This window comes from uncultured Sphingomonas sp., assembly GCF_964243315.1.
Taxonomy (GTDB): domain Bacteria; phylum Pseudomonadota; class Alphaproteobacteria; order Sphingomonadales; family Sphingomonadaceae; genus Sphingomonas.
Map to the genome: position 1 here is coordinate 1 of NZ_CAXTEM010000025.1, position 44,698 is coordinate 44,698.

At 68.5% G+C, this 44,698-nt stretch carries 38 protein-coding genes; 14 read left to right on the top strand and 24 right to left on the bottom strand.

What is annotated here, in order from left to right:
• Both secA and ACFE77_RS09205 read right to left on the bottom strand, forming a co-directional pair.
• Positions 1 to 1,724: preprotein translocase subunit SecA (gene secA / locus ACFE77_RS09200; RefSeq protein ID WP_375421338.1), on the bottom strand; the 1,724-nt coding region annotated here is incomplete at its 3' end.
• 96 nt (positions 1,725 to 1,820) lie between these two features.
• Positions 1,821 to 2,081, bottom strand: a complete 261-nt coding sequence (locus tag ACFE77_RS09205) for a hypothetical protein (RefSeq protein WP_375421339.1) — start codon at positions 2,079 to 2,081, stop codon at positions 1,821 to 1,823.
• A gap of 125 nt (positions 2,082 to 2,206) precedes the next feature.
• On the opposite strand from ACFE77_RS09205, the gene argJ reads away from it, so the two are divergent.
• Entirely contained in the window at positions 2,207 to 3,439 is a 1,233-nt protein-coding gene (gene argJ / locus ACFE77_RS09210) for a bifunctional glutamate N-acetyltransferase/amino-acid acetyltransferase ArgJ (protein WP_375421372.1), read from the top strand.
• Between the two features lie 152 nt (positions 3,440 to 3,591).
• Here the strand turns inward: argJ and trxA are convergent, their stop codons facing one another.
• The 9 genes from trxA to ACFE77_RS09255 form a co-directional block, all read right to left on the bottom strand.
• Positions 3,592 to 3,915 carry a thioredoxin TrxA gene (gene trxA, locus ACFE77_RS09215; RefSeq protein ID WP_375421340.1) on the bottom strand — a complete coding sequence of 108 codons (324 nt, stop codon included), beginning with the start codon at positions 3,913 to 3,915 and terminating at the stop codon, positions 3,592 to 3,594.
• A gap of 61 nt (positions 3,916 to 3,976) precedes the next feature.
• Positions 3,977 to 7,408, bottom strand: coding sequence for a double-strand break repair helicase AddA (addA, locus tag ACFE77_RS09220; RefSeq protein ID WP_375421341.1), 3,432 nt, complete (start codon positions 7,406 to 7,408; stop codon positions 3,977 to 3,979).
• A complete protein-coding gene (addB, locus tag ACFE77_RS09225) occupies positions 7,395 to 10,340 on the bottom strand; it encodes a double-strand break repair protein AddB (RefSeq protein ID WP_375421342.1) in 2,946 nt (981 codons plus the stop codon). The genes addA and addB overlap by 14 nt, the downstream gene beginning before the upstream one ends.
• A complete protein-coding gene (locus ACFE77_RS09230; protein WP_375421343.1) occupies positions 10,333 to 11,085 on the bottom strand; it encodes a nucleotidyltransferase family protein in 753 nt (250 codons plus the stop codon). Before ACFE77_RS09230 ends, addB begins: the two co-directional genes overlap by 8 nt.
• Complete coding sequence (locus ACFE77_RS09235) at positions 11,082 to 12,047, bottom strand: aminoglycoside phosphotransferase family protein (protein WP_375421373.1); 966 nt, start codon at positions 12,045 to 12,047, stop codon at positions 11,082 to 11,084. Before ACFE77_RS09235 ends, ACFE77_RS09230 begins: the two co-directional genes overlap by 4 nt.
• On the bottom strand, positions 12,044 to 12,481 hold the full coding sequence (tsaE, locus tag ACFE77_RS09240) for a tRNA (adenosine(37)-N6)-threonylcarbamoyltransferase complex ATPase subunit type 1 TsaE (protein ID WP_375421374.1): 438 nt from the start codon (positions 12,479 to 12,481) through the stop codon (positions 12,044 to 12,046). Before tsaE ends, ACFE77_RS09235 begins: the two co-directional genes overlap by 4 nt.
• Positions 12,481 to 14,832 (bottom strand): PAS-domain containing protein, encoded by a 2,352-nt coding sequence (locus tag ACFE77_RS09245; protein WP_375421344.1) that lies wholly within the window; start codon positions 14,830 to 14,832, stop codon positions 12,481 to 12,483. Before ACFE77_RS09245 ends, tsaE begins: the two co-directional genes overlap by 1 nt.
• Before the next feature lie 191 nt (positions 14,833 to 15,023).
• Positions 15,024 to 16,445 carry an adenosylhomocysteinase gene (gene ahcY, locus ACFE77_RS09250; protein ID WP_375421345.1) on the bottom strand — a complete coding sequence of 474 codons (1,422 nt, stop codon included), beginning with the start codon at positions 16,443 to 16,445 and terminating at the stop codon, positions 15,024 to 15,026.
• Positions 16,446 to 16,558: 113 nt separating this feature from the next.
• The gene (locus tag ACFE77_RS09255) at positions 16,559 to 17,119 is read right to left on the bottom strand and encodes a YqgE/AlgH family protein (protein ID WP_375421375.1); all 561 of its coding nucleotides are present in this window, start codon (positions 17,117 to 17,119) and stop codon (positions 16,559 to 16,561) included.
• A gap of 111 nt (positions 17,120 to 17,230) precedes the next feature.
• Here ACFE77_RS09255 and ACFE77_RS09260 point away from each other — a divergent pair, with 111 nt between their 5' ends.
• From ACFE77_RS09260 to ACFE77_RS09270, 3 genes are all read left to right on the top strand, one after another.
• On the top strand, positions 17,231 to 17,710 hold the full coding sequence (locus ACFE77_RS09260; protein ID WP_375421346.1) for a peroxiredoxin: 480 nt from the start codon (positions 17,231 to 17,233) through the stop codon (positions 17,708 to 17,710).
• A 251-nt stretch (positions 17,711 to 17,961) separates the two neighbouring features.
• On the top strand, positions 17,962 to 19,410 hold the full coding sequence (locus ACFE77_RS09265; protein WP_375421347.1) for an AMP nucleosidase: 1,449 nt from the start codon (positions 17,962 to 17,964) through the stop codon (positions 19,408 to 19,410).
• 59 nt (positions 19,411 to 19,469) lie between these two features.
• On the top strand, positions 19,470 to 20,000 hold the full coding sequence (locus ACFE77_RS09270; RefSeq protein WP_375421348.1) for a hypothetical protein: 531 nt from the start codon (positions 19,470 to 19,472) through the stop codon (positions 19,998 to 20,000).
• Between the two features lie 217 nt (positions 20,001 to 20,217).
• On the opposite strand, the gene ACFE77_RS09275 is transcribed toward ACFE77_RS09270, so the two are convergent.
• The 4 genes from ACFE77_RS09275 to ACFE77_RS09290 all read right to left on the bottom strand — a co-directional run bounded on the left by ACFE77_RS09275 (position 20,218) and on the right by ACFE77_RS09290 (position 24,769).
• Positions 20,218 to 20,979, bottom strand: coding sequence for an alpha/beta fold hydrolase (locus ACFE77_RS09275; RefSeq protein WP_375421349.1), 762 nt, complete (start codon positions 20,977 to 20,979; stop codon positions 20,218 to 20,220).
• A complete protein-coding gene (locus tag ACFE77_RS09280) occupies positions 20,960 to 21,406 on the bottom strand; it encodes a GFA family protein (protein ID WP_375421350.1) in 447 nt (148 codons plus the stop codon). Before ACFE77_RS09280 ends, ACFE77_RS09275 begins: the two co-directional genes overlap by 20 nt.
• 16 nt (positions 21,407 to 21,422) lie before the next feature.
• Complete coding sequence (locus ACFE77_RS09285; RefSeq protein WP_375421351.1) at positions 21,423 to 22,451, bottom strand: aspartate-semialdehyde dehydrogenase; 1,029 nt, start codon at positions 22,449 to 22,451, stop codon at positions 21,423 to 21,425.
• A gap of 62 nt (positions 22,452 to 22,513) precedes the next feature.
• The gene (locus tag ACFE77_RS09290) at positions 22,514 to 24,769 is read right to left on the bottom strand and encodes a DPP IV N-terminal domain-containing protein (RefSeq protein WP_375421352.1); all 2,256 of its coding nucleotides are present in this window, start codon (positions 24,767 to 24,769) and stop codon (positions 22,514 to 22,516) included.
• Positions 24,770 to 24,965: 196 nt separating this feature from the next.
• Between ACFE77_RS09290 and ACFE77_RS09295 the strand changes: the two genes are divergently transcribed.
• The 5 genes from ACFE77_RS09295 to ACFE77_RS09315 all read left to right on the top strand — a co-directional run bounded on the left by ACFE77_RS09295 (position 24,966) and on the right by ACFE77_RS09315 (position 29,147).
• Entirely contained in the window at positions 24,966 to 25,628 is a 663-nt protein-coding gene (locus ACFE77_RS09295) for a DUF6975 family protein (RefSeq protein ID WP_375421353.1), read from the top strand.
• An 85-nt stretch (positions 25,629 to 25,713) separates the two neighbouring features.
• Positions 25,714 to 26,568: an AAA family ATPase gene (locus ACFE77_RS09300; protein WP_375421354.1), complete on the top strand. Its 855-nt coding sequence runs from the start codon at positions 25,714 to 25,716 to the stop codon at positions 26,566 to 26,568.
• A gap of 332 nt (positions 26,569 to 26,900) precedes the next feature.
• The gene (locus tag ACFE77_RS09305) at positions 26,901 to 27,461 is read left to right on the top strand and encodes a CHAP domain-containing protein (RefSeq protein WP_375421355.1); all 561 of its coding nucleotides are present in this window, start codon (positions 26,901 to 26,903) and stop codon (positions 27,459 to 27,461) included.
• 196 nt (positions 27,462 to 27,657) lie between these two features.
• Entirely contained in the window at positions 27,658 to 28,836 is a 1,179-nt protein-coding gene (locus ACFE77_RS09310) for a VWA domain-containing protein (RefSeq protein WP_375421356.1), read from the top strand.
• A 59-nt stretch (positions 28,837 to 28,895) separates the two neighbouring features.
• Positions 28,896 to 29,147, top strand: coding sequence for a hypothetical protein (locus ACFE77_RS09315; protein ID WP_375421357.1), 252 nt, complete (start codon positions 28,896 to 28,898; stop codon positions 29,145 to 29,147).
• Between the two features lie 9 nt (positions 29,148 to 29,156).
• On the opposite strand, the gene ACFE77_RS09320 is transcribed toward ACFE77_RS09315, so the two are convergent.
• The gene (locus tag ACFE77_RS09320) at positions 29,157 to 30,245 is read right to left on the bottom strand and encodes an anhydro-N-acetylmuramic acid kinase (RefSeq protein WP_375421358.1); all 1,089 of its coding nucleotides are present in this window, start codon (positions 30,243 to 30,245) and stop codon (positions 29,157 to 29,159) included.
• A gap of 91 nt (positions 30,246 to 30,336) precedes the next feature.
• On the opposite strand from ACFE77_RS09320, the gene rimO reads away from it, so the two are divergent.
• Complete coding sequence (gene rimO / locus ACFE77_RS09325; RefSeq protein WP_375421359.1) at positions 30,337 to 31,668, top strand: 30S ribosomal protein S12 methylthiotransferase RimO; 1,332 nt, start codon at positions 30,337 to 30,339, stop codon at positions 31,666 to 31,668.
• On the opposite strand, the gene ACFE77_RS09330 is transcribed toward rimO, so the two are convergent.
• Together ACFE77_RS09330 and ACFE77_RS09335 are read right to left on the bottom strand one after the other, a co-directional pair.
• The gene (locus ACFE77_RS09330) at positions 31,650 to 32,654 is read right to left on the bottom strand and encodes a WalW protein (protein WP_375421360.1); all 1,005 of its coding nucleotides are present in this window, start codon (positions 32,652 to 32,654) and stop codon (positions 31,650 to 31,652) included. The two genes, rimO and ACFE77_RS09330, sit on opposite strands and share 19 nt — an antisense overlap.
• On the bottom strand, positions 32,651 to 34,393 hold the full coding sequence (locus ACFE77_RS09335) for a sensor histidine kinase (protein WP_375421361.1): 1,743 nt from the start codon (positions 34,391 to 34,393) through the stop codon (positions 32,651 to 32,653). Before ACFE77_RS09335 ends, ACFE77_RS09330 begins: the two co-directional genes overlap by 4 nt.
• Before the next feature lie 181 nt (positions 34,394 to 34,574).
• On the opposite strand from ACFE77_RS09335, the gene ACFE77_RS09340 reads away from it, so the two are divergent.
• Entirely contained in the window at positions 34,575 to 35,042 is a 468-nt protein-coding gene (locus ACFE77_RS09340; protein ID WP_375421362.1) for an Lrp/AsnC family transcriptional regulator, read from the top strand.
• 380 nt (positions 35,043 to 35,422) lie between these two features.
• On the opposite strand, the gene ACFE77_RS09345 is transcribed toward ACFE77_RS09340, so the two are convergent.
• Positions 35,423 to 36,814 (bottom strand): DNA recombination protein RmuC, encoded by a 1,392-nt coding sequence (locus tag ACFE77_RS09345; protein ID WP_375421363.1) that lies wholly within the window; start codon positions 36,812 to 36,814, stop codon positions 35,423 to 35,425.
• Positions 36,815 to 36,879: 65 nt separating this feature from the next.
• Between ACFE77_RS09345 and ACFE77_RS09350 the strand changes: the two genes are divergently transcribed.
• The gene (locus ACFE77_RS09350) at positions 36,880 to 38,541 is read left to right on the top strand and encodes a formate--tetrahydrofolate ligase (protein WP_375421364.1); all 1,662 of its coding nucleotides are present in this window, start codon (positions 36,880 to 36,882) and stop codon (positions 38,539 to 38,541) included.
• A 38-nt stretch (positions 38,542 to 38,579) separates the two neighbouring features.
• On the opposite strand, the gene def is transcribed toward ACFE77_RS09350, so the two are convergent.
• A complete protein-coding gene (gene def / locus ACFE77_RS09355; RefSeq protein ID WP_375421365.1) occupies positions 38,580 to 39,107 on the bottom strand; it encodes a peptide deformylase in 528 nt (175 codons plus the stop codon).
• A gap of 31 nt (positions 39,108 to 39,138) precedes the next feature.
• The gene (gene recR, locus ACFE77_RS09360) at positions 39,139 to 39,735 is read right to left on the bottom strand and encodes a recombination mediator RecR (RefSeq protein WP_375421366.1); all 597 of its coding nucleotides are present in this window, start codon (positions 39,733 to 39,735) and stop codon (positions 39,139 to 39,141) included.
• Positions 39,736 to 39,789: 54 nt separating this feature from the next.
• On the opposite strand from recR, the gene fmt reads away from it, so the two are divergent.
• The gene (fmt, locus tag ACFE77_RS09365; RefSeq protein WP_375421367.1) at positions 39,790 to 40,695 is read left to right on the top strand and encodes a methionyl-tRNA formyltransferase; all 906 of its coding nucleotides are present in this window, start codon (positions 39,790 to 39,792) and stop codon (positions 40,693 to 40,695) included.
• Complete coding sequence (gene truA / locus ACFE77_RS09370) at positions 40,692 to 41,438, top strand: tRNA pseudouridine(38-40) synthase TruA (protein ID WP_375421368.1); 747 nt, start codon at positions 40,692 to 40,694, stop codon at positions 41,436 to 41,438. The genes fmt and truA overlap by 4 nt, the downstream gene beginning before the upstream one ends.
• Positions 41,439 to 41,637: 199 nt before the next feature.
• On the opposite strand, the gene ACFE77_RS09375 is transcribed toward truA, so the two are convergent.
• The 3 genes from ACFE77_RS09375 to ACFE77_RS09385 all read right to left on the bottom strand — a co-directional run.
• Positions 41,638 to 42,819 (bottom strand): class I SAM-dependent RNA methyltransferase, encoded by a 1,182-nt coding sequence (locus tag ACFE77_RS09375; RefSeq protein ID WP_375421369.1) that lies wholly within the window; start codon positions 42,817 to 42,819, stop codon positions 41,638 to 41,640.
• Positions 42,816 to 44,192 carry an NAD(P)H-hydrate epimerase gene (locus tag ACFE77_RS09380; protein WP_375421370.1) on the bottom strand — a complete coding sequence of 459 codons (1,377 nt, stop codon included), beginning with the start codon at positions 44,190 to 44,192 and terminating at the stop codon, positions 42,816 to 42,818. The genes ACFE77_RS09375 and ACFE77_RS09380 overlap by 4 nt, the downstream gene beginning before the upstream one ends.
• Positions 44,193 to 44,198: 6 nt before the next feature.
• A partial coding sequence (locus ACFE77_RS09385) for a dihydroxy-acid dehydratase (RefSeq protein ID WP_375421371.1) occupies positions 44,199 to 44,698 on the bottom strand: 500 nt, incomplete at its 5' end.

The window sequence follows — 44,698 nt, forward strand, 5'->3', positions numbered from 1 at the left end:
GGGTCGCCCTGACGAACCGAACGCCCGCGCAGCTGGTTGTCGATGCGCCGGGACTCGTGGCGCTCGGTGCCGAGCACGAACAGCCCGCCCGCGGCCAGCACCGCAGCCTTCTCGGCCTGGATCTCGGTGCGGATGGTCGCCGCGCGCGCGTCGTATTCGGGGGTGCCGGCGACCAGGTCGGGATGTTCGTCGAGCATCCGGAATTCGAGGTTACCGCCGAGCTGGATGTCGGTGCCGCGACCCGCCATGTTGGTCGCGATCGTCACCGCGGACTTGCGCCCCGCCTGTGCGACGATGTGCGCCTCCATCTCGTGATAGCGCGCGTTCAGCACCTTGTGATCGACCTTCTCCTCCTGGAGAAACTCGCTCAGCAGCTCGGACTTCTCGATCGATACGGTGCCGACCAACACCGGCTGGCCCTGTTCGGCGTGGAGGCGGATCTTCTTGGCGATCGCGCGGAACTTGTCCTGCGTGTCCTTGTAGAACTCGTCCTCCTCGTCGACGCGGCGGACCTCAACGTTGGTCGGGATCGTGACGACGTTCATCTTGTAGATGTCGTAGAACTCGGCCGCCTCGGTCGCCGCGGTGCCGGTCATGCCGCTGAGCTTGGGGTACATGCGGAAGTAATTCTGGAAGGTGATCGAGGCCATCGTCTGGTTCTCGGGCTCGATCTGGACGCCCTCCTTCGCCTCGACCGCCTGGTGGAGACCGTCCGACGAGCGCCGGCCGTCCATCATTCGTCCGGTGAACTCGTCGATGATGACGACCTTGTCGTCCTTCACAATGTAGTCGGTGTCGCGCTTGAACATCATGTTCGCGCGCAGCGCCTGGTTGAGGTGGTGGACGACCTGCGTGTTCTCGAAGTCGTACAGGTTATCGCCCTCGAGCAGCCCCGCGGTCTCTAGCATTCGCTCGACCTTCTCGGTGCCGTCCTCGGTCAGGATGATCGACTTCTGCTTCTCGTCCTTCTCGTAATCCGCCGCCGCCAGCCGCTTCACGACCGCATCGACCTGCATATACAGTTCGGACTTGTCGTCGGTCGGGCCGGAGATGATCAGCGGCGTTCGCGCCTCGTCGATCAGCACCGAATCGACCTCGTCGACGATCGCCATCGCGAACGGGCGCTGGACCATCGTCGTGCGCTCGTACTTCATGTTGTCGCGCAGGTAATCGAAGCCGAATTCGTTGTTGGTGCCGTAGGTGATGTCCGCGGCATAGGCCTCGCGGCGCTGCTCGTCGGTCAGGTTCGGGATGATCACACCGACGGTGAGCCCAAGGAACCGGTAGACCTGGCCCATCCAGTCGGCGTCGCGCGCGGCGAGGTAATCGTTGACGGTAATGACATGGACGCCGTCGCCAGGCAGCGCGTTGAGATAGGTCGCGAGCGTCGCGACCAGCGTCTTGCCCTCGCCGGTGCGCATCTCGGCGATCTCGCCGCGGTGGAGCACGATGCCGCCGACCATCTGCACGTCGTAATGACGCTGGCCGAGCGTACGGCTCGCCGCCTCACGGACCGTAGCGAACGCTTCGGGAAGCAGGTCGTCGATCTTGGTGCCGTTCGCCAACCGCTCGCGGAACACGACCGTCTGATTGGCGAGTTGTTCGTCGGACATCGCCTTCATCGCGGGTTCGAAGCCGGCGATCTTAGCGAGGATCGGGTTGAGCGATTTGACGTAGCGGTCGTTGGACGAACCGAACAGCGATTTGGCAAAGCCGCCGAGCATGGCAATTTCCTGAAGATGGAGGACGCGCGACCGGGCGCACGTTGAGACTATCGGGTCGAAATGGAACCGGCGCAGACCGCCGGCAGCGCCGCGCCGCTATTCGCGCCGGCGGCTCGCATAAAGTGGCGCGATCGCGGCTACCACGGGTGCGACGAGCGCCACCGCGACGACGCGAAGATCCACGCCGCTATCGGCCGGGCGTTCCGTCGCTTCCCGCGGCGCCTGCACAGCCGCCGCACGGATCGCTGTAGCCGCAGCCGCCGCATGCGCCGCGGTCGGCGCGCGCGCGGTCGACACCACCCCGGTCAGGGCGGACAACAGCGCGGAAAACAGCAGCAACAGGTTCAAGCGTGGCACCAAAGCGATCGGATCATACCGAGATAATGGCAGCAACGCGATAAATCCACGTAAATAGCGTGCGCCGCCGCCGCCGCGCGAGCCACGCCGGTTGCCGCGCGGCGGCGAGCATCTATACCGCCGCCATGCCCGACCATAGCCGCTCCCCGCTCGCCCCCGCCGCCTTTCCCGCACTTCCCGCAATCGGCGGCGTGTCCACCCGCGTCGCGCGCGCCCACTACAAGACCTGGGACCGCTGCGACCTCACCTTCGTCGAGGTCGCGCCGGGCGCCACGATAGCGGGCGTGCTGACGCAGAGCCGTTGCCCCTCGCCCGAGGTCGAATGGTGCCGCAAGGCGCTGACCCTCGGCACCGCGCGGGCGCTGGTCGTCAACGCCGGCAACTCCAACGCCTTCACCGGCTCGCGCGGCCGCGTCGCGGTGGAGGCGATCGCCGCGCGCACCGCGGCGCATCTCGCCTGCCAGCCGTCCGACGTGTTCGTCGCCTCGACCGGGGTGATCGGCGTCCCGCTGCCCGTCGACAAGGCCGAGGCCGGGCTCGACGCCGCCTTCGTCGCCGCGCCCTGCGACTGGCAGGCTGCCGCCGAGACGATCGGCACCACCGACACTTATCCCAAGGGCGCGACCACCAGCGCGGTGGTCGACGGGCGAACCGTGACGTTGGTGGGCATCATCAAGGGATCGGGCATGATCGCGCCCGACATGGCGACGATGCTCGGCTTCGTCTTCACCGATGCCGCCGCGGACGCGGCGTTCCTTCACGGCGCGCTGGTCGCCGCCAACGCGAAAAGTTTTTCGTGCATCACTGTCGACGGCGACACCTCGACCAGCGACACCGTGCTCGCCTTCGCCACCGGCGCCGCGGGCAACACGCCGCTGGTCGATCACGACAGCATCGGCGCCGACGCGTTCCGCGCCGCCCTGGCCGATCTCTGCCACCAGCTCGCGCAGCTGGTCGTCCGCGACGGGGAAGGCGCACAGAAGCTGATCGAGATCCAGGTCACCGGCGCCGAAAGCGACCGCAGTGCCCACCGCATCGCGATGAGCATCGCCAACTCACCACTGGTGAAGACCGCGATCGCGGGCGGCGACGCCAATTGGGGACGCGTGGTGATGGCGGTCGGCAAGGCCGGCGAACCCGCCGAGCGCGACACGTTATCGATCCGCTTCGGCGACACGCAAGTGGCGCGCGATGGCCTTGCGGTAGACGGCTATGACGAAGCACCCGTCGCGGCTCACCTGCGCGGCAGCGAGGTTGAGATCGGGGTCGATCTCGCGCTGGGCGACGGCGCGGCGACGGTATGGACCTGCGATCTCACCCACGGCTACATCGCGATCAACGCGGATTACCGGAGCTAGTTGATAGCTCTTGCTCCATTTCGAAACTCACCCCGGCGAAGACCGGGGCCCAGTTGGGAAACGGCGATAACGAAGCGATGCGCTCCGTTACACAAACCTCCGCAACTGGGCCCCGGCCTTCGCCGGGGTGGTGCCTACTCCGAGGGGAATCCTCAGACCAACTCACCCTCGAGCCAAGCCTTCAACCGCCCCTTCGGCTCCGCACCGACCTTGGTCGCCGCCGGAACGCCGCCCTTGAACAGGATCATCGTCGGAATCCCACGAACGCCATAGCGGCCCGGCGCATCCGGGTTCTCGTCGATGTTGAGCTTGGTGATCGTCACCTGCTCGCCGAGCTCCTCGGAAATCTCCTCCAAGCTCGGCCCGATCATTTTGCACGGGCCGCACCATTCCGCCCAGAAATCGACCAGCACAGGGCCGTCCGCGTTCAGTACGTCGGCCTGGAAGCTCGCATCGGTGATTGCCTTGGTCGCCATCGGTAATTCTCCTTCTCTCACCATTTAGGATGGCGTCGCAGCCGGCTCAACGGCCGGGACGCTAGCTTTGCTCCGTGGCGGCAAAGCCCGGCTTGTACCGGTCGAGCAGTTCGTCGCCCAGCATGAACAATGCGGGCCCAGCGGTGTAGAGCAACCCGCCCTCCACCCCCCGATCGGGGAAGATGATCCGCAGCGCCGCGACATAGGCCGCTATCTGGCGCAGGTGATAGGTCGGGATCTCGTCGATCGAGGCCGGCGCGCGCCGCCCGGTCTTGAAATCGACGATTCGCACGCGATCGGCCGCGATCATCAGGCGGTCGACCGTCCCCGACACCACGAGCCCGTCCGCAAGTGTCGCCGCGATAGGCGCCTCCGCCAGCGAGTCGGCACCGAACAGGTCGGCAAAGCGAGGATCGTCGACGATCGCGAGCACGTCGCCAACGATTCGCTCGCGGGCGCCGGCACCCTCGACACCGCCAGCATGCCGCAGCCAGCGATCGCCCGCCGCAGCGCGGTCGGCCGGCGCGACCGGTGGCAGCCGTTCGAACAACGCGTGGAGCAACCGCCCACGCTCCGCCGCCGCCAGCATCTCGGGCCCGGGCGGCGGATCGCTCACCTGATCCTCGCCGAGCGCCGAGGGTGCGAGCGGCCGCGACGGTCGCGCTTCCGCAGGTGCCGGCACGCGCGACCACGAAGGCAGCGGGTAAGCCTCCGTGGGCGCGACCGGCGGCGTGTGCGCTCGCCCAGCCGGCACGTCGGACCTGTCCCTGACATAACGGCGTACACCTGGCGCCGCGTCCACTTCGAGCGCGTCGAACGCCGCCGATGCCACCGCGTACCAACTGGCGGGCGGCGGCACCCCCTTGCTGCGCGTGCCGAGCGCACCCGCGATCACCAGCCGCTCCTCCGCGCGGGTCGCGGCCACGTAGAACAGCCGCCAATGCTCGGCCAATTCCCGCGCCTCTATCTCGCCGATCGCCGCGTCCAGCGGCCCGCCCCGCTCCGCCGCGCGCGGGCGGAACACCGGGATCGGCGCCGTCGCGCCCTCCGGCGTCCAGCGCACCAGCGACCGCGGCGCCGCGGTCGGATCGACCGTCGCGTCCGCCAGGATCACGAGCGGCGCCTGCAAGCCCTTCGCGCCGTGCGCGGTCATCACCCGTACCGCGTCGAGCGGCGCCGACGGATCGCGGACGATCTCCACGTCGCCCCGATCGAACCAGTCGAGGAAGCGCTGCAGCGACGGCGTCGACCCCGTCTCGAACGCCAGCGCGGCGCCGAGCAGTTCCTCGATCGGATCGCGCGCCTCCGCTCCCAGCCGCCGCAACAGCTTGCGCCGTCCATCGAGCGGCCCCGACAGCATGTCCTCCAGGAACCGGTACGGCGTCACGAAATCCGCGCGCGCCAGGATCGTGCGCAGCGGCGCCAGTCGCTCGGGCGGCTGCGTGCGGATGAGGTGCCGCCACAGGCTGCCGGTCTCCCGCGGCGCCGCCGCCATCAGCTCGTCCTGCGTCCATTCCATAAGCGGCGATACCAGCAACGCCGCGAGCGACAGATCGTCGTCGGGTTGCAATACGAAGCGGATCGCGGCGAGCAGATCCTGCACCGCCAGCGGCGCGTTGAGCCGCAACCGATCGACGCCGGCGACCGGCACGCCCTCCGCATAAAGCCGAGCGACCAGCAACGAGGCGAGATCGCCGCGGCGCTTGACCAGGATCATGATGTCCTCGGGCCGCAGCGCGCGCCCCTTGCTGCCGAGCATCGTGCCCGCGTCGAGCCAGCCCTTCACCGCACGCGCGATCGCGCTCGCCTGCGCCCGCACCGCGTCGTCGATCCAGCTCTCCTCGTCTTCGTCGCTGCCGCCCGCCACCACCGGTGGCCACAGCTCGACGAGGCCCGGCCCCGGGACTTCGCTGGCGTGGCGATCGATCTCGCCGACCACGCCAAGCCCCGGCTCGCCCACCGCGTCGATCGCGGCATCGACGAAGTCGAGGATCGGCCCCGTCGACCGGAAGCTGTGCGTCAGCGACAGTCGCGCCAGCGGGAGCCCGCGTTCGGTGTCGGGCCAGTCCTCGTCCCCCGCGACCTCGTCCGCGCGCCGCTCGAAATGCACCCCCGCGGCCGCGAAATTGACCGGATCGGTGCCCTGGAAGCCGAAGATCGCCTGCTTGAAGTCGCCGACCGTGAACAGCGTCCGGGTCGACGGCGCATAGATGCCGCGCCCGACGAAGAACTCGTCCGCCAGCGCGCGGACGATCCGCCACTGCTGGGCATTGGTGTCCTGCGCCTCGTCGATCAGGACATGCTCGGTCGCCTGGTCGAGCTTGTAGCGCACCCATTCGCCGATCCCCGGCTGGTCGAGCAGCGCCACCGTGGTCGCGATCAGGTCGTCGAAATCGACCCCGCCGACGCGGCGCTTGGCGGCGGCATAGGCGCGCGCATAATCGCGCCCGACGATCAGCGCGTCCGCGAGCAGATCGGCATAAGCTGCGCGGATGCCGAGCGACAGCAGGTCGCCGCACGCCCCGTGCAGGTCCGCGGCAAGCTCCGCATAGTCGGGATGCTGCGGTGCCTGGCCCTTGCCGAACGACCGCGGATCGCCGTCGGCGCGCGACCACACGCCGTGCAGGTCGCCGAGCGATTCGGCGCGCTGCTCCGCCGAAGCGCCAAGCCACGCCTCGACCGCCGCCGCGCGCGTCAGCCCCACCTTCGTGCCCCAGTTGCGGTTATGCTCGGCAACCGCCCGGATCGCCGCCTCGTCGATCGCCTCGCACCCCTCTGCGATCGCCGCGGCGATGTCGCCCTGCGGCAGATCGAGCGCGCGGCGCAGCCAAGGCCCGATACCCGACGGCAGTGCCTCCAGCGCCGGCAGCGACCGCGCGCAGGCGAACAGGAACGACTCCGCCCCGCCCTCGCCCATCCGCCGGCTCAGCGCCCCGATCGTATCGATCGGCGCGGTCCGCCCTTCGCGCTTGGCGTCAGACAGCATCGCCGCCAGCGTCTCGCGCGCCAGCACCGCCTCCTCGCGCGCCTCCAGCGGCCGGAACCCGGGCGTCAGCCCAGCCTCGACCGGGAATGCCGCGAGCAACCCCTGACAGAAGCCGTGGATCGTCTGGATCCGCAGCCCACCCCCCGCCGCATCCAGCACGCTCGCGAACAGCGTCCGCGCACGCTGCTGCATAACTGGCGTCGCACGCTCGCCGAGCGCATCGAGATCGGTGGCGAGTTGCGCCGGTGGCATTCGCACCCACGCGGCGAGCCGATCGTTGATCCGCTGCGCCATCTCCGCTGCGCCGGCCTTGGTAAAGGTCAGGCACAGGATCGCCGCGGGATCGACCCCGCGCAGCAGCAGCCGGAACACTCGTGCCGCCAGCACCTGGGTCTTGCCCGTGCCTGCCGACGCCGACAGCCAGACATGCGCATGCGGGTCACTCGCCGCGGCTTGCGCGCCCTTCAGCCGAGGCAGCGCGCGGATCTTGCCGTCACTCACGGCCATACCATTCGTCGCGGCGCATCAATTGGTCGTACTCGGCATAGGGCGCATATTCGGGTACCAGCTTGGCGGTGAAGGCGTCGTCCCCGGTAAGCCACCGCCCCGCCGCCTCGGCCAGATTGGCGACCGCGATCGTCGTGAAGTCGCTCGTCACGATCCGGTCCTTCTTGCCCTCGGCGTCGACCGGCGTCGCGACATAGCCGAACCCGTCGCGGTTGCGCCCGAGCGACCAATATTCGAACGCCCCTACCTTGCCCGCCAATCCCTCGAACCCACCACGCTCCGCGATCGCCCCGAGCAACCCGAGCTGGAGGCTGTACCCCGCTCGCACCGCGGTGGCGGAGGGAGGCTTGCCGCTCTTGTAGTCGACGATCGCCAGCGCCCCGTCCGGCAGCCGGTCGACGCGGTCGTAACGCCCCGACAGCGTGATGCCCGCGACCGCGATCTCGCCTCGACCTTCGGCGCTCGCGACGACCCGGCCGCGCGCCGCCTCGGTCGCGACCTGCTGCGCGATCCAGTCGATCGCTTCCATCAGCCGCGGTCCCCACAGCGCCCGCATCATCGGGTGCGCCGCGACATCGTCGAGCATCGCCAGCGCGCGGGGCCGCAGCGCGTCGATTGCGCACCGATCCTCCTTCCACCAACATTCGAGGATGTCGTGCACCGCGGTGCCGCGCCACGCCGCGCTGGCATCCGCATCGACCGGATCGAGCGGCATCAGCCCCAGCACCCGCCGCGCATAGAAGGCATAGGGGTCCGCCTTCAGCCGGTCGATCTCGGTTACCGAGATCCTGGTCGGGCGCAGGATAGCCGGTGGCGAGGGCGCAGGCCGATCGGCAGGCGCATGCTCCCCCGGATCGTCGAGCGAACGCGCCCAATGCTGGTATGCGGTCGCGCGCACAAAGCGGTCGCCCGCCATCGCCTGGAGCCGCAGCCACAGCCGCGACGCCAGCGCGGGGGACGCCGCATCGCGCCGCGCCCGAGTCACCAGCGCGGTCGGGTTGCCCAGCGCCTGCCCGAAATCATGTGCGGCGAGCCCGATCGATCGCTCCAGTCCGGGCAGCCCCAACTCGGCCCTGATCCGCGGCGCCAGCCACGGATCGGGCGCGGGCCTGCCGGGCCAGACGCCTTCGTTGAGCCCGCCGAGGATCATCAGATCGGCGGATTGCAGCCGTGCCTCGATCAGTCCGTAGATCGCGAGTCGCGGATGCCCGCCTTGCTGCGCTCGCACCGCCACCTCGTCGAGCAGACCGCGCAGCAGCGGCGCGAGCCCATCCGGATCGACCGTCGCCGGCCCCAGCGACGCATGGCGTTCGAGTTCATCGAGGAAGGTCGCCGCCGCCCGGCCCGCCGCACCTGCCCACAGTTCGTCCCCGCACAGCGCCTGCGCCGTCTCGCGAGCCACCGCGAGCAACGACTCCAGCGGCTGCGCACCCGCATCGAACGCCCGCTCCATCGGCGCGAGCAGCGCGCGCGCCTCGGGCCACCAGTCGCCCCGCTGCTGGGTATCGATCCCGACCAGCCCCGCCGCCGGCCGGGGTCCCCGCAGCGCCCGATCGAGCGCGCGAACGCCGTCGAGCCACGCCAGCCGCGCGTCGCCGCTGCGCACCAGCGGGTGCTTCAGCAACGCCAGCAACGCCAGCGGCGCGAACCGCTGCGCCGCCGCCTCGACCAGCGCAAGCAGCAGCGTCCCCGGTGCCGACAGCGACAACGGCGACCCCGCGCTGTCGTCGATCGCGATCCCCCAGCGCGCGCAATGCGCCGCCACCCGCCGCGCCAGCGCGCGATCCGGCGTCACCAGCGCCGCGGTGCGGCCGGGTTCCTCCAGCGCCTCCCGCAGCGCGAGCGCGATCGCCTGCGCCTCCTCCGCCGCGGTCGCCATCTCCACCGCGCTCACCCCGGAAAGCCGGCGGTCCTCCGCCTTCATGTCGGTCCATTTAGCGGTGAAGAGTGGCGGCGCCAGCGCGTTGGCGATCGCCCGTCCCCGTGCCGCACCCGCATCGGGGCCCTCGCCGCCCCCGCGCCAGGTCGTCACCTCCTCGCGCCCCGCGCTCATCCGTTCGAGCAGCAGTTTCAGGTGGAATTGCGGATGGGTCTCGATCGATCGCCGGACGCTCCCCGTCACCGGGTCCGGCGCATGCGGGCCGAGCGCGTCCCACTCCTCCTGCGGAAACGCCAGGTCGAGCCCCGCGAACACCGTCATTCCGTTCGGCAGTTCCGCCACGCACCGCAACAGCCGCGCCACCGCGGGCGCCGGGTCGGTGACGCCCGCCGCACACACGAAGCTCGCGGGCGGCGTCACCCGCCATTGCTCGACGAGCCGGTCGAGCAGCATGCCCCGCCGCGTCGCCGCATCGATCCGCCCGATCTGCGCCAGCTCCCCCGGCCAGCGATCGAGCACCACCGAGAAGGTCGACAGCGCGCGTTGCCAATGCTCGGTCAGTTCGGGGCCGAGGTCGATCTCGGCGAGCCGTTCGGGTGCGACCTCCTCGACCAGCAACTGATCGAGCGTCCGGCACAGTTCGCCCGCCAGCCGCACCGCCTCGGCGGCATCAATCGGGGTGCCGCCACGCCGCCGCTCCTCGCCGACCAGCCGCGCCAGGATCATCCGCCTTTCCATCGGCGCGACCGCAGGCGCAGGCGGTTCCTCGGCATCTGCAGGCTCCAGCGCGGCGCCGACCGCCTCGCCCAGGTCGGGACTGCCGAGAGCCACCAGCCGCGGCAGCAGCAACCCGCCGCCGCTCGCGCGAACGAACGCATCGGTCACCGCACGCACCGCACGATTGTTCGGCAGCAGCACCAGCCCGCGCGCGAGCGCCAGCGGATCGCTGCCGGCACGCCGCATCAGCCCCGCGACCAGTGCGTCCGCAAAGCCGCGATGCGCAGGGATGGTGAAGAGCCGGAGCCGCCCCCCGCCCTCCCGTGGCTCAGCCATAAGCGAGCATCGCCTCGGTCCGCGGGATCGCCGCGGGGGTCCCTACGTCGAACCACAGACCCTGATGAACCTGCGCATAGGCACGCCCCGCGGCGATCGCGCGCGACCAGAACAGGTTGAGCGAGAACGGTCCCTCCGGACTGTCCTCGATGATCCGCGGGTGCAGGATCTGGATCCCGGTATAGACGAACGGCGCCACCCGCCCCGGCTTCCGGCGGCCGGTGATCCGCCCGTCGGCGGCGACCACGAAGTCGCCAAGGCCGGTATGGTTATGCGCCCTCGCCAGCGGCACGACAAGCAGCAGCACGTCCATCGCCGCATCGTCCCAGCGCGACGCCAGCAGCTTGATCGCGTCGATCGGCCCATCCAGCCACAGATTGTCGCTGTTCACCACCAGCACCGGCGCGTCGCCGATCAGGTCGCGCGCCTGCACCAGCCCGCCCCCGGTCTCCATCAATCGCGCGCGCTCGTCGGAGATGACCAATTCGACGCCTCCCCGCTGCGCGAGATGCGCCTCCAGCGTGTCGGCAAGATAATGGACGTTGACCACCGCCCGGCGGATACCCGCCGCGACCAGCCGATCGAACACGTGGTCGATCAACGGCTTTCCCGCGACCGACACCAACGGCTTGGGGCGGGTGGCGGTGAGCGGGCGCATCCGCTTGCCGAGTCCCGCCGCCATCACCATCGCGGTCTCCGGCACCGCCACGTCGAGCCGCGGCCGGATCGCGAGCTGGCGGGTCATCGCGCTAGCGCCAGTGGGTCGCCGCGCAGCTCGGGCGGTATGTTGGCATCGAACCAGCGTGCCACCGGCGCCAGCACCGGCTGCGCGAGATCGCGCTCGAGATAACCCCATACACGCGGGCAAAGCGTCGGGTAGCGCGGCTTGCCGTCGCGCCGCCACAGCCGCGTGAAGATGCCGATGATCTTCGCGTTCCGCTGTGCGCCGAGCACATGATACGCGGCCATGAATTCGTCGCCTGCTCCCGTCGCGGCCCGATAGCGCGCGATCATCGCCTGCTCGGTTTCGGGCGCGACATCGCGGCGCGCGTCCTGCAACAGCGACACCAGGTCATAGGCCGGATGACCGACCAGCGCGTCCTGGAAGTCGAGCAGCCCGAGCGACCCGGCCTCACCCACCAGCATCAGATTCTCGGCATGATAATCGCGCAGCACCGTCACCGGCCGCTTCGCCGCCGCTTCGCCCAGCACCGCGTCCCACGCTGCGACATAGCCCGCGCGATCGACGTCGATCCCCAGCGCCGGGCAATACCAGTCGATCAGCAATGCCGCCTCGCGCTGCAAGGTGTCGCGGTCGTAAGGCGCAAACGGTCCGGCAGGCGCCCCCGCCAACGCCACGAGCACATCGATCGCCGCGCCGTACAGCCGGTCGATCGCCGCCGCGTCTTCGTCGACCGCCTCGCGCATCCGCGCGTCGCCGAAATCCTCCAGCAGGACCAACCCAGCCTCTGCGTCCGCTGCGTGGATCGCGGGCGCCGCAAAGCCATGCGCGCTCAGCCATGCCGCGACACTTAGGAAAGGCCGCGGATCCTCGTGCGGCGGCGGCGCGTCCATCAGGATCGCGTCACGCCCTTGCGACTTCACCCGGAAATAGCGGCGGAACGATGCATCCCCCGACAGCGGCACGATCTCGCCTCCCCAGCCATGCGCGTCGAGAAAGGCGCCGGCACCGGCGGGGGGGATCATGTCGGCCATCGCGCGCTCCAAGCCGCCGGCACCGCGGCTGTCAAGGCGCGTGCGCCGTCCGGTTCGATCGCCAGCCTCAGCGCCAGCGCATCCGGCCACCAGCCCGGCGCACGCTCGGGCCATTCGATCACCAGCACCGAATCGCCCCGCGCCTCGTCGAGCCCGAATTCCTCGATCTCGGCGGCATCCTCGATCCGGTAGAGATCGACATGCAGCACCGGCAACCGCACCTCGGGCGGCGCATAGGGCTGGACGAACGCGAAGCTTGGCGACGGCGCCTCGCCCGCCAGCCCGAGCGCCGCGAGCAACCCACGCGCGATGCTGGTCTTGCCCGCACCCAGATCGCCGCGCAGCGTGATCACGTCGCCCACGCGCAACAGCGGCGCCAGCGACGCGCCGAACGCCTCGGTCGCCTGCGGATCGGCGAGACGGATCACCGCCGCGGCAGCTCGATCGTCACCAGCGTGCCCGCGCCCGGTTCCGACACCAGGTCGATCGTACCGCCATGCGCCTCGACGAACTGACGCGCGAGCGGCAGGCCCAGCCCGAGCGCGCGTTCGCCGGTGCGCGTCGCCGGTTCCGCGAACCGATCGAACGCAGCGGCGACCGCAGCCTGGTCCATCCCGGGCCCGTCGTCCGACACCACGATCCGCGCGGCTGTGGCGTTGCCGTCGGCGTGGAGCAGGATCCGCCCGCCCTCCGGCGTCGCCGACATCGCGTGGCGCAGCAGATGCTCTATGGTCTCGCGTAGGCGTCGCCGATCGCCGCTGATCCGCCCGGTCGACCGCGCGATCTCGACCGCGAAATCGAGATGCCGGCGCTTGGCGGTCGGCATGATCGTGTCCGCCGCCTCGCGCGCGATCACCGCCAGGTCGAGATCCTCGCGCTCCAGCTCGTCCGATGCCTCGTCGCCGCGCGTCAGGTCGAGCACATCGTCGACTAGCAGCCCCAGCCGCTCGACCGATTCGAGGATCGCCTCGACATAGACATCGGCTTCCTTCGGCAGCTTGCCCGCATAGCCGCCGTGCAGCATCTCCGCGAAGCCGCTGATCGAGGTAAGCGGCGTCCGCAACTCGTAGCTCATATTGGCGACGAACGCGGTCTTGACCTTGTCCGCCGCTTCCAGCGCATCGGCGCGGTCGCGCAGCGCCTGTTCCGCGCGCCGACTGTCGGTGATGTCGAGCATCGTGAACAGCGCGTTGCCATCGGGCAGCGGCACCGCGGCGAATTCGAAATAGCGCCCGTCCGCGAACGCCACCCGGCCACCGCGCTGCTGCCGCTCGATCGTCGCCGACCGCACCAGTTCGGGTATAAGCACCGACCGGTTCGGGGTCGCCAGCTTGTCCTTCGCCGCGTCGGCAAAGGCATCCACGCGGGGATGGGACGCGAGGAACTCCTCCTCGAATCCCCACACCGCGCGCATGCGGTTGTTCCACAATTGCAGCCGCCCGTCCGCGGCGAACACGCCGAGCGCCTCGAACAGATTGTCGAACGTTGCGGTGCGCACCCGCAGCAGCGTGTCGCGTGCGCTCGCCAGCTGCACCTGCTCGGTACGATCCTCGAAGATCAACAGCAGTCCGCCATCGGGCAGCGGCTGCGCGACGACGCGCAGATGGGTGCCGCCGCGCAGATGCCAATTCTCCTCGACCGCCTCATCGGTCAGCACGAACCAGTCGCGCCGCTCCGCCTTCCACGCCGGGAAATCGCGCACGTCGGGCAAACGGTCGGCCTCGCGCATCCGTTCGATCACCCGATCGAATTCGGGCCGATCCGCGAGCCATTCGGCGCGCATCGCGAACATCCGCCGGAACGGCTGGTTGCAGAACACCAGTCCACGATCGAGCCCGAACTGCGCGACGCCAGCCGACAGCTGATCGAGCATCGCGCGCTGCGCATCCGCGAACCGCTTCTGCCGTGCGCGGCTCTGTTCGAGATCCTCGATATCGACCGCGAACCCCGCGATCCCCCCGGTCGGCAGCGGCACGTCATGGACCTGGAGCGACCGTCGCTCGCCATCGATCGTCGCCGGCAGGATCTGCGCGTGCGGCCGCCCCTGCTCGCGCGCCGCCGCCGCCCCCGCGAGCGGCCCGCCGCGACCCGATCCCTCGACCAGTTCCAGCCCACGCGACACCACGTCCGACGCGCTCGCCCCTTCGACGGCGCGGACATAGGCGGAATTGACCATCGCCAGCTTAAGGTCGGGACCACGATACCACATCGGCAGCGGTGCCGCCTCGATCAGCCCGGTCAGCGCCTCGAACGCCGCGGACAACCGCGCCGATTCGGTCGACAGCCGCGCGATCTCCGCCTCGCTCTCGGTAGCATCGAACGCCCAGATGACGACCGCGCCGGTCGCGCCGAGATCGCCCGGCGCGCGGCTGCCATGCATGGTGATCGACCGGTTCGACCCGACCGGCGTCACCGCGCGCACGAACCCGCGCCCAGCGCGCTGCGCCGCGCCGACATCCGCGGCAACGAGCGCGGCATCGTCACTCGACAGCCCGTGCCCCTCGGCACTCAGATCGGCCAAAAACCGCGGGGACGCCGGCAAGCCCAACCAGTCGGCCATTCGCGCCGGCATCTCGATTCGCCCGTCGGCGCGCACCAGCATCGCCAAGGCGGGCGCGCTCTGCCGAACCGCGTCCAGGTCTCGGTGCGCCGCCACCACCCGCGCCGCCTCAGCCCGCGCCAGCAAGCCCAGGAACAACAGATACCCCGCGACCCCGAGCACCGCGAACACGATCCCGCCGATGATCAGCGCGGCACCAACGCCGAGGGTGATCATCGGACATGATCCGAACGGCAGCGGGACAAGTGCATCGCCCTACCCTAGGCCAAGTCGATGCCCCCGGGGAAGCACCCTCGGCCGATTGCGCAGCGATGCGCACCAGCCGGCATGACCCCGCCGACAGGACAAAGCCACGCACGGTCTCCCGTACGTGGCTTTGCAGCACCACCCCAGAAGGGGGCGGCAGATCAGTAGCGGTAGTGATCCGGCTTGAACGGTCCCTCGACCGGCACGCCGATATAGCCCGCCTGCTTCGGGGTCAGCTTCGAAAGCTTCACGCCGAGCTTCTCCAGGTGCAGCGCCGCGACCTTCTCGTCGAGATGCTTGGGAAGGACGTAGACTTCGTTCTTATACTCGTCGCCCTTCGTCCACAGCTCGATCTGCGCCAACGTCTGGTTGGTGAAGCTGGCCGACATCACGAACGACGGATGGCCGGTCGCGCAGCCGAGGTTCACCAGACGGCCCTTCGCCAGGATGATGATCTGCTTGCCGTCGGGGAACTTCACCAGGTCGGTGCCCGGCTTCACTTCGTCCCACTCGTAATTGCTGAGCGCCGCGATCTGGATCTCGCTGTCGAAGTGACCGATGTTGCAGACGATCGACATCGGCTTCATCGCCTTCATGTGATCGGCGGTGATGACGTCGGCATTGCCGGTCGCGGTGCAGAAGATGTCCGCACGCTCGACCGCCTCGTCCATCGTCACGACCTCGAAGCCTTCCATCGCCGCCTGCAACGCGCAGATCGGGTCGACTTCGGTCACCATCACGCGCGCGCCGCCGTTGCGCAGCGACTGAGCCGAACCCTTGCCGACGTCACCGAAGCCGGCGACGCAGGCGACCTTGCCGGCGAGCATCACGTCGGTGGCGCGACGGATCGCGTCGACCAGCGATTCCTTGCAGCCATAAAGGTTGTCGAACTTCGACTTGGTGACGCTGTCGTTGACGTTGATCGCGGGGAAGGGCAGCTCGCCCTTCTTGGCGATCTCGTACAGGCGGTGGACGCCCGTGGTAGTCTCTTCGCTCACGCCCTTCAAGTTCTTGACCGTCTCGGTCAGATACCCCGGATACTTCGCGATATACGCCTTCAGCGCGCGCTGGAACTCGACCTCTTCGTCGTTCTCGGGCTCGCCGAGCGAGTGTCCGGCCTCGAGCTTGGCGCCCCACAGCGCGAACATCGTCGCGTCGCCGCCATCGTCGAGGATGATGTTCGCGGTCTCACCGGTGGTGCCCGCACCCCAGTTGAAGATGTCGCCCACATAGTCCCAATAGTCGGCCAGGCTCTCGCCCTTCACCGCGAATACCGGCACGCCGGTCGCGGCGATTGCGGCGGCGGCGTGGTCCTGGGTCGAGAAGATGTTGCAGGTCGCCCAACGCACGTCGGCGCCAAGCGCGGTCAGCGTCTCGATCAGCACCGCGGTCTGGATCGTCATGTGCAGCGACCCCGTGATCCGCGCGCCCTTCAGCGGCTTGGACGCGCCGAATTCGTCGCGCAGCGCCATCAGGCCAGGCATCTCGGTCTCGGCGATCTCGATCTCCTTGCGCCCGAAAGCGGCAAGCGAGATGTCCTTCACGACATAGTCGACGGTCTCGGCGGCAAGAGCAGTGGCCACGCGAATTCTCCTGGAAATGCATAGGTCGGCGGGCCGAATGCCCGTGCCGGTTGCTGCGCCACATAGAAGGTGCGCACCGTCGAATCAAATATAAAGATATCTTTATATGACGATCAGGCGGTGCCCGTGTCCGCCACCAGCAGCCGCGGGTCGACCCCGGCGCCATGAAATGCACGCGTCCAGCGCAGCGCGGCCGGGGTGTCGTAAAGCAGCGCCTCGTCGCCGACGACGTTGAACCAGCCCGGGCTCGCCAGCTCCTCCTCGAGCTGCCCGCCGTCCCAACCGGCATAGCCGATCGCCGCGACCCAGCGCGTCGGCCCGCTGCCGTCGGCGATCGAGCGCAGCACGTCGATCGTGCTCGACAGCGCCCAGCGGCCCGCGACGTCGATGCTGTCCTGCCCGCTCCAGTCGAGCGAATGGAGGATGAAACCGCGGCGGGTCTCCACCGGGCCGCCGAAATGGATCGGCACGTCGGGCGCGGCGCCGTGCGCGATCTCGAACTGGTCGAGCAGATCGTGGAACGTCAGCCCCTGAATCGTCGCGCCGAGCCCGATTCCCACCGCGCCGCTCTCGTCGTGCGAGCACATCGCGATCACCGCATGCTCGAAACGCGGATCGTGCATGCCGGGCATCGCGAGAAGGAACTGCCCGGAAAGAAAGCGATTATCGGTCATCCCCTGATCATAACCACCGGCGCTCTTACTCGCCATCTTGAATTCCGCCGCGCAACCGAGAAAGGGAAGCCCTAACGCCGCGATCCCGCGGTGCAGCGATAAGGATTCATCATGACGATCAGCGTCGGAGACCGACTGCCCAGCGCAACGCTCGTGAAGGTCACGGACAGCGGCCCCGACCAGGTCGAGACCGACGCGTTCTTCGCAGGCCGCAAGGTCGCGTTGTTCGCGGTGCCGGGCGCCTTTACCCCGACCTGCTCGGCCAAGCACCTGCCCGGCTTCGTCGAAAAGCGCGCCGATCTGCTCGCCAAGGGTATCGACGAGGTCGCGTGCACCTCGGTCAACGACGCCTTCGTGATGGGCGCGTGGAGCAAGTCCGCCGACGCCGCCGGCATCACCATGCTCGCCGACGGCAACGGCGCCTTCGCCGAAGCGCTCGGGCTGACGATGGACGGCTCCAAGTTCGGCATGGGCACCCGCAGCCAGCGCTATTCGATGATCGTCGAGGACGGCGTCGTGAAGCAGCTGAACGTCGAAGGCCCCGGCGAATTCAAGGTCAGCTCGGCCGAGTATCTGCTCAGCGGGATCTGATCGACGCCCCGTCACCTCGGACTTGATCCCCTCCATCTAGTGTCCCCGCGAAGGCGGGGACCCAGTACTGGGCTCCCGCCTTCGCGGGAGCACATACGGGTCGCAAGAGATCGCAACGATCCGGCTGAAAGTACCAGCGTCGAGCAGATCCGGGGTGACGGAAGCTCGTGACCCGATCGCATCGGGGACCGGCCAACAGACGCCCCCCCCCGACTCTTGCCACTGCACCGGTCGCCGCGTAACGCTGCCCGATGTCCACCGCATCGCATATCGTCGCCGAACTCGACCGCCTCTACCGCGCTTCCGTCGATCGTCTCCAGGCCGCGCTGACCGCCTATCTCACCGGCGGCACCCAGCCCGATCCCGCCGCGCGCACCGATGGTTCCTTCGCCTATCCCGAGATCCGGCTCCACTATCGCGGGGCCGACGATCGCCCGACGCCGCTGCGCTCCTTCGGTCGCCTCGTCACCCCCGGCGACTACCGGATCAGCGTCACCAAGCCCGGCCATTTTGCGGATTACCTAACCGAACAGCTGACGCTGCTGATCGAGGATTACGACGTCGAGGTCGAAGCGGTGCCGGGGCGGCAGGAAATCCCCTTCCCCTACGTCCTCGATCCCGGCCACGCATTAAGCCTCGACCAGGTCTCCGCGACCGAACTCGCGCGCTTCTTCCCCGCGACCGAACTCGCGCACATCGGCGACGAGATCGCCGACGGTCTCTGGTTCGGCGACGATGCCCGTCCGCTCGCGCTGTTCGATGCGCTGCGCACCGATTTCTCGCTCGCCCGGCTGCGCCACTACATGGGCACGCCGTCCGAACACGCGCAGCGCTTCGTGCTGTTCACCAACTATCATCGCTATGTCGACGAATTCGTCCGCTGGGCGGTGGCGCAACTCGGCCCCGATGCTGACGGCAACCCCAGCCGTTTCACCGCGGTATCGGGCGCCGGCAACGTCGTCGTGAAGGCGGGCGAGGACCCCGACAAGCTCGTCACCGACAGCGCCTGGCGCCGGCACCAGATGCCCGCCTATCATCTGATGGCCGACGATCGCACCGGCATCACTCTCGTTAATATCGGCGTCGGCCCGTCCAACGCCAAGACGATCTGCGATCATCTCGCGGTGCTGCGCCCTGAGGCGTGGCTGATGATCGGCCATTGCGGCGGCCTCCGCCCGTCCCAGCGGATCGGCGATTACGTCCTGGCCCACGCCTATCTCCGCGACGATCACGTGCTCGACGACGTGCTCCCGCCCGAGATCCCCGTCCCCGCGATCGCCGAGGTACAGGTCGCGCTCGCCAAGGCGGCCGAGATCGTCTCCGGCCAATCGGGCGAGGAACTCAAGCGCCGGCTGCGCACCGGCACCATCGTCACCACAGACGACCGCAATTGGGAACTACGTTATTCCGCGTCGGCGCTGCGCTTCTCGCTGTCGCGTGCGGTCGGGATCGACATGGAGTCCGCGACGATCGCCGCCCAGGGTTATCGCTTCCGCGTCCCCTACGGCACGCTGCTCTGCGTGTCGGACAAGCCGCTCCACGGCGAACTCAAGCTCCCCGGACAGGCCAACCGCTTCTACGAACGCGCGATCAGCGAACATATGCGGATCGGGATCCAGGCGTGCGAGCAGTTGCGGCTGGAGGGCGCAAAGCTGCACAGTCGCAAGCTGCGCGCGTTCGACGAGCCGCCATTTCGCTGATCCGGAAACCAACGGCTCGTCGTGCGTTACGGCTGCGAATCAATCCAGGGAGCCTGACCATGGCCGACACGCCCGACACCCCCAAGACCGACGCCGACAAACCCGCAGCCGCCCGTCGCCGCGCCCCCCGCGCGACGACCCGCAAGCCTGCGGCACCGCGCAAGGCACCGGCCGGCAAGTCGGCGGGCGAAGGCGAGGCGAGCAAGCCCGACACCGCCACCAAGTCAGCTCCCGCAAAGGCCGCCGCACCCAAGTCCGCCGCGAAAGCCGTCAAGCCACGCTCCACCAAGCGTGCCACCCCCCGCACCCCCGCACGCAAGCCGACCAAAGTCGGTGCCGCGACCAACGCCGCTAAGGGTGCGGTCGATCGTGCGGGTGACAAGGTCGGCGGCAAATGGGGTCTCGCCGCGATCGCGGGTGGCGTCGCAGCCGCCGGTGCCGCCGCCGCAGCCCTGCTCTCGCTGCGCGGCAGCACACCCAAGCTGAAGCCGGTCACCGACGCCAAGGGCGCGCACCAGCCCGACGGCAGCGATTCTTCGAAGTCGTTCGAGGCCGGCATCGCCGACGAGAACACGATCCCGGAGCAGTAAGGACGTCGGGGCGGCTGGTATTCGCGCATAGGCCTTCCTGGCTCGACGCGCAGGCAAACTCCAGCCGACCCATCTTGTGCTCCCGCGAAGGCGGGAGCCCAGGACCAAGCAGAACCAACCGCGTTGTAATCCTTGACACTGGATCCCCGCCTGCGCGGGGACACAGCTCACTCGGGTCGACGGGGCTGTGGAGCGTCAGGCCCTGCCACGCTTGCGCTCATCCAGCCAGAAACGCCGCCATCGCTGCGCCAAGCTCCGGCTTCACCACCGCACTCATGTGCCCGCCCGGCACTTCGGCATATACCGCATTCGGCAGCGCTGCAGCCAGGTCGGGTGCCGATCCGTTGTCCTCGTCCTCGACGCCGCACAGCACCTGGATCGGCATCGTGAACGTCTTCAACGTCTCCAGCGGTGTGCCTGCGAAAGTGTTGATGATCCCCAGCAGCGCCACCGGATCACCGCCGGTCGTCTTCAGAAATGCCTCGACCATCCACGCCGGGCTGCCGCGTTCGTGCTTTCCGAGGTTCTCCAAGATGCCGCGGAAATGCCCGGCGCGGCGGTCGACATCGGTCAGCCCTTCCAGCCCCATGCCCGACAGGATCACGCGCCCCGGCCGCGCGCCCCTCGCCAGCATCCGCGACGCAGTCCGCGCCCCCAGCGAATAGCCCCCGAGATCATAATCCTCGAGCCCGAGATAATTAACCAGAGCCAGCGCGTCGTCGGTCAGGATGTCGCGCGGATAACGATCGAGATTGTGCGGCTTGTCGCTCGAGCCATGCGCGCGGAAGTCGAGCATGATGACTCGAAAGCCCTTCGCCGCCACCGCATCGGCATGGCCATAGCGAAGCCAGTTGGTCACCGAGTCCGACATGTAGCCGTGCAGCAGCACCACCGGCCGCCCCGCGCCGACCTCGCGGCACGCCAGGCGGACGCCATCGCCAGCGGTGAAATAGTGCGGCTCAGCTAGGGAGATGGCCAACGCTGTCGATCCACTTCTGCGCAATGCGCGTGTTTTCCTCGGTGCGTTGCTCCGGCAGCCCGCGCGTGTCGAGCCACGCGTCATGGCGGCTTTCAACGCCGGAATGGCTGACGGGAACGAACACGCCGGCGTCGTCGAAGCTGCCAACGGTCAGGTCGAGCTGGTGATGATCGTCGCCCTCATAAGTCAGCGACGTCCCGCATGCCGCACAGAAGCCGCGCTGCGCGAACGGCGACGAGCGATACCGATCGGGCGCCGCCGCGGTCCATTCAACGTCCGCGACCTCGACCAGCTTCAGTGCCACCGAAACCCCGCCGGTGGCGCGCTGGCACATCCGGCAATGGCAGAGATACGCCTCGCGATCGTCGACCGTGACCTTGTACCGGACCCGCCCGCACTGGCATCCGCCGGTCATCGTTTCGCGCATCGCCTGCCTCTCGCCGTTACGCCGCCTTCTTCAGATGCCGCCGCCCGAGCAGTTCTGCGATCTGCACCGCGTTCAACGCCGCACCCTTGCGAAGGTTGTCGCTGACGCACCACAGCACCAGGCCGTTGTCGACGGTCGGATCCTCGCGGACGCGGCTGACATAGGTCGCGTCGTCGCCCGCCGCCTCGATCGGCGTGATGTAGCCCCCATCCTCATGCTTATCGATCAGCATGATGCCCGGCGCCTCGCGCAGGATCCGCTTCGCCTCCGCGGCGGAGATCTCGTCGTGGAACTCGATGTTGATCGCCTCCGAATGGCCGACGAACACCGGCACCCGCACGCACGTCGCGCTCACCTTGATCTTGGGATCGAGGATCTTCTTGGTCTCGACCACCATCTTCCATTCTTCCTTGGTCGATCCGTCGTCGAGGAAGCTGTCGATGTGCGGGATCACGTTGAACGCGATCTGCTTGGTGAACTTGTTCGCAACCGCAGGGTCGCCGACGAAGATGTTGCGGCTCTGCTCGAACAGCTCGTCCATCCCGACCTTCCCCGCGCCCGACACCGACTGGTAGGTTGCCACGACGACCCGCTTGATCCGCGCCTTGTCGTGGAGCGGCTTCAGCACGACGACCATCTGCGCGGTCGAACAATTCGGGTTGGCGATGATGTTCTTCGCCAGATAGCCGTCGATCGCGCCGGCGTTGACCTCGGGCACGATCAGCGGAACGTCGGGGTCCATCCGGTAGAGCGACGAATTGTCGATCACCGTGCAGCCCGCCGCCGCGAACTTGGGCGCATAGACCGCGGTCGCTTCGGACCCGATCGCGAACAGCGCCATGTCCCAGCCCGCCGGATCGAAATGCTCGACGTTCTGGACCTTCAGCATCCGCCCGGTGTCGCCATATTCGATCTGGTCGCCCTGGCTGCGCGACGACGCCAGCACCGCGATCTCGTCCGCCGGGAATTCCCGCTCGGCGAGGATGTTGACCATCTCGCGCCCGACATTGCCCGTCGCGCCCACGACCGCGATCCGATAGCCCATAACCTAGTCCCTTATGCTGCGGGCGCCCCTTAACCCCGAGGCGCGCGCGGTGCCAGCAAGCTTTAGTTGGCCGGCCCGTTCTTCTCCGGCACGTTCTTCACGGTTCGATCGAGGAAACGCAGGATCGTGCTCCACAGATGCTCGCTGATCCCCGGCCCCGCCACGCGGTGCGTGTAGCCGGGGTAGAACATCATTTCGAACGGCGTGTTCGTCTCTTGCATCCGCGCCGCGACCTTGGTCGAGTTGTCGAGGAACACATTGTCGTCGGCCATGCCGTGGATCAGCAGCAACGGATCGCGGATCTTGTCCGCCTCCGCCTCCGCCACCGCCGCCGACGACGCATAGCTTTTCGGGTCCTTCGCGGGGTCGCCCAGATAGCGTTCGGTGTAATGGGTGTCGTAGAGCTGCCAGTCGGTCACCGGCGCGCCCGACACCGCCGCGGCATAGACGCCCGGGTTCTTCTGGAGCATCTTAAGCGACATATACCCGCCATAGGACCAGCCATAGGTCGCGATCTTCGCGCCATCGACGAACGGCAGCGACTGGAGATAGCGGGCGCCGGCGAGCTGATCCTCGACTTCGACCGTCCCCATGCCGTGATAGATCTGGTCCTCGAACGCCTTGCCGCGATTGTACGACCCCCGATTGTCGACCTTGAAATAGATCCAGCCCTGATCGACCAGGAACTGCGGCAGCGCCCCCCGCCACCCGCGGGTCACGATCTGGCCGGTGCCGGGGCCGCCATAATGTTCGAAGAACACCGGGTATTTCCGGCCCGCGACCAGCGGCGGGGTGATCATCTCCCAGTAGAGCGCCGATCCGTCCGCCGCCTTGATCGTCCCGAACTTGGTCGGCTGATGGCTCTGCAGGAACGGCGCATAGGGGTGCGTACCCGCCACCGCATTCTCGTTGATCCACGCCAGCCGCGTGCCAGCCGCGTCGGCGAGGTACACCTGAGGCGGCTGCGCGGGGTTCGACCGCGTCACGATAAGCCGGGTCGCCGCGCCGTCCATCGTCGCGCTGTTGGTCCAGCCGCGCTCGGTCAGCCGCACCGGCTCGCCCCCGCGCGCGAGGTCGATCGTGTAGAGCTGCTGTTCGAGCACGTCGTCCTTGGTCCCGGTAAACCAGATCTTCCCACGCGTCTCGTCAATGCCGACCAAGTTGGTCACCACCCAGCTGCCCTTGGTCAGCTGGGTCCATTTGCCCGCCTTGCTCCACCGATACAGATGCCCGAAGCCGTCGCGCTCGGACCGCCACAGCAGCCCGCCGTCCTTCAACGGCCGGTAATCGTCGGACAGGTTGATCCAGCTGCGCGCACCCGCCTTCTCGGTGAACAGCACCGTCGATCGACCCGTCGCCGGATCGACCCGCAGCATGTCCAGCGTCTTCTGGTCGCGGCTTTCGCGCTGCACCAGCAGCGTCGATCCGTCCGGTGTCCAGTCGACACGCGCCAGATAGATGTCGGAATCGCGCCCGAGATCGACCTTTACCCGCCCGCTGCCGTCGGGCTTCATCACGTACAGCTCGACCGCAACGTTGGGCGTGCCCGCGGCGGGATAGCGCTGCTCGTAGGTCTTGGTCCCGGTCGCGCCGATCGACGCCCGGGTCACGACCTGCACCGCGGCCTCGTCGAACCGCTCGACCGCGACGTGGCGCTCGTCGGGGCTCCACCAATAGCCGGTGCGGCGATCCATCTCCTCCTGCGCGACGAACTCCGCCTCACCGAAATGAACCGTGCCGCCGCCCTCCTTGGTCAGCGCGAGCGCGGTGCCGCCGTTCAGCGGCTGCACGAACAGGTTCTGGTCGCGCACGAAGCTGACATAGCCGCCCTGCGGCGACACTACCGGGTTCAGCTCGCCGCCCGGCGTCTCGGTCAGCCGCCGCGTCTTGCCGTCGAGCCCCGCGAGGTAAAGATCGCCGTCGAGCGGCACCAGGATGGTCTTGCCGTCCGGCGCCCAGTCATAGCCGACGATCCCCTTCGATCCCGCGATCCGCGCGCGCTCGCGCTGCATCTTCTCGGCTTCGGTCAGCTCCGCGCCCGATCCGACCTTCTTCGAATCCACCAGCATCCGCTCGGCGCCGCTGCGGGTATCGCGCGCCCACAGGTCGAGCCGCTCCTTCTCGTCGGCACGCGGGCGCAGGAAGGTCAGCAGCGATCCGTCCGGTGACAGCTTCAGCGCGCGCGGCTGCGGCCCCGACAGGTCCGGATTGCCGAACACACGAGCGAGCGTCAGGTCGCCCCGCGCGGCGGTCTCGTCAGCAGCCATCGCGGCGCTCCCCACCGACGTCAAGGCAAGTCCAAGCACCCATGCACGCATCCCGTCTCTCCGTGGTCGACACCCGGCGATCGCCGGGGCCGGCGCGTTATCGCGGCCAATTTGCCCCAGGTAAAGCGCGTCGCGGCAGCGTTACCCGGCCATAAACCGCGTCTTTACGCTGTTCGGTATAGAAGGCGGGCTCACAACCAACGTGCGCGGCATTCGGGCCGTGCGAGCTACGAAGCATCGGGGACCCATGCCGTTCGACACCGCACAAGCCGGCTGGCAGGCGAGCACCTGGGAATTCCTGGTTCGCCTGGCCGCGAACGACGGCAGCGCCACGCACTGCCATGTCGCCCGTCTCGCCGCCGCCGACGCGGTCACGCGTAACCTGTCCGACGCGGTGCACGCGATCTGCGCGATCCACGGCCACCCGCCGGGGCTCGCCGGCGATGCGATCACCGCCGCCGTACAGCCCGATGCCGCCGACTGGCTCGACGAGATCGCACAAGCCTTCGCCGGCGAGCGTGCCTGGATCGCACGTCTTGCCGCCGCCGCCGGGCCCCTGCCCTCCACGCCCGGCCAGGCCGAGACCGAAGCCGCGCTGATCGGCGAACGTCATACCCTCGAGATGCTGGCCCGATCCGATCGCCGCGGCTGCGCGACCGGCGCGGCCGCCGCGCTCGTGCTCGACTGGATCGCGATCCGCGCCGTACTGGAGCGCGCCGCAGACCGCTTCGCCGTGGAGATACCCGTCTGCCGATTGCCGATCGAGGCCGAGACCGCGACGACAGTCGCGATGCTCGGCTCTACCCCGGCCACCGAACGCGCGATCACCTTCGGCGCGCAGCAACTCCTAGCCCAGCACCGTGGCCTCTGGTCGCTGCTCGAAGCCCGCGCCAGCGCCCGCGAGGCCTGAGCTCGCTTAGCCGATCGGCGCACTTGCGCGCCGCGGCGCTTTGAGCCAATCGCGTACCCGATCTTCGAACGAGACGGGACGAACGATGAAGCGCTTCGACGGCACCCAGAGCTATGTCGCGACCGACGACCTGAAGGTCGCGGTCAACGCCGCGGTCACGCTGCGCCGCCCGTTGTTGGTGAAGGGCGAGCCCGGCACCGGCAAGACCGTGCTGGCCTACGAGATCGCCAAGGCGGTCGGCGCGCCGCTGATCGAATGGAACGTGAAATCGACGACCAAGGCGCAGCAGGGCCTCTACGAATATGACGCGGTCGCGCGGCTCCGCGACGGCCAGCTCGGCGACGAACGAGTCCACGACATTGGCAACTATATCCGCCGCGGCAAGCTGTGGGAGGCGTTCACCCAGCCCGCGCCGCCGGTGCTGCTGATCGATGAGATCGACAAGGCCGACATCGAATTCCCTAACGATCTGTTGCAGGAACTCGATCGTATGGAGTTCCACGTCTACGAGACCAAGGAGACCGTCCGGGCGGTCGAACGCCCGATCGTCGTAATCACCTCTAACAACGAGAAGGAACTGCCCGACGCCTTCCTGCGCCGCTGTTTCTTCCACTACATCAAGTTCCCGGATCGCGCGACGATGCAGGCGATCGTCGACGTCCATTTTCCCGGCATCCAGAAGATCCTGGTGTCGAAGGCGATGGACATCTTCTACGACGTCCGCGACGTGCCCGGCCTGAAGAAGAAGCCTTCGACCAGCGAGCTGCTCGACTGGCTGAAGCTGCTTCTCCACGAGGACATGCCGCTCGAAGTCCTCCAGAACCGCGACCCCACCAAGGCGATCCCGCCCCTCCACGGCGCGCTGCTCAAGAACGAACAGGACGTGATGCTGTTCGAACGCCTGGCGTTCATGGCGAAGCGCCAGCAGAACCGGCCGTAAAGAGTCGCAGCACCCTCCGGTGTTGTGCTCCCGCGAAGGCGGGAGTCCAGTACTGTGTCCCCGCCTTCGCGGGGACACAATAAGCGGGGCGTATCGGTCTACGGCCACACAAGTTTTTACCACCCCGGCGAAGGCCGGGGCCCAGTTGGGAGACGCTCGTGACAGCACGAAGCGCTCCGTTACCTCAACCTCCGCAACTGGGCCCCAGCCTCCGCCGGGGAACCAAGATGTGCGAAACAAGCTCTACCTTCCCCGCACCCGCACATTAGCGTACCATCAACCCCGCCTCGCTAACGACCGGCAAGACCGGCGATGCGACAAGGGGGGTCACGATGCGCAAGCTGTTACCCAGTACCGCCCTCGCGCTCCTCGCCGCCAGCGCCGCGCCTGCATCGTCGCTCCTCGACTATGTCGGCCAATGCGTGCCCTTCGCCCGAGCCGCATCCGGGATCCGGATCTACGGCGACGCGTGGACGTGGTGGGGTCAGGCCGATGGCCGCTACCAGCGCGGCAGCAAGCCGAAGATCGGCTCGGTGATCGTTTTCGAAAAGACCGCGCGCCTGCCGCTCGGCCATGTCGCGGTCGTCAGCCGCGTCGTCGAGAAGCGCGTGGTGATGCTCACCCACGCCAACTGGTCGCGCACCGATACCGGCGCCCGCGGCCACGCCGAACAGGACGTCACGCTGTTCGACGTCTCGCGCGGCAACGACTGGAGCAGCGTCCGGGTCTGGTTCCGCGGCGTCGAAGGGCTCGGCGGCGGCATCTACCCGGTCCACGGCTTCATCTACGGCACCACGATCGACGGCGAAAAGATCGCACGCCCCGCGCCCAGCCTCTCGTCACGGCAGCCCGATTACGTCGGCGCGCTGATTGACGCCTACGTCCCGCACTGATCGCCATGTCCCCGCGGAGGCGGGGACCCAGTACTGGGCTCCCGCCTTCGCGGGAGCACAATCGGCATCGGACGAACCATCCCTTGGTCCACCCCCTGTCCTACCTTCCGCTTTTCTGTCATCCACCCTCGACGACACCGTCACGCCGCCTCTCACGCGCGTGGTGCGACTTTTGTGACTCTTGAAGGCCGGACCGATGTTCCTGAACTTCCTCGACGAGCTACGGTCCGCGGGCATCCCCGTGAGCATGAAGGAGCACCTGATCCTGCTCGAAGCGCTCGACCGCGACGTGATCGATCGCACCCCCGAGGATTTCTACTATCTCGCCCGCGCGGTGTACGTGAAGGACGAGGGGCTGCTCGACAAGTTCGACCAGGTCTTCGCCAAGGTGTTCCGCGGCATCGCGACGACCTTCGGCACCGAGAATGCCGAGATCCCCGCCGACTGGCTGAAGGCGGTCGCCGAGAAATATCTCACCCCCGAGGAAATGGCCGCGATCCAGTCGCTCGGCTCCTGGGACGAGATCATGGAAACGCTCAAGAAGCGTCTGGAGGAGCAAGAAAAACGCCACCAGGGCGGCAACAAATGGGTCGGCACCGGCGGTACCAGCCCCTATGGTAATTCGGGCTACAACCCCGAAGGCGTGCGGATCGGCGGCGAGAGCAAGCACGGCCGCGCCCTCAAGGTCTGGGACCAGCGTGAGTTCAAGAACCTCGACAACACCCGCGAGCTCGGCACCCGCAACATCAAGGTCGCGCTCCGCCGCCTGCGCCGCTTCGCCCGCGAGGGCGCCGCCGACGAACTCGACATCGACGGTACGATCGACGGCACCGCACGCCAGGGCTGGCTCGACGTCCGCATGCGTCCAGAACGCAAGAATGCGGTCAAGCTGCTCCTCTTCCTCGATGTCGGCGGCTCGATGGATCCTTGGGTCAAGCTCTGCGAGGAACTGTTCTCGGCGGCGACGTCCGAGTTCAAGAACCTCGAATTCTTCTACTTCCACAATTGCCCGTACGAGGGCGTATGGAAGGACAACACGCGCCGCTTCGCCGAGCGCACGCCGATGTGGGATGTCCTCCACAAGTTCGGCCACGATTACAAGCTGGTGTTCGTCGGCGACGCGTCGATGAGCCCTTACGAGATCACGCACCCCGGCGGCTCGGTCGAACACTTCAATGAAGAGTCCGGCGCGACCTGGATGCACCGGCTGACCACCACCTATCCCGCGGCAGTCTGGCTCAACCCGGTCGCCGAGCAGCAATGGGGCTACTCGCAGTCGGTGAAGATCCTGCGCGAGCTGATGAACGACCGCATGTACCCGCTGACCCTCGCCGGTCTCGACGACGCGATGCGGGAACTGACCCGCAAGCGCTGAGCGGGTCTTGGTGCCGTGCGGGCGTTGCGGTATAAGGATGAACGACTGGAGGATTTCGCATGCGTCACCTCATCCTGATCGCCGCCCTCGCGCTGCCGTCCGCCGCCTCCGCGCAACAGCGCCTCGTCACCCGCGACGGCAAGCCTTGCTTGCCGAGCGCCACGCTCGTCGACGGCAAAGGGAGCAAGCCCGCGATCCGCAAGCTTGGCGAGATGCCGGGCGCCTCGCAGATCCTCGCCGTCTACCGCACCGTTGACAAATGCCCCGAGCCCGTCGTCCTGCGCAGCGGCATCGGCGCGGCGCAGAAATAGGGCGGCCGCTCACCGCCGATCGTACAAAACCCCACCGGTCATCGGCTCGGGCACACCTGTCGTTCCCGGAAAGCTGATCGGCAAGCCCTTCAACCGCCGCACCGCCATATAGGCGAAGCCCTCCGCCTCGATCGCATCCCCGTTCCACCCCAGCGCGTCGGTCGGCTGGATCGTCAGCCCGGTTCGTGCCGCGATCATCGCCAGCATCGTCGCATTGTGCCGCCCGCCCCCTGCGACCAGCAACCGCACCGGCCGCGCCGGCAGGTGATCGAGTGCCAGCGCCACCGTCGCTGCGGTGAAGGCGGTCAGCGTCGCCGCGCCGTCAGCCGCCGACAGCCCCCGCGCCGGCTGGATCGTGAAATCGCTCCGGTCGAGCGACTTGGGCGGGGTCAGGTCGAACCAGGGATTGTCGAGCATCGAATCGAGCACGGTCTCGTCCACCCGCCCGCCGGCCGCCAACGCACCCCCCGCATCGAACCGGGACCCGGTCTCCGCCTCGACCCAGCTGTCGATCAGCCCGTTCGCCGGTCCGGTATCGAACGCGATCAGCGTGCCGTTCCCGCCGACATAGGTGATGTTGGCCACCCCGCCGAGGTTGAGCACCGCGACCGGCCCGGCAAGATCCCGCACCAGCGCCGCGTGATAGATCGGCAGCAACGGTGCGCCCTGCCCGCCCGCCGCGACATCGGCCGACCTGAAGTCCGACACTACCGCGATCCCGACCGCCGCCGCCAACGCCGCGCCGTCGCCGATCTGCCACGTCCAGCCGCGATCCGGGCGATGCGCGATCGTCTGTCCGTGATAACCGACCACCGCAACATCGGCCGCGTCGATCCGTGCGTCCTGCAGCAGACCTCTAACCGCCTGCGCATGGATCCGCATGCTGAGCTCCGCAGCCGCGCTGATCACGGCATCGTCGCCGGGCCGCTCGAACGTCAATGCCCGCGTCGTCGCCGCGCCGAGCTGCGCCCGCGCCGAATCCGCATAGGGCTCGCCCCGGAATGAGATCGGCCGGACCACGCCTTCGCCATCGGTTTCGATCAGTGCCGCATCCACGCCGTCCAGCGACGTTCCCGACATCAATCCGATCGCAAGCATCGCCAGTCTCCCCGATCCGCCTTCGCCATCCGACGCCGATTATGCAAGCGCTGGAAAAACCGCGCCCGCTCGCCTATGTGACCGCGCTCCCATGGCAACGATACTCCCCACCCCGCCGAAGATCGGCATGGTCTCGCTCGGCTGTCCGAAGAACCTCGTCGACAGCGAACGGATCCTGACTCAGCTGCGCAGCGACGGCTACCGCATGTCGCCCGATTACGCGGGCGCCGACGTCGTGCTCGTCAACACCTGCGGCTTCCTCGATTCGGCGAAGGAGGAGAGCCTGGAGGCGATCGGCGAAGCGATCGCGGAGAATGGCCGCGTTATCGTCACCGGCTGCATGGGCAAGGAAGCCGATGTGATCCGCACGCGCTTCCCCGGCGTGCTCGCAATCACCGGCGCGCACGAGTACGAACAGGTCGTCGGCGCGGTTCACGACGCCGCCCCGATCCCGCCGTCAGCGTTCCTCGATCTGGTGCCCGACGCCGGGCTCAAGCTCACCCCACGTCACTACAGCTACCTGAAGATTTCCGAAGGCTGCAACCACCGCTGCGCCTTCTGCATCATCCCGTCGCTTCGCGGCGATCTGGTCAGCCGCCGCCCCGACGCAATCCTCCGCGAAGCCGAGAAGCTCGTCGCTGCGGGCACCAAGGAGTTGCTGGTCATCAGCCAGGACACCTCGGCCTATGGCGTCGACCTGCGCCATTCGGTGTGGCCGTTGAAGTCGGGCGGCGAGGTTCGCGCGCACATGACCGATCTGGCACGCGAGCTCGGCCGCATCGCGCCCTGGGTCCGCCTCCACTATGTCTATCCCTATCCGCACGTCGATCACGTCATCCCGCTGATGGCGGAGGGGCTCGTGCTCCCCTATCTCGACATCCCGTTCCAGCATGCCGCGCCGTCGGTGTTGCGGCGAATGAAGCGGCCCGCGAACGACGCCAAGGTGCTCGAACGCATCCGCGGCTGGCGCGCGGTCGCGCCCGACATCGCGATCCGGTCGACCTTCGTGGTCGGCTTTCCCGGCGAGACCGAGGAAGACTTCCAGTATCTGCTCGACTGGCTCGAAGAGGCGCAGCTCGACCGCGTCGGCGCCTTCCGCTTCGAGCCCGTCGAGGGCGCTGCCGCCAATGCGTTGCCCGATCAGGTGCCCGAGGCGGTGAAGGAAGAACGCTACGCCCGGATCATGGAGAAGACCGCCGCGATCTCGACCGCGAAGCTCTACGCCAAGATCGGCCGCACGCTCGATGTCATCATCGATGCGGTCGACGACGAGGGCGGCGCGACTGGTCGATCCGAAGCCGATGCGCCGGAGATCGACGGCGAAGTATTCCTGCGTGATGCCGGCCACCTGAAGCTCGGTGACATCGTGCCGGTCACGATCGAGGATGCCGACGAACACGATCTCTACGGCGTACCCGCCTGATCGCTGGCGGCGATGATCTCTTCGATCGTCGTCGCCCGCACCCCCAGCCGGTCGAGATGCGCCAGCATCGCCTCCCACCACCGCCAGAACCGCGCCAGATCGGCGGCATCGCGCACATAGGGCGTATTGCCGGGCATCAGCGTTGGCGAATGGAACGAGAAGTTGAGCAGCCGCTCGCCATCGCCGGCCGCCACGGTCACGGCTTTAAGCGCATCCGCGATCGGCATATCCTCCGGTGTGAGCGCGACCCGCTGCAACAACCCGCTCCGCGCCGCCGCCCCGCGCCCGCGCGGCACCCGTCCGAGCGCCCGGTACAACCCGGGGCCGACGCCGCGCAGCCTGCCGGTAAACACGCTCGTCAACGGCAGCTCGATCATGCCCTGGACCCGGTAAGCCGCATTACCGAGCGTGCCGAAGTCGGGGCCGAGATCCGCACGATAATCGTATCGCGCCCGCACCGAGCTATCGATCGCAAATCCCTGTTCCCGCAGCAATTGTAGCGTCCTCGGACCGATTCCGTAGCGCCCGCCGCGATAGATCCGTGGCGTCCGGCCGAAGCCCTCGCGAAGCAGGCCGGTGAGCGCCGCCAGCTTCGCCCTCTCCTCCGCGACGGGCAGGTTGCCGGCATAGCTGTCACCCGGGACCGCGGCGGCATAGGGCGGTGTCACCCAGGCGTGGAGCTGCGCCCCGATTTCGCTGCGCCCGTCCGCCGCCACGCCGCGGAGGATGTCGACCGCGCGGGCGTCGCTCGCCACCGGGTGATCGACGAAACAGGCGAGCCCGACGCTCCGATCGGCGAACCACCGATGCGCCGCGGGGAAAGCGCTCATCGCAGCAGTCGATCGATTGCGTGGGTCGAGCGGCGCGCGCCAGTCGAACTCCTCCTCGACATCGACGCACACCAGGAACCGCGTGCCGAACGATGCTGGCCATGTGATCAGGCTGTCCGGTGCCGGCGGCGGCACTCGGTACGGCAATGGCGTCAACGCGCCGCCTGATCCATGCGCGCCACGCCAGCGATCGGCAGCCGCAGCGTCAGGCTATCGGCCCCGATCGTCAGCGCCCCGCCGAGCTCGACCGCCAAATTGCGTGACAGCCGGATCGCGAACCCGGTGCCGAGCAGCGGCGCATCGTCATCCACCGCTTCGACGCCGATGCTGAGCAACCCCTCGTCCGCATCGGTGACAAGCGAAGCGGGTCGATCGAAAGCCAGTGTTGCTGCGTCGCCGTCAGGTCGATCGAGCCGGACCCCGATCGTTTCTTCCGCGCGCGCCGCAGACACCAGCGTCGCCAGCAATCGCGACACCAGCCGCTCCACCGCGCGATCGTCGGCGAGCACCAGTGCGTCATCGTCCGCTTCGAGCGCAACCACAGCCCTCCGCAGCGCTGCCAGGGGTGCGAGATCCGCGATCACGCGCTCGATCATCGGCAGGAACGCGAAGGCGGTCGGGCGCAGATCGAGCGCGCCGCCCTCGATGCGTGCCGCGGTATCCAGATCCTCGATTGCGGCGATCAGTCGCGCGGCCTGGTCCCGGATCACGATCGCTCGCTCCCGATAGGCGGCATCGACCGGGCCGAGCAATTGCGCCTCGATCAGTTCCGCGAACCCCGAGATCGCGTTGGCGGGCGTGCGCAGCTCGTGAACCAGTTGACGCAGCGCGTCGGACGCCGCCTGCCGATCGATCGCCGGCTCGCATCGCTCGTCTAGGCGCGGTCGCCGCGCCGTGGCGCGCAGGCCGATGAAGCGCCCGGTCCGCTCGTCGAACGCCGGCGCTCCCGATACCCGCCAAGAACCGGCGGCATCCGAATGGCCATCGATATCGATGCGCGCGTCGGTGAAACGCGCGCGACGACGCAGTGCCCCGCTCATCACCGCGTCGACGCTGACCATGCCCTGCCGCACCGCATGCGCGAGCGACAAGCCGACCAGAGCGGCGGGCGAGACGCCATCGACCTGCACCACCACGCCGGCGGCATCGGTGGCGAGGCGGAACGAGGCGGCGCGAGGTGTATCGGAGGGCGGCGCAACGGGCTGCTCCTCCCGCTTCCGGTTGAACGCGTCGATCCGCGCGACGAGGTCGGCGATCTCGAACCGATCTCCGGTGGCGGGCTCGACCGCCGGTGCTCGCGACTGACGCAGTGCCTCCGCGACGAGCGGCAGGCCGCGCGCGACCACGCCCAGCGCCACGAACGGCGTCGCGCTCAGCGGGATATCCGCGGCGGGCTCGGTAGGCGCGATCGGCGTCGCCTCGTCCGGTGCCCGTTCGCCCTCGACAGCATCGTCGTTGGCCGGCGCATGGTTGGGCAGCACGAAATCGGTCGACCCGAAACTCTCGAGCGCGCGCACCACCTCGCCGGGCAAGTCACGACGATTGCGCAAGATCGACCGCCCCGCCGGGGTCAGCCGCGGCAGCATCGCGGTCCATTCCTTCGCCGGCAAGGTCGCGGTCGACAGCACCGCCGCCGACACCGGCAGCACGTCCTCGGCGAAGAAACCGACGAGCCGCGCGCCGGGCGTCGCGAACGCCAGCGACCGGGCGCTCGCCGCCCGCACGGCCACCGGCACCACATCGCGTAGCATCCGCAAGCGCGCGATCGCCGGCTCGTCCGCGACGACGCGCCCACGCCCGACCAGATCGACCAGCTGCCGCCACGTCGCCTGCGCGCCAACACCGCTGGACACGTCGGCCGCAAGTACCGTGTTCAGGCTGTCGTCGAAGCGCACATCTATCCCTTGAAACTGCCGGTCTGCCGCAGCCGTAATTCCTTACCGCCGCCTTTGCCGATGCCCAAACGAAAGAAATCCGCACCGTCGCATTGTGGGACAATTGCGTTTCGCCGCAATATTCTTATCACGGCAACGGGTCGCCGGCGCGTATCGGCAAGTAGGCGGGGAGCGCAGCGCAATGGCTTTCGATCGTATCGACCGGCAGATCCTGTCGCTGCTGCAGGGCGACGGGCGGATGACCAATGTCGATCTCGCCGAGCGCGTCGGTCTGACCGCGCCGCCTTGCCTGCGTCGGGTCCGCGCGCTCGAGGAAGGCGGCGTCATCCGCGGCTATCATGCCGATCTCGACGCCGCGAGCCTCGGCTTCCCGATCACCGTGTTCGCGATGGTGTCGCTGCGCAGCCAAGCCGAACATGATCTTACCGCGTTCGAGGCCCACGTCGCCGCGATCCCCGAGGTCCGCGAATGTCACATGCTCAATGGCGAGATCGACTTCATCCTCAAGATCGTCGCGAGCGATCTGAAGGGCTTTCAAGAGATCCTGACCACCCACCTCACCCCCGCGCCCAACGTCGCCAGCGTGAAGACCTCGCTGACGATCCGCACCGCCAAGGCGCTGTCCGGCATCCCAGTCAGCGCCGACTGAGGCGCGTGGCTACTCGGCCGCTTCCTCAAACATTATAATGTCCGCCCAAGCTGATTCCGTTCGTTCCGAGTAGCCGTTGAGTAGCTCCGCAAGGGGTGTATCGAAGGACTGGTTGGCGCGCGGAACCTGTACCTCGATACGGGTTCTCGATACGCTCCTTGCAGGAGCTACTCGAGCCCTACTCGGCACGAACGGGTAAAGTAGACATCATCATGCCCTATAGCGGGATGAAATCGCATTTCCCCACTCCGTCATCCCCGCGCAGGCAGGGATCCATACTGGCTGGCTTCGGTATGTAACCGCAACGCTTGCCAGTCTGGATCCCCGCCTGCGCGGGGATGACGAGCAAAGTGGCTGGTTCTACTTGAAGTCATCATGCCCTAACGCTGCTCGATCAGCGCCCCCGCTTCGCCGTGAGCATCGCCATAGCGGGCGAGCGCCTCGACCGGCTGCACCTCCTCGATCTCGCGCGCGCCGGTCTCGATGTTCAGGTCGCGAAACTTGCGCGCGCTCACCAGCGCCCGGCTCTCGAAGCTGCTGACGAAGCTGTTATAGTTGTTCACCGCCGACGTTAGCCCGCCGCCGACCTTGCGCAGATCGCCCGCCGCCTTCGCCAGCCGGTCGTAGAGCTCCTTACCCAACTCGCCGATCCGTCGCGCCTCGTCGGCGAGCTTCTCCTGCCGCCACACCGCCGAAACGGTCCGCGCGATCGCGATCAGGTTGGTCGGGGTCGCCAGCAGCACCCGCTTCTCGAACGCGAAATCCCACAGGGTCGGGTCATGTTCGAGCGCCGCCGACAGGAAATGCTCGCCGGGGACGAACATGATCACGTAATCGGGCGCGTCCTTGAACTGGCTCCAATAGGCCTTGTTGCCGAGCCCGTTGACGTGCGCGCGCATCGACGTCGCGTGCAGCCCGAGCCCGCGCACCCGCTCGCTGTCGTCCACCGCCCCGAACGCGTCTTGATAGGCGTTAAGCGACACCTTGGCGTCGATTACGAGCGCCCGCCCGCCGGGCACGCGGATGATCGCGTCGGGGCGCAGCCGCCCGCCCTCGTCCCCGCCGGAAACACTGACCTCGGTCTGGAAATCGGTGTGTTCGCTCAGGCCGCAGGTCTCCAGCACGTTCTTCAGCTGCTGCTCGCCCCAGCGCCCCCGCGATTTAGGTGCATTACGCAGCGAATTGACCAGCTTGGCGGCCTCGGTGCTGACCTTCTCCTGGCCGAGCCGCATCTGTTCGATCTGGCCCTTCAACTCGCTGAACGCACCCTTGCGCTCGGTCTCGACCTTGCCGACCGCCTCCTCGTAGCGTTGCAGCCGGTCGCTCACGGGTTGCAGCATTGATTTCAAATTCTGCCCCGCCGTCTCCTCCGACTGGCGGAACCGCGCATCGGCCCGCTCCAGGAACGTCCGCTGCGCCTCGCCGAGCAGCTTGTTGGCGACCTCCCCGAACTGCGCGGTCATTGCCTCACGGGCTTGCTTCAGTTCCGCGAGCGTCGCCTGGTGCGCCGCGTCGCGCTCGCCGGTCTGCGCGCGAAGCGCCGCCAGCTCTTGCATCGCATCGTTGCGCTCGCGCTCCACCGCATCTCGCGCCTGTCGCACCAGTTCGGCATCCGCGGCGCGGCTCTGCGCCACCGCCAGGTCGCTCGCCAGCGCCGATGCGCGCCGCCCCGCCACCAGCCACCCGATCGCCAGCCCGGCGACGAGCGCCAGAAGCGCAGCCAAAAACAACTCGATCACCACTCGTCCCCACTCGTTCCGTGGCAGGAACATAGATTGAACATGCGCGCAGGAACAGAGGATAGTTGCCCCGCCGAAATGCTGCGGTAGACAGCCGCATGCTATCCGACATCGAGATTTCGCGCGCCGCCGCGATCCGGCCGATCCAGCAGGTCGCCGACCGCGCCGGCATCCCCGCTGACGCCGTCGAGCCCTATGGCCGCCACAAGGCGAAGATCGACGTCGACGCGCTCGGACCCGACGACGCGCAAGGCAAGCTGATCCTCGTCACCGCGATCAACCCCACCCCCGCCGGCGAGGGCAAGACCACCACCTCGGTCGGGCTTGCGGACGCGCTCAACCTGCTCGGCAAGCGCACGATGCTGTGCCTGCGCGAACCCTCGCTCGGGCCCTGCTTCGGCACCAAGGGCGGCGCGGCGGGCGGCGGCTATGCGCAGGTGGTGCCGATGGAGGACATCAACCTCCACTTCACCGGCGATTTCCACGCGATCACCAGCGCGCACAACCTGCTCGCAGCGATGATCGACAATCAAATCCACTGGGGCAACGCGCTCGACATCGACGTGCGCCGGATCGTCTGGCGCCGCGTACTCGACATGAACGACCGCGCCCTCCGCGACATCGCCCAGTCGCTGGGCGGCCTCGCCAACGGTTTTCCACGCGAATCGGGGTTCGACATCACCGTCGCCTCCGAAGTCATGGCGATACTCTGCCTCGCCGACGACCTCGCCGATCTGGAGGCGCGACTCGGCCGCATCGTTATCGGCTACACCCGCGACAAACGCCCGGTCACCGCGCGCGACCTGAAGGCCGACGGCGCGATGGCGGTGCTGCTCGCCCAGGCGATCAAGCCCAACCTCGTCCAGACGCTGGAGGGCAACCCCGCCCTCGTCCATGGCGGCCCGTTCGCCAACATCGCGCATGGCTGCAACTCGGTGATCGCAACGCGTACCGGGCTGCGGCTCGCCGATTATGTCATCACCGAAGCCGGCTTCGGCGCCGATCTCGGCGCGGAGAAATTCCTCGACATCAAGTGCCGCCAGGCCGGGCTGCGCCCCGCCGCGGTGGTGATCGTCGCGACCGTCCGCGCGCTCAAGATGAACGGCGGCGTCGCCAAGGCGGATCTCGGGCGCGCAGACGTCGACGCGGTCCGGCGCGGCGGGGTCAATCTCGTCCGCCATCTCGAGAACATCCGCCAGTTCGGGGTTCCCGCGGTCGTCGCGATCAACCGCTTTCCCACCGACACCGACGAGGAACTCGCCGCAATCGCCGCGATCGCGGCCGATCACGGGTCGGAAGCGATCGTCTGCACCCATTGGGCCGATGGCGGCGCCGGTGCCACCGCGCTAGCCGAGCGCGTCGTCGCGCTCGCCGACGGCATCTCGCAATTCGCGCCGCTCTACGACGACGATCTGTCGCTGTTCGCCAAGATCGAAACCGTCGCCACCCGCATCTACCGCGCCGAGGCCGCAGTCGCCGATCCCGCGGTCCACGCGCAGCTCGCGCGCTGGGAAGCGGCGGGGCATGGCCACCTGCCGGTCTGCATGGCCAAGACGCAGTACAGCTTCTCAACCGATCCCGCCGCACTCGGCGCTCCGACCGGCCATATCGTCCCGGTCCGCGAGGTGAGGCTCTGCGCCGGCGCCGGCTTCGTCGTCGCGATCTGCGGCGAGATCATGACCATGCCCGGCCTGCCCCGCATGCCCGCGGCGGAATCGATCCGGTTCGACGATAAGGGACAGATCGAAGGGCTGTTCTAAATTCGGGAGGAGTAAAGAAAGTCAGCTTAGCCCGCTACTTACCCGCCAGACTTGCGCATCTTGTTGAGCTTCTTGATCACCATATCCCGCTTCAGCCGGCTGATGTGATCGATGAACAACACCCCGTTCAGATGGTCGATCTCATGCTGCATGCATGTCGCCAGCAACCCGTCGAGCTCCTGCTCATGCTGCCCGCCCTGTTCGTCCAGCCATCGCACCCGGCAACTCGCGGGCCGGGCGACCTCGGCATATTGCTCAGGGATCGACAGGCAGCCTTCGTTGTAGACCGACACCTCCTCGCTGACTGACAAGACCTCCGGATTGACGAACGCCCGCGGCGCGCGGATCGGCTTGCCGTCCTCGCCTTCCTCGTCCTGCAGGTCGATCACCAGCACGCGCGACGCGACCCCGACCTGGATCGCGGCGAGCCCGATCCCGTTCGCATCGTACATCGTGTCGAACATGTCCGCGATCAGCGCGCGGGTCGCGTCGTCGACCGCCTCGACCGGCGTGGAGACCGCGCGCAGCCGCGGGTCGGGAATTTCAACGATCGGAAGGACGGCCATCCCGGTCAGCTAGGAAAGCTCTCGCCCAGCGTCAACCCACCGGGCGGCGCGCGCGAAGCGCCTGCGCCAGCGTGCCCTCGTCCAGATAATCGAGCTCGCCGCCGACCGGCAGCCCGTGCGCCAATTGCGTGACCCGCACGGGAAACCGCTCGATCCGCTCGGCGACGTAGTGCGCAGTGGTCTGTCCCTCCAAGGTCGCGTTCATCGCGAGCACGACCTCGTCGATGCCCCCCTGCTCGATGCGCCGCACCAGCGAATCGATCGTCAGATCCTCCGGCCGTACCCCCTCCAAAGCAGACAATCGGCCGCCGAGCACATGATAGCGTCCGGGAAACAGGCGCGACCGGTCGAGCGCCCACAGATCGGCGACCTCCTCGACGACGCACAGCGCCCGCGCGTCGCGCCGTGTGTCCGCGCAGATCGAGCAGGGATCGGTGGTGTCGACGTTGCCGCAAACCGCGCACGTCGCCAGCCGCTCGTCGACCGCCGCCAGCGCCGCGAGCAACGGCCCCATCGCCGCCTCGCGCTTCTTCAACAGATGCAGCACCGCACGCCGCGCCGATCGCGGACCCAGCCCCGGCAGCCTTGCCAGCGCCTGGGTCAACGCTTCGATCTCGGGTGACGCCATGACCGACAGATAGGGGCTTGCATGAGGCGGCGCCAGCGCGTTGAAGCCCAGCCCATGCGTATCGTCTTCATGGGAACGCCGGACTTCGCGGTGCCGGTGCTCGACGCGCTCGTCACCGCGGGTCACGAGGTCGCCGCCGCCTATTGCCAGCCGCCGCGACCGGGCGGGCGTCGCGGCCGTGAACTGGTCGCCTCCCCGGTGCAGCATCGCGCCGAGGCGCTCGGCATCGACGTCCGCACCCCGACCACCCTGCGCGACCCCGAAGCGCAGGCCGCCTTCGCCGCGCTGGACACCGATGTCGCGGTCGTGGCCGCCTATGGCCTGATCCTGCCGCGTCCGATCCTCGCCGCACCGCGCCACGGCTGCCTCAACGTCCACGGCTCGCTGCTGCCGCGCTGGCGTGGCGCGGCGCCGGTGCAGCGCGCAATCCTCGCCGGTGACGTGGAGACCGGGGTCGGCATCATGCAGATGGAGGCTGGCCTCGACACTGGCCCGGTCCGACTCGAGGGCCGCACGCCGATCGACCGCAAGACCGCGGGTGATCTCACCACCGAACTCGCCGCGTTGGGCGCGCGCCTGATGGTCGAGGTCCTTGCCGATCTACCCAGCTACCCCGCGGTCCCCCAGGTCGAGGACGGCATGACCTACGCCCCCAAGATCGACAAGGCCGAGGCACGGATCGACTTCGCCCAGCCCGCGATCGCGATCGAGCGGTCGGTCCGCGCCTTCAATCCCGCGCCCGGCGCCTGGATCGAGATCGCGGGCGAACGCGTGAAGATCCTCGCCGCTGAGATCGAGCATGGCGACGGCGAACCCGGCACCGTCCTCGACGAGCGAATGGCGATTGCCTGCGGCACCGGCGCGATCCGCCCGACGCTGGTCCAGCGCGCCGGGCGTTCCGCGGGTCCCACCGCGGAACTGCTCAGGGGCTTCCCGGTCGCGGTCGGCACCCGGCTTTGACCCGCTTCGCCCTGACCGTCGAATATGACGGCGCGCCCTTCATGGGCTGGCAGCGCCAGTCGCACGGCCCCAGCGTCCAGGGCGCGATCGAGACCGCCGCCGCGGCGATGACCGGCGAGACAGTCGCGGTCCACGCCGCGGGCCGCACCGACGCCGGGGTCCACGCACTGGCGATGCGTGCGCACCTCGACGTCGACAAGCCCGTCGAAGCATTCCGCCTGATGGAGGCGCTCAACGCCCTCCTCCGCCCCGCCCCGGTCGCGATCCTCGCCTGTGAAGCCGTCCCGGACGACTGGCACGCGCGCTTCTCCTGCACCGGCCGCGCCTATGAATACCGCATCGTCAACCGCCGCGCGCCGCTGACCCACGAAGCGGGCAAGGCGTGGCAGGTGCCGCAGCCGCTCGACGCGATCGCGATGCACCGCGCCGCGCACCTGCTGGTCGGGCGTCACGACTTCACCACCTTCCGCTCCGCCCACTGCCAGGCCGACAGCCCGGTCCGCACCCTCGACCGCCTCGACGTCGTCCGTTTTGGAGACCGCATCGCGATCCACGCCGAGGCACGCTCCTTCCTACATCACCAAGTCCGCTCGATGGTCGGCTGCCTCGCATTGGTCGGCATGGGCCGCTGGACCGTCGATCAGGTCGGCGCCGTCCTCGCCGCACGCGACCGCGCCCGCCTCGGCCTCAACGCGCCGCCCGACGGCCTGTTCTTCGTGTCGGCGAGCTATCCTGCCGGATGACGGCACCTACTTGACCCGTTCGTGCCGAGTAGAGATCGAGTAGCTCCTGCAAGGAGCGTATCGAGAGCTCGTATCGAGGTACAGGTTACGCGCGACAACCCATCCCTCGATATGCCGTCTCGATACGCCGCTACGCGGCTACTCGACAGCTACTCGGGACGAACGGATGAGGGCGAGGGCGAGGGCGAGGGCGAGTGGATCAAGCTCGCACGAACCGCGACGCCAGTTCGACATGCGTCGACCACCGAAACTGCCCGACAGGCTGCACCCAATCCAGCGTCCACCCCGCCTCGCACAGTATCTTCGCATCGCGCGCGAAGCTCCCGGGATTGCACGAAACATAGCCGATCACCGGCGCCTTGGTCGCCGCCATCGCCTCGATCTGCTCTCGCGCGCCTGACCGCGGTGGATCGATGATCACCGCATCGAACCGGTCGAGCTCGGCGGTGGTCAGCGGCCGGCGGTACAGATCGCGATGCTCGGGAAACACCGGCCGCCGCGCACGCCCCGCCGCCGCCTTCAGCGCATAGAGCGCATCGCGCGCACCCTCCGCCGCATAGATCTTGCCCGGCAGCGCCAGCGCGAAGGTGCCGAGCCCGGCGAACAGATCCGCCACCGTCGCCGCGCCGCTCACCGCCTCGCGCATCGCCGCGACCAGCGCCGCCTCACCCTCGCCGGTCGCCTGTAGGAACGCGGCCGGCGGAAACGGCACGGGAACCCCCCCGAGCGTGATCGTCGCCGCATCCGGCTCCCACCGTGTTTCCGGCCCCATGCCGTCGTCGATCGCGAATCGTGCGACGCCGTGGCGCTCGCAGAACGCGTTGATCGCCTCCGCCGCTGCCAGCCCCTCGGCGGCGATTCCCGATACCAGCACATCGGGACCCTGATCGATCAGCGCGAGGTGGATGTCCGCCCGCCGCCGCAACCCGAGCTGCCTCAGCAACCCGCGAAGCGGCGCCACCAGCGCAAACAGCGCCGGATGGAGGATCTCGCACATCTTCATGTCGACGATCGAATGGCTTTCCTGCTCGGTGAAGCCGAGCGTGATGCGGCCGCCCTTGCCGTCTGCATGCAGCGTCGCCCGCAGCCTCGTCCGCGGCGGCGACACCAGCGGCGGGCGCATCGGTGCCGACAGCCCCTGCCCGTCGAGCGCCGAGAACACCCGGTCGGTCACGAACGCGGCATAGGCGGCATCGTCGAGATGCTGGAGCTGGCACCCGCCACACGCCGGAAAATGGATGCAGGGCGGCACCTGGTGATGCGGGCCGGGCACCACGACGCCGTCATCGGTCAGCATGTCGCCGGGTGCGGCAAAGGCGGCGTGACGCCCATCGGCGGTCACGCCATCGCCGCGCGCGGCGACGCGAAGGATTTCGGTCATAGCGCCGCCCTAGCAGCGGAGAGCGCGGCGGCAAGGTCGTCGGCGACGAAGCTCCCGCCGCAGCGCCGCGCCGCGTCGGCGTGCAGCCATACCGCCGCCGATGCCGCCGCGAACGGATCGAGCCCGCTTGCGATCATCGCACCCGTCGCACCCGCGAGCACGTCGCCGCTTCCCGCAGTGGAGAGCCACGCGCTCGCCGCGCCGGCGACGCAGACCCGACCGTCGGGCGCCGCGATCACGGTATCCGCGCCCTTGTAGACGACGACCGCACCCGCTGCCGCCGCCGCGGCAAAAGCGCGATCGATCTTGCTGCCCGCCATGTCGCCGAACATCGCGCGGAACTCGCCCTCATGCGGCGTGAGCACGATCGTGCCGCCATGCGCCCGCAGCGCGGCAGGATCGGTCAGGTGCAGGGCATCCCCATCGATCACCAGCGGTCGCCCCGAGCCGAGCGCGGCCGCCAGCTGTTCCCGCGCCTCGTCGTCGCGGCCAAGCCCCGGTCCGATCAGCAGCGCGCCGATCCGCCGATCCGCCAATGCCGCCGCGGAAAACGAGCGCCGGACCACCGCATGCGTCGTCGTCCCGCTCCCGCCGAGCAACAGCGCATAGCCGGCGCCCGCCCGCAGCGCCGCAATCGCCGCCAGTTCCCCCGCCCCGCCCATCGCACCCGACACGATCGCAACCATCCCGCGGGTGAATTTGTGCGCATCGGGCCCGGGTGGCGCCAGCACCGGTGGCGCCATGGCACGCACCGGGCCGCCAACCCCGACGCCAATGTCCAGCACCCGCACCGCCCCGGCATAGCGCGCGGCAGGTTGCAGCAAATGCAACGGCTTTGCCGCGCCGAGCGCCAGCGTCAGTCCGAAACAAGGCGGCTCGCTCAGCACCGCGCCATCGTCGGTCGCGACCCCGCTCGGCAGATCGACCGCGATGGACAGCCAAGCCTCGCTCGCCAGCCGACGCAGCGCGGCAGCGACCGGCGCCTCCAGCGGCCGCGTCAGTCCGGTTCCGAACAGCCCATCGACGAGCACCGGCGCGGCAATCGCGTCGCCAAGGTCGCCGACGCCGTCACCCCAAGCCTCAAGCGCCCTTGACGCCGCATCGGTGCGCGGCGGACCGCTGGCCGCAACCCGCACCGGCACCCCAGCCGCGCGCAGCCGTGCCGCGGCGACATACCCGTCGCCGCCATTATTCCCTGGCCCGCACAGCACCAGCACCTCGCGCCCGCCCGCGAGCCGCTGGACCGCAGCCGCCACCGCGCCGCCCGCCCTCTCCATTAGCGCGTCGACACTCGTTCCGCCCGCGATCGCCACCTCTTCCGCCGCGCGCATCGCCACCGCGGTCAGGATCGGGCGACCGTCGATCGGCGTCATTTCCGTTTAGATATCTGCATAGACGTGCCGCTCCGCCGCCGCGCCCGGATGCGTCACCGCGCCCTGCCAGGCCGGACCGACGTTGCGCGAATAGCGCCACAGCGCCCCCGACTGATAGTCGTTGACCCGCGGCTGCCACGTCACCCGGCGTGCCGCCAGCGCGTCGTCGGCGACGAGCAGGTCGATCGTCCCCGCCTCTGCATCGATCCGGATCATGTCGCCGTCCTCGACCAGCGCGATCGGCCCGCCATCCGCCGCTTCCGGACCGACATGGCCGATGCAGAAGCCGCGGGTCGCGCCCGAGAACCGCCCGTCGGTGATCAGCGCCACCTTCTCGCCCATGCCGAGCCCGTAGAGCGCGGCGGTGGTCGACAGCATCTCGCGCATGCCCGGCCCGCCCTTCGGCCCCTCGTAACGGATCACCACCACCTCGCCTTCGCGAATCTGGCGTGCCTCGACCGCCGCGAACGTATCCTCCTCGCAGTCGAACACCCGCGCCGGGCCTT

What these genes read in the sequence shown, in the direction of transcription:
- argJ (WP_375421372.1), top strand. Translation starts at nt 2,207, where the DNA reads ATGCCCGACCATAGCCGCTCCCCGCTCGCCCCCGCCGCCTTTCCCGCA.
- trxA (WP_375421340.1), bottom strand. Translation starts at nt 3,915, where the DNA reads ATGGCGACCAAGGCAATCACCGATGCGAGCTTCCAGGCCGACGTACTG.
- addA (WP_375421341.1), bottom strand. Translation starts at nt 7,408, where the DNA reads ATGGCCGTGAGTGACGGCAAGATCCGCGCGCTGCCTCGGCTGAAGGGC.
- addB (WP_375421342.1), bottom strand. Translation starts at nt 10,340, where the DNA reads ATGGCTGAGCCACGGGAGGGCGGGGGGCGGCTCCGGCTCTTCACCATC.
- ACFE77_RS09230 (WP_375421343.1), bottom strand. Translation starts at nt 11,085, where the DNA reads ATGACCCGCCAGCTCGCGATCCGGCCGCGGCTCGACGTGGCGGTGCCG.
- ACFE77_RS09235 (WP_375421373.1), bottom strand. Translation starts at nt 12,047, where the DNA reads ATGATCCCCCCCGCCGGTGCCGGCGCCTTTCTCGACGCGCATGGCTGG.
- ACFE77_RS09245 (WP_375421344.1), bottom strand. Translation starts at nt 14,832, where the DNA reads ATGATCACCCTCGGCGTTGGTGCCGCGCTGATCATCGGCGGGATCGTG.
- ACFE77_RS09255 (WP_375421375.1), bottom strand. Translation starts at nt 17,119, where the DNA reads ATGACCGATAATCGCTTTCTTTCCGGGCAGTTCCTTCTCGCGATGCCC.
- ACFE77_RS09260 (WP_375421346.1), top strand. Translation starts at nt 17,231, where the DNA reads ATGACGATCAGCGTCGGAGACCGACTGCCCAGCGCAACGCTCGTGAAG.
- ACFE77_RS09265 (WP_375421347.1), top strand. Translation starts at nt 17,962, where the DNA reads ATGTCCACCGCATCGCATATCGTCGCCGAACTCGACCGCCTCTACCGC.
- ACFE77_RS09270 (WP_375421348.1), top strand. Translation starts at nt 19,470, where the DNA reads ATGGCCGACACGCCCGACACCCCCAAGACCGACGCCGACAAACCCGCA.
- ACFE77_RS09280 (WP_375421350.1), bottom strand. Translation starts at nt 21,406, where the DNA reads ATGCGCGAAACGATGACCGGCGGATGCCAGTGCGGGCGGGTCCGGTAC.
- ACFE77_RS09285 (WP_375421351.1), bottom strand. Translation starts at nt 22,451, where the DNA reads ATGGGCTATCGGATCGCGGTCGTGGGCGCGACGGGCAATGTCGGGCGC.
- ACFE77_RS09290 (WP_375421352.1), bottom strand. Translation starts at nt 24,769, where the DNA reads ATGCGTGCATGGGTGCTTGGACTTGCCTTGACGTCGGTGGGGAGCGCC.
- ACFE77_RS09295 (WP_375421353.1), top strand. Translation starts at nt 24,966, where the DNA reads ATGCCGTTCGACACCGCACAAGCCGGCTGGCAGGCGAGCACCTGGGAA.
- ACFE77_RS09300 (WP_375421354.1), top strand. Translation starts at nt 25,714, where the DNA reads ATGAAGCGCTTCGACGGCACCCAGAGCTATGTCGCGACCGACGACCTG.
- ACFE77_RS09305 (WP_375421355.1), top strand. Translation starts at nt 26,901, where the DNA reads ATGCGCAAGCTGTTACCCAGTACCGCCCTCGCGCTCCTCGCCGCCAGC.
- ACFE77_RS09310 (WP_375421356.1), top strand. Translation starts at nt 27,658, where the DNA reads ATGTTCCTGAACTTCCTCGACGAGCTACGGTCCGCGGGCATCCCCGTG.
- ACFE77_RS09315 (WP_375421357.1), top strand. Translation starts at nt 28,896, where the DNA reads ATGCGTCACCTCATCCTGATCGCCGCCCTCGCGCTGCCGTCCGCCGCC.
- ACFE77_RS09320 (WP_375421358.1), bottom strand. Translation starts at nt 30,245, where the DNA reads ATGCTTGCGATCGGATTGATGTCGGGAACGTCGCTGGACGGCGTGGAT.
- rimO (WP_375421359.1), top strand. Translation starts at nt 30,337, where the DNA reads ATGGCAACGATACTCCCCACCCCGCCGAAGATCGGCATGGTCTCGCTC.
- ACFE77_RS09340 (WP_375421362.1), top strand. Translation starts at nt 34,575, where the DNA reads ATGGCTTTCGATCGTATCGACCGGCAGATCCTGTCGCTGCTGCAGGGC.
- ACFE77_RS09345 (WP_375421363.1), bottom strand. Translation starts at nt 36,814, where the DNA reads ATGTTCCTGCCACGGAACGAGTGGGGACGAGTGGTGATCGAGTTGTTT.
- ACFE77_RS09350 (WP_375421364.1), top strand. Translation starts at nt 36,880, where the DNA reads ATGCTATCCGACATCGAGATTTCGCGCGCCGCCGCGATCCGGCCGATC.
- def (WP_375421365.1), bottom strand. Translation starts at nt 39,107, where the DNA reads ATGGCCGTCCTTCCGATCGTTGAAATTCCCGACCCGCGGCTGCGCGCG.
- recR (WP_375421366.1), bottom strand. Translation starts at nt 39,735, where the DNA reads ATGGCGTCACCCGAGATCGAAGCGTTGACCCAGGCGCTGGCAAGGCTG.
- fmt (WP_375421367.1), top strand. Translation starts at nt 39,790, where the DNA reads ATGCGTATCGTCTTCATGGGAACGCCGGACTTCGCGGTGCCGGTGCTC.
- ACFE77_RS09375 (WP_375421369.1), bottom strand. Translation starts at nt 42,819, where the DNA reads ATGACCGAAATCCTTCGCGTCGCCGCGCGCGGCGATGGCGTGACCGCC.
- ACFE77_RS09380 (WP_375421370.1), bottom strand. Translation starts at nt 44,192, where the DNA reads ATGACGCCGATCGACGGTCGCCCGATCCTGACCGCGGTGGCGATGCGC.